Genomic DNA, 57,671 nt, shown 5'->3' on the forward strand with positions numbered 1-57,671 from the left:
AGGGACTCGAACCCCCAACCTTCTGATCCGTAGTCAGATGCTCTATCCATTGAGCCACAGGCGCAGGCCGCCGTGTTGGCGACTGAGCAAGCATAGCCCGTTGGATTTGGAATCGCAAACCGAGCACAGCGGCGAAGGCCGGTTCGGAATCGAACTTGCCCAACGCGCCTATGGTAGGAGGGTGACTGTTAACGATCCTGGGTATTCCGCCACCGGATCAACATGGATTGGCCACCGTCGGGGTACGGGCGCCTATATCCGCATCCAGGTGGCCATGATGCTCGCTGGGATCGCAACATTCGCGCAGCTCTACGCGCCGCAAGCGCTACTGCCACAGATCTCCGAGGCGTTCAGCGTGAGTGTTGCCGACTCCTCACTCATGATTTCGATGGGCACCGGTGGTCTCGCTATCGCTGTCGTGCCGTGGTCACTCGTCGCCGACCGAATCGGCCGAAAGCGAACCATCTCGATTGCTGTGGTCGCGGCAACCGTGCTCGGGTTGTTCTCGACCATGATGCCCACATTCGAGCTCACCCTCTTGGTTCGCTTCCTTGAAGGCATGGCACTCGGTGGCGTACCGGCCGTCGCGATGGCGTATATCAATGAAGAAATACACAAGTCGGATGCGGCGGCTGCGGGTGGCACGTTCGTGGCCGGCAATACGATTGGTGGGCTTTCAGGTCGCATCATCAGCGGCCCCGTTGGCGAGTGGACCGGTTCGTGGGAAATTGGCTTCCTTGCCGTCGCAGCGCTATCGATCATCGCATCCATTCTCTTTATGGCGCTTACCCCGTCTCCGCACGGCTTTATGCCCCTCGGCCCGGCGGCCGGGAGCGTGTGGCAGTCGGTGCAGTTCACGATTACGAACTCGTGGCGACATCTCAAAAATCCGGTGCTGCTCGCGCTTTATTCGCAGCCGTTCCTCTTGATGGGTGGCTTTGTCGCGGTGTATAACTATCTCGGCTACCACCTCACCGAGGAGCCTTTCCTTCTCCCCGTGTGGGTTTCATCATTCGTGTTCTTGGCCTATCTCGCGGGCACGTTCACCTCGCCAATCGCCGGCCGTCTCGGTGGGAAGTTCGGCCGGAAGCGCGTCATGCTGATCTTCCAAGTCATCACCGCAGTCGGTTTAGGCGTCATGATGTTCCCCAACCTCATTGCCGTAATTGCGGGACTCATCGTGTTTACGGCGGCGTTCTTCGGTTCGCATGCGATTGGTTCGGGATGGGCCGGCGCCTACCCGAAGTTCGGCCGGGCGCAGTCCACCGCGTTGTACAACCTTTGCTACTACATCGGCTCGAGCGTGCTCGGATACGTCGGCGGCCTGTTCTTCCAGCAATGGGGATGGGGCGCACTGATCGCGTTGGTCGCAGCGCTCTACCTGATCGCATTCGTGGTCGCGGCCCTCGTGCTCCCCGGCCAAAATCAGTCGCCGCGAAGTAGCGCCTGAGCAATCGCCAAGGTCACCCGCACCTTCTGAAGAAGTGCCACGAGAAGACATTCTTCGGGCGTGTCGTCGCGTGTCGCACCAATCCGTGGCACTTTTTCAGAGCGGTGATTTCGGTAGGAGACTGTAACCCTGGAAAGAGCGCCCCGGGAACGACCACCCGGAAAGCACCAGACTAGGTTCCTTACTCGATCGGGCGCAGTTGGCTTTCGTCCATTGGGAAGGGGACGCTGAAGAATACTGGTGTGGCGGTCATGTCGCCCCAGTCTTCTTGCTTGAGTGCGATCGACTTCGTGGACACTTCGGTGATGCGCACGCGGTGCCAGCGGCCATCGTCACGCTTCAACTCGTATTTGTCCGCAAGGTAGCCGATCCCGAGCTCTTCGAGGAACTCCTCGCCGGCAAGCCAGTCCACTTCACTGGTGCGATCGCGGCCGAGCAAATCGATGACAACGAAGCCCTCGCCTTCTGGGCGCAGCCATCCCAACAACTCGCCGTCCAGACCTCTGCGATGCGCTATCCACTCATCCATAGACTCGACACTAACGGCCCGCCCGCGAACGCGTGACCGCAGCCGAATTCGGCGAACAGGCAATCTAGGAGAACGAAACCCCCAACTTCTGCAGTACTGCAAGGAAGTCGGGGGTATTCAGCTGGCGGACACGGAGGGATTTGAACCCTCGGTCCCCAAATTGAGGACTCCACCTTAGCAGGGTGGTGCACTAGGCCTGACTATGCGACGTGTCCAGACTCGGCAAGTGTACACGGAATTTGCGTCGCCTTCAGCCGCCCGCAATTACCGAAGCTAGAACAGTCCTGCGGAAGCATTCGAGCAAGACTCGTTATCAGCAGTCTGGCCGTCGAGCTCCGGCGCGGTACTCGGTGTCGTCGTTGGTGCCACATCGCCGTTATCAGTTGACGGCGCTTCATCCTCTGCGGTCGCCTCCGGGCTCTCCGGCGTTCCTGGACCCTGTGTCTCACCCGGAGTCTCGGGCGCTTCCGTCTCATCCGCGCCAAAGTTCAATGGCTCGTCGTTCTCGATCATTTCCCACATTTGCTCAGCTTCGGGATAGGCAGGCTCGACCCGTCCTGGCGACCACGAGGAATCCACAACGGGCAACCGCACGAACGCGAACTGATCAAGCGGGACGCTGGCCAGGGCATAGGCGAGGCTCGCGAGCGTATCCACGTTATTGAGGTTGCTCGAAAGCAACATGTTCTGCGTCGCCGCACGTGCGAGGCCGTAAACCTTGGTGGGGTTGGTTAGCGTCTCGTTGCTCTTCACCGTTCGCATCAGCGCCGAGAGGAAGACCTGCTGGTTTTGGATGCGGGCAAGGTCAGAACCATCCCCGACACCGTGTCGAGTACGCAAGAACTTGAGCGCCTCTTCACCCTGCAGCGAGTGGTAGCCGGCATCGAGGTAGAGATCGGAATAGGTGTCGTTGATGGGCTGCTCAACACACACTTCCACGCCACCAACCGCGTTCGACATTTCAATGACGCCGTTGAATTCGATCATCGCGGCGTACTGAATGTCGATACCGCTCATGTCCTCAACGGTGGACACCACGCAGTTCACGCCACCGTCATCGAGAATGGAGTTGATCATCACCCCTTCTCGCGCATCGTAAGTCACGCCATCGTCACCGCTGCACTGCGGGCGATCCACAAGCGTGTCACGTGGGATCGAAACCACCGTCGCATTCGAGTGGTCTTCCGAGAGATGGAAGAGCATGTTGACGTCATTGAGGACGCTCGTGGATGCGCCAGCCTGGATATTGCCGTCTTCATCGGCGCGCGAGTCGCTGCCGACCAGCAGGATGTTTACTCCGCCTTCGAAAATGTCGTCACTTTCGGGGGAATTATTGGCGAGATCAAAGGTCTGCACGCCGGACTGGAGGTTGGCGTACACGATGCCGCCGAAGGTGAGCACTGACACCAGGACTACGCCCAGCGCCATCGCGATGCCCTTACCGATCGACTTCGCCGCATTCGTGGTTGGCAGCCGGCCGTGTCGAGCCTCAGTACCACCAATGCGCACTCGCGATGCATTCGCGTTAGCGGTTCGACGTGACAAGAAGAGTCCTCAGGTTGATTTGAACGGTAGCGCCTAAGCACTTCGCGGAGGGCGTGGGATTCGAACCCACGGGACATTGCTGCCCACTGGTTTTCAAGACCAGCTCCATCGGCCGCTCGGACAGCCCTCCTGACCAAGCAACGATTCTATAACGAACCAACTTGGACCCGCCCAATAGTAGCGAACAAGTTTCGGAACCCCGAGATTCTTGTCAGATTCAACCTGGACGACCCTAGTGTAAGCGATATCGAGCGGATTTTTGTTGCCCCAAACCAGCGGGCACCGCTCATTCCTACCGCCCTAACCAGAAATATTGGCGAGTGCCTTGGCGAGTCCGTCGTGGTAGAAATCACCCGCGAGCACGTTCCCCGCATCAATCACTTCCTGCGGCGCGTTCCCCATCACAACCCCCTGGCCACCACCTGCGGCCGCCCATTCGAGCATCTCAATATCGTTGCGGCCATCCCCGGCAACAAAGACATTCTTCGGATCAATGCCGTGTTCTTGACGCACTCGTTCAAGTGCGGTGCCCTTATTCACGCCATCGGGTGCAATATCGAGCCACGCGGTCCATCCCACCGAATAGCTCACCGAGTGCAGGCCCGACTTCTCGACGTGCTCGAGAAACTCCTCGATGGTTTGGTCCGGTGAGACGACCACCAGGCGTGTCACGGGCACTGCCGCGAGTTCTTCAAACGGCACTTCGATTCCCTGCGCTTCGAAGGTGCCCTCCGGGAAGCGCCCGGAGAATCGATACACCCCATCCTCACCCTCGACGGCAAACCGCGCGTTCTGCAACACGCCCTTGAGCGCCTGCAGCGCATCCGTGGGGTCGAAGGTCTCGACCCAGCGAGCCGAATAGCCACGTGCGTCGGATGCATCCTGAGCGAGCGTCATCGCACCGTTTGCCGACACGACGAATTCGGGTTCGATTCCGAGTCGCTCGCGTACCGGCAGCGTGTCACGAGCGGAACGGCCCGTCGCGAGCATGACCTCATGACCGGCTGCGACCAACCGATCGATCTCTTGGTGCGTCGCGTCAGGGATCTCCCCGTCCACATCCAAAATGGTGCCATCGATGTCGAGGGCAATGAGCATGCGATCAGTGGTCATGAGTGATCTATTCCTTCGGCTGCAACACTTCTTGACCGCCCAGGTACGGTCGGAGGGCTTCTGGCACCAGCACCGAGCCGTCGGCCTGCTGGTGAGTCTCGAGCACGGCCACAATCCAACGCGTCGTCGCGATCGTACCGTTGAGCGTGGCAACCGGTGCGGCCTTGCCATCTTCGCCACGCGCGCGGACGCTCAAGCGACGTGCCTGGTAGGTCGTGCAGTTGGATGTGGAGGTCAGCTCGCGGTACGCATCCTGCGTCGGGATCCACGCTTCAATATCGAATTTGCGTGCGGCCGAAGAACCGAGGTCACCCGCGGCAGTGTCAATCACGCGGTAGTGGAGCCCCAGGGCGGCCATCATTTCCTCTTGCCAGGCAAGGAGCCGCTCGTGCTCCGCATCCGCCTCCGCCGGGTTCGCGTACACAAACATCTCAACCTTGTTGAACTGGTGGGTGCGAATAATCCCGCGTGTGTCCTTCCCTGCGGACCCCGCCTCGCGGCGATAGCACGTCGACCAGCCCACATAGCGCAGCGGCGAATCGACGTCGATGATTTCGTCGGCATGGTAGCCCGCGAGCGCGACCTCACTAGTTCCGGTGAGGAAGAGGTCATCAGCGGGCAAGTGGTACACCTCGTCGGCATGCTCGCCGAGGAATCCGGTGCCCCGCATCACCTCGGGCTTCACGAGCGTCGGCGGGGTCAGCATCACAAAGCCATTCGAAATCGCCTTGTTCAGCCCGAGCTGCATGATTGCCAGTTCCAGCTGCGCCCCAATGCCGCGCAAGAAGCTGAAGCGTGCGCCGGAGACCTTCGCACCACGAGTCATGTCGATCGCACCGAGTAACTCGCCAATTTCCAGGTGGTCGCGGGGTGCAAACTCGAACTCCGGCTTCACGCCCTCGTGCCGCAGCACGGAGAAGTCATCTTCACCACCCGCGGGGACGCCATCGATCACAATGTTTTCAATGACCCGCACGGCTTCGTAGAAGGCTTCGTCGGCGTCATTTGCCGCCGCTTGTGCCTCCTTTACCTGGTTCGAAAGCTCCTGGACCGCAGCAAGCAGCGCCGGGCGTTCCTCTTTCGAAGCTTTGCCGATATCTTTCGACTTCGTCTTCTGCTCGGCGCGCAGTGACTCAAAATGCTGCAGTGCTTCGCGTCGGGCAAGGTCGGCAGCTACGGCAGCATCGACCGTCGCCGGGTCATTGCCGCGCGCCTCCTGGGAGCGCTTAACGAGGTCGGGCTGGTCACGGAGAAGTTGAACGTCGATCACACCGACATGGTAGCCGCCAGGCTCGACGCATTCTCTCGACATAAGATGCGGATATGTCGCAACGCGCCGCAATTATCGTCAATCCGTCCAAGCTCGACCTCGAAGAATTGCGTACCGCGCTCCCCAGTATCGAGTCCAGCCACGGCTGGGAACCCACCCTCGTCATCGAGACCACACCGGAGGATGCTGGCTACGGCCAAGCGCGCGAGGCTCTCGAGCAGGGAGTGGATCTGGTGATTGCAGCGGGCGGCGACGGCACGGTTCGCCTCGTGATCGCGGCGCTGGCGAATACCGACACGCCCCTCGGCATTCTGCCCGCAGGCACCGGCAATCTGCTCGCCCGCAACCTCGATATCGAGCCGCTCGATCGACGCGAAGCGCTCGATGTGGCATTCGCGGGCGAAGACCGCCGAATCGACCTCGCCCAAGCAGAGGTCGAGCGTCCCGAAGGTGACAAGGAGTCGTACATTTTTGCCGTGATCGCCGGGATCGGTCTCGACGCCGGCATGATCGAGCACACCGACGACGACCTCAAAAAGAAAATCGGCTGGCCCGCCTATATCGGCGGCATCGCCAAATGGATGATCGGTAGCGGCGCCTTCCGCGCCCGATACCGAGTCGGCGAGGATCGCACCTGGGGTACCCGCGCATCCACCATCATGGTGGGCAACTGTGGGCTGCTCACTGGCGGGATCAGGCTGCTGCCCGAGGCCAAGCTGGATGACGGGGTCCTGGACATGGTCATCATGCGGCCCCGTGGTCCCATCGGTTGGGCGATGGTCGGTGCGGGAGTGGTGGCTCGTGGGCTCGCGAAGCAGTTGGGGGCTTCCGGACGCCGGCCGCGCGAGGCGGGCGAGCGGAAGATGCGCGTGCTGAACTACTACCAGAACGGCGAATTCACCTTCCGCGTGGACTCAAAACCGGAATCCTTCGAGCTCGACGGGGATGCCGCCGGCGAGATCGTGGCGGCACACGTGAGTGTGCTGTCGGATGCGGTTACGGTGCGGGTACCGCGCTGAGCAGCGGGTACGGCGTCAACCGCCGGGGTATCCGCCAACCGCATGCCACAGCCCGGCCGCCCTACCGCACGAGCCCCTTCAGCCAGTCGGCAGCTTCCGCATAGTTGTCGTCGGAATAGGCCGGGTCCACCGAAACCGGTGACTGCACCGCCCGCGGGTAGGAGCCGAGGAACCGCACCGAGGGGCTGTATCTGCGGAGGCCGAGCAGCGCATCCGAAACCCTCGAGTCTTCAAGGTGACCGTCGAGGTCGATGACGAAGCGATAGCGGCCAGGATGCTCGGGGATGGGCCGCGAGGTAATCATCGACAAGTTGATGCCGCGCGCCGCGAACTGCTCAAGCATCGACAGCAGCCCGCCCGGGCGCTCATCGGGCAGGGTCACGATCAGCGAGGTTTTATCGCTGCCGGTGCGCGGCGGCAAATCGGTTCGCGTGGTCACCAGCAGGAATCGCGTGCGAGCAATCGCGCTGTCCTGTACATCTTCGGCGACGATGTCCACATCGAAGTGATCGCGAATCGTCGGCGGGGTGATCGCAGCATCCGCAACCTCATCCTCGTCGAAGAGCATCCGCGCACTCGCAACGTTTGAGGAGGCCTGCACGAAGAGGTGGTCCGGCAAGGTCCGGTGCAGCCAGCGGCGGCTCTGCCCATACGCGACCGGATGAGCGGCGACTGTCTCAATGTCCTTGAGCCCGATGCCCGGCCGCACCGCGAGCACGAAACGAATCGGCACGATGTACTCGCCAATGATCCGCAGCCCATCCATGGTGGCCAATGCATCCTGTGATGCCGTCACCCCTCCCTCCACCGAATTTTCAATCGCGACCATGGCCGCGAATGACTTGCCGGACTGCACATCCATGAGCGCTTCGAGCACATTCGTCACGGGCTTCCAAACCTTGCCCTGCGCCTCCGGCGCGAGCTTCAACGCCGCCTCGGTGAAGGTTCCCGCGGGTCCCAAAAAAGAGATCGTGTTGGATGCGTCGGGTCGCGTTTCGGTATCGCTCATGCGCTCCAGCCTAATTGCGGATTAGCCAGCCAGCGTTCAATGAAATTTGTGACAATTGAGGCATGCATGAACGAGCAGGCACAGTGGCCAGTCCCCAAGACCTTATTGATGTCGACCAGCTCATCGGTGCGTATTACCGCAACGTACCCGACGTGAGCGACCCGGCACAGCGAGTCGCGTTTGGCACTTCGGGGCACCGTGGCTCCAGCTTCAAGAGCTCGTTCACTGAATCACACATCAAGGCCATCACGCAGGCCATTTGCGAATACCGCGCAAGCAAGAAGATCACCGGCCCGCTGTTCATCGGTCGCGACACCCATGCACTGAGTGACCCGGCCGAGAAATCGGCACTCGATGTCCTCGCCGGCAATGGCGTGAAGGTTCGTGCCGATTCGCGCGGTTCCTGGGTGCCGACTCCGGCGCTGTCGCGCGCGATCATTTCGTACAACGCAAACCGCGACAATACCGAACTGGCCGACGGCATCATCATCACCCCGAGCCACAATCCGCCACAGGACGGCGGCTTCAAATACAACCCGCCGCACGGTGGACCCGCAGACTCCGATGCGACCTCCTGGATCGAGAACCGCGCCAATGAGCTCATCGCCGCCGGTCTGCAGGATGTCAAGGAAATGAATTCGGATGGTCGGGTCGGGTTCTATGACTTCCGCGAAGCGTATGTGCACGACCTCGCAAAGGTCATCGATTTCGAAGCGATCCAGCGCGCCGGTGTGCGCATCGGTGCGGACCCACTCGGCGGTTCGAGCGTCGAATACTGGCAGGCGATTGCCGACCAGTACGGAATCGACCTCACCGTGGTCAATCCGAAGGTAGACCCCCGTTGGCCCTTCATGACGCTCGACTGGGACGGCAAGATCCGCATGGATCCCTCCTCCCCCGCCGCGATGGCTTCGGTGCTCGCATTCAAGGATGACTACGACATTCTGACCGGCAATGACGCCGACGCCGACCGCCACGGCATCGTCACCCCGACCAGCGGCCTGATGAACCCGAACCACTACCTCGCCGTAGCGATTGAGTACCTTGCGACCAACCGACCGAAATGGTCGAAGAGCGCGGGGATCGGGAAGACGCTTGTGTCGAGCTCGATGATTGACCGCGTGGTGCATTCCCTCGAACGCAAACTCGTGGAAGTACCGGTGGGCTTTAAGTGGTTCGTTCCCGGGCTCACCGACGGCTCGATTCTCTTCGGTGGCGAGGAATCCGCAGGTGCCGCCTTCCAGCAGTTCGATGGGAAGACCTGGACCACCGATAAGGATGGCATCCTGCTCGCGCTGCTCGCGGCAGAGATCCTCGCGGTCACCGGAAAGACGCCGGCGCAGCGCTATCAGGAACTCACCGAAACCTTCGGTAACCCGGCCTATCAGCGAGTGGATGCGCCAGCGACGCCCGAGCAAAAAGCCATCTTGAAGAAGCTCTCCGGGAAGAGCATCACCGCCACCGAGCTTGCCGGTGAGCCGATTCTCGCGAAGCTCTCCGAGGCGCCGGGTAATGGCGCCGCAATCGGCGGCGTCAAGGTCGTCACCGAAAACTGCTGGTTCGCGGCACGCCCCTCCGGCACCGAAGACGTGTACAAGATCTACGCGGAGTCCTTCAAGGGCCCGGACCACCTCGCCCAGGTGCAAACCGAAGCCAAAGCGATCGTCGATGCGGCGCTGAACGGCGCATAGCCGGGCGGGGAGCAGCAAGCGTTGACCACTCTGCGAGACAGGCACGCGCTCATCGACCCTCTTGCAGGTTGCCGATTACCGGTTGCCGGGTAGCGCGGATCTTTCGCTACCCGGCGTGGTCTTGTGGGCGGCACTACTTGGCGCTAGCCGACGGGTTCGACTTCCGGTTGTGGTTCGGATGCGGTGTCGCCGCTGGTGTCGATGCCGTCGCTGAACTCGAGTGTGAAGCTTGCCCCTGAGCCGTTCTCGCAGGTGGCTCCGGTTTCGAAGTTGATTGAGCAGGTGTAGTCGCCCGCGCTCACTTCTTCGTCGTATTCGACCACGTCGCTGCTGCCCAAGTTGCTGGAAAGGCAGGGCCACACAACGCCCTCTTCGTTCACCCCGACCGCGACACCGGAGTTGCCCCCGGTGGTGCATGCTTCGTCAGGCGTGCTGAAGTTTTGTTGCAAGATCTGGCAGGTCGCTCCGCCCTCCGGCGTGATCTGACAGCGGAGGTTCCCCGATCGCGATTGGAAGGTCACGGGATCAAAGTCCGCGACCTGCGTCTCCGGCGCTTGTGACTGCGTTTCTTCACCGTTGCCGTCTGGATCCTCTTGCTGACCGCCATCGGGGTTTTCCTCTTGCGGCTGCTGCGACGCAGATTCCTCAGCGACAGGGTTGTCCTCGCCACCGAAAAGTCCGCTAATCACGAAGGCACCAACAATCACGACGACCGCGACAACTGCTGCAATCAGGATGGTGCGCAGGCCCTTCTTCTTTTCGGCTGATTCATTGTCCGACCCACCGCCCGTGCCACCCGAGCCAGCACCGTAGCCGCCGCCAGCCCCGCCGCCGTGTCCGCTGGAAACGCCAGCACCGGCTGCGCCAGCTGCAGTTTCTGTGCCAGCTCCCATTGCGGCGGCTCCTGCGCCTGAGCCGGCACCGGCATATCCGGCGCCGGTGGTTGCCGCTGGACGGCCGGAACCTTCATCCAGCTCGGTACCGAAGGGCCAGAATCCCTCGTCCTGATCTGCCGCTGACTGCGATTGCTGCGGTTGCTGACGCTGTGTCCCAGGCTGCGAACCGCGCTGCACGTCCATTGGTGTGGTGGCATCGCTTACGAATGGTGAGGCAAGCGGTTGGTCTTGGTCGAAGGATGCCGGTTGGCCTTGCTCCGTATTGGGCTGTTGGCTACCGGATTGCTGCCATCCGAATAGGTCGGCGCCCTGCTGGTCAGCACCAGGCTGGTCCGCACCGGGCTGGTTCGTGCCATGCTGGCCAGTGCCGCGCTGATCGCTGCCCTGCTGACCGACGCCCCGCTGATTTTGGCCCGGTTGGCCCGGCAGGTTGATGCCGCCCCGGTTGTCTTCAGAGTTGGTAAAGATTGGTGGCAGTTGCGGCATTGACTGCTGCTGGCTGGGTTGAGGAGCGGCGGGCGTTGTGCCATAAAATTCCGCGGCACGCTGTTGCGCCTGACGTTCGGCCTCGGTGCGTGGAGCAGCCTGCGGGTCGGCGGGGTCAACCTGCTCTTCCGCAGCAAAACCATCGGGCGCGAAACTTGCATCACCGGGGCGTTGTGTTGGTTGCTGCTCCCCGGCGCCCCTGCCTGCGACCGGCATCATGCCGGTCTGATCAAAGCCATCCGACACAATCGGTTTGTCCGCCGGGTCATTTTGGAGCCCATTGATCAGCTGCGTAAACGTTGCGTCGTCGTCGTATACGTCAGACTCGCTGCTCTTCGACTGCGGGGACCTCTGCTCCGGACCTGCCTGCGACGCCTGATCCGGAACGGGTAACCACGGCATGCTCGAGTCTTGTTGCTGTTGCTGTTGCTGTTGCTGTTGCTGTTGCGCAGCTTGTTCCCGCTGTGCCTGTTCGCGTTGAGCTTGCTCACGCTGAACCCGCTCGCGGTATTCGCGGTCACGAGCGAGCTGCTCTTGCTTCGCCTGCTCTTGGGCGGCCTGTTGCTCACGGACTGCCTGCACCTGACGAGCGCGCTCTTCCGCAGCGCGTTGCTCGCGTTCAGTTTGCTCCCGCTGGATGCGTTCGCGCTCAGCCTGCTCGCGCGCGGCCTGGTCTTGTGCGGCACGCTGCTGCTCAGCCTGCGCCCGCACCGCCTGTTCCTGCGCGGCACGTTCCTGCGCGGCCTGCTGCTCGCGTGCAGCCTGCTCCTGCCGAGCTCGCTCTTGCTGAGCCCGTTCTTGCTCGGCACGCTCCCGAGCCGCAGCATCCTGCGAAGCGCCTCGCTGTGCATCCTGCTCACCGAAGCCTTGCTGGTCTCCAAACTGCTGACCCGAAAAGGGCGAGCGCGCGGGAGCAGAAGGGCCCTGCGAAGGCTGCTCCGGCATCGGGGCTGGCCGCGCCGCATCCTCGTCACGGCGCTGCGGAAACAGTGGCGGAACCGATGGTGGTGTTGGTGGCGTCGAGCGCCCGTTCAGATCCGGTTCAAATCGACGACGAGAACGTCGTGGCGGCAATGGCGGCTGCGGGCCGGAGCCGTCCTGATCATCCGCGATCGCCGACTTCGGTCGGTAGCGGCTGAAGAAATCATCCTCGAACTCTCCGGTGTCTCCAGTAGCCCCGACATCCCACGGGTCGGGCTTCCCGCCACCGGGACGATGCGGTACCGCATTGCGGTCAGCGGAGGATTGCGCACCAGATTGCTCGTGCAGACGGGTTCCGCATTCGCCACAAAAGCGCTGCGAAGGCAAGGTTGCTGCTCCGCACTGGGGACATTTCGTCATGCTCACCACTTCCTTGAGTGCCGCGATCGGGCGGTTTTCGCAAGAATCGCCGACCAGGTTGTCCACAAATTTACCTGTCTCCACGAAGGATTGCCCGACCGCACGCCAAGATTGAGCGCGCGAGGCCTTGATTCCGAATAAATCTCGGGAAAAGTACGGATTCAATCTCTAGCGTTGCCGCATGTCTGAAGCAACCGCATCCGAAACCACCCAAGCCGAGTACAGCTACTCAAAAGACCCCACGAATAACCGATACGTCGTCCACTACGACGATGAGATCGTCGGGTTTTGCTCCTACCGCGAGCTCGGCGACGGTGTGCATTTCGATCACACCGTTGTCGATCAGGCCCACCAGGGCACGGGCATCGCCTCGAAACTGGTCCGCTTTGCGCTCGATGACTTCGGCCGAACCAGTCAGCTCCCGGTCATTGCCGACTGCTCCTACGTGCAAAAGTGGCTCACGAACCATCCCGAGTATGTGCACCTCACCTCACGCCGACCGGATGAGCTGCCCTAGACCGTGCCTGAGCCATGAGATCAAGGATCGCGTCCTCACAAATCTCTCATTGATCAGGCCGTTTCCCTCACAAACTTCTAATTCTCAATGAATAGGTTAAAGGCATGACGAAATCACTACGACGCACCGCAATTACCGCCCTCGCCGCACCCGCCGTGCTTTTCGCGCTGGTCGCGTGCGCCGGCACTGATGTCTCGGCACCGGAGGCCCCCGTAACAGAAGAGCAGAATGCTCCGGCCGAAACGAGCGGCCCCGGCAACGCTTCGCAGCAGGACGATGACACCGCCACCCAACCCTCGGACGACGCAACCCAGCAGGATGATGGTCAGCAGGGATCTGCAGACGCAGCCGAATATGCCACCGCGATCGCTGCCGCCGAAGAGCTGATCGGCAACGGCGGCATTGCCATCGACCTTGACCGTGAAGATGACGGCGATAAGCAGTTCAGCATCGATGTCGCCGAGGGTACGACCCTGCACGAAGTTGATGTAGCCCCTGACGGCACCGCCACCCTCGACGAGACCGAACAGCGCGAAGTGGACGGCGATGACCAGCGTGAAATCGACACTGCTGAGGTCACCATGATCGAAGCGATCGAGGCCGCCCTCGCTCACCAGCCGGGCACTATCGACGACGTCGACCTCGAAACCGAGAACGGAACCGTCGTCTGGTCAGTCGACTACGACGATGACCGCGACCTCAACGTGGATGCGGTTACCGGTGAAGTCACCGAGGACTCGGACGACGATGACGACTCAGACGACTAATACCGTCGAGGCCTCCCATCGCGCCCAATGACGAGGACACGCATGACGAGACCACCTCTGACGAGACCTCGAATGACGAGCACCCCGCACTACTAGGGAACGCGATAGGTCCACTCACGGCTCGCGAACTTGCTTTCAGCCAGTTCGCGAGCCTTCGTCATTTCCGCCTCAGTTACTTCATCGGGGGTGCCGCCGTGGCGCTCGACAAAGGTCGCAATCAGGCTGTCGATGATCTCTGCGCGCGGCATACCAGTTTGTGTGCGCAAGGGAGACACCCGCTTCTTCGCCGATTTCGTGCCCTTATCGCTCATCTTCTCGCGACCGATGCGCAGCACCCGCACCATCCGTTCCGCGTCGATGTCGTAGGACAGCGTGGCGTGATGCAGCACGGCACCCGAACCGAGTCGCTTCTGTGCGGCACCGCCAATCTTGCCCTTGGGCGAGGTGATGTCATTAAGCGGTTCATAGACCGCTTCAATGCCGAGCGTGTTCAAGCCCTCAAGCACCCACTCGTCGAGGTACGCGTATGACTCCGCGAAACTCATCCCCGACACCAGTTCAGAGGGGACATAGAGCGAATAGGTCACGACCGATTCCGATTCCATGAACATCGCGCCACCGCCCGAGATTCGGCGAATCACCTGCACCTTTTCGCGCTCGGCTTCAGCCATATCGATCTCATTCTTGACCGATTGGAAGGAGCCGATGATCGCCGCATCCTCGTTCCACTCCCAAATCCGCAGAGTCGGGCCGCGGCGTCCGGCTCCCACCTCTTCGGTCAATACCTCGTCGAGCGCGACGTGCACGCGTGGGGCAAGGGGGCCTGGATGCAGGATCTGCCAGTCGTAGTCGCGCCAGTCGCGAGCGCCGGTAATCGCGCGTCGCACCACCACAGCGACCGACTCTGGGCTAAAGCCCAGCAGCTGCGCCTCCTCGGGCAGCGCCTCCCGAACTCGGCGGGTGATGTCTTCGGCCGTGGAACTCGTCGCCATCCCCTCGAGACCGGCGTTGAGCGCATCCAAGGCTTCATCGGGTTCGAGGAAAAAGTCTCCCGCGAGCCGTACATTCGCCAGCGCGTCTTCAACGACGTCGAAGTCGATCACCACGAGTTTGCCGCCGGGCACCTTGTATTCGCCGTGCAAACGCTCTGTGTCCTGCATAGTGCCTTTCTTAGTCCTTGTCCTCGGCGCGGGGGCTCGAGCCCGGTGCCTCAAAATGCCAGCGCAGCCAGTCGACGAGCTGTGCGGTGACGGCGTCGCGATTGAGTTCGTTATAGATCTCATGCCGTGCCTCGGGATAGATCCGCAGCGTGACGTCCTGCATCCGCGTAATGTGCTTCAGGGACCAGGCCAGTGCCTTCGGTCCGCGAGTGCCGAAGCCGATCACATCCTCAGTGCCGGCAAGGATGAGGATGGGTACCCGAGCATCCCGACCGCGCCGCGGAGCGGGTGGCACGGTGAGTAGCTGCAGCGCACCCAGCGGGGTCCACACCGAAGAGTCGGCGATATCGAAGCCGTAGGGATCGTCGATCATCGCCTGAACTTCGTCGACGTCGCGGCTGATCCAGCTCATCCCGTGTCCGTCACCGGCCCACTTCGCGTTGTAATCGCCGGGGTTCACGAACCCCGGAAGCGCGAGCGTGGTGCCGGTCCAGACAATGCCGTCGAAAATATCCGGCTCGTTCCAGAACAGTTGCTGCCCGAGCAGCGAACCCCAGGAATGGCCAGCCTCAATCAGCGGTAGGCCGGGATAGCGGGCACGCGTCCAGCGCACGGTTTCGCGCAGCGCTCGCCGGGCTGCGGGCATCCCGTTCGGACCGAGGTTGCTGAGTCCCCATTTGGCCACGCCGGTGCGGCCGTGACCCAGGAGGTCCGGTGCCACAACCGCGTAGCCGGCACGGTTCAAAGCGTTGGCGAGCCGCTGGTAGCGCCGGGCGTGGTCGCCCGCGCCGTGGGAGATGTGCACGATCCCCCTTGGGGAGCGGCCAGCCACCCACTCGTAGACGTGCACGTCCACACCTTCGATGCGCAGGATGTGTTCGGCATAGTCCACCGCAAACCCGTCGTCTGAGGTGTCCATGCCCGGTGTATAAAACCGATCGGAGACCGGCATTGCTACTGTGCCGCCTGCCAGCGGGCTTCGATGACCTCGGTGAATGCCCGCGTGATCAGGTCCACTTCTTCACGGCTCACGATGAACGGCGGGGCGAGGCGAATCGTCTTGGCGCGAGTGTCCTTCGCAAGCACGCCCTTTTCAAGCATGTCCACGCAGACATCCTTCGCGGTGCCAATCTTCGGGTCAATGTCGACGCCTGCCCAGAGGCCAGCGCCGCGTACCTCCGTCACGCCGCGACCGATGAGCGCGCGCAGCGGCTCGAAGAGTGCGGCGTGCAATTCCTGGCTGTTCTTCTGCCACTGGCCGGTAGCGAGCTCATCAACCACGGCCTTGCCAATGGCTGCGGCGAGTGGGTTCCCGCCGAAAGTCGACCCGTGCGTGCCCGGCTCGAGCACCCCGAGGACATCCCGGTTACCGATCACTGCCGACACCGGCAAAATACCGCCGCCGAGCGCCTTCGCGACCGTAATAAGGTCCGGCTCGATCCCCTCCGCCTGGAAACGGAACGTGGTGCCGGTACGGCCGAGACCGGTCTGCACCTCGTCGAGAATGAGCAGCACATTGTGCTCGCTGGTGAGCTCGCGCACCTGCTTGAGGTAGCCCTCGTCCGGCACGTAGACACCGTTCTCACCCTGAATCGGTTCGAGGAACACGGCAACGGTGTCCGCATCAATCGCTGCTTTGAGCGCCTCAATGTCGTTGAAGGGCACGAGTTCAAAGCCCGGGGTGAAGGGCCCGTAGTCAGCGCGAGCAACCGGGTCATCGCTGAGCGAAATCATCGTGGTCGTGCGGCCGTGGAAGTTCCCTTCCGCGCCGATGATTTTGGCTCGTCCCTCGGGCACGCCCTTGACGCGGTAGCCCCATTTGCGCGCCACCTTGAGCGCGGTTTCATTCGCTTCCGCACCCGTGTTCATCGCCAGAATCATTTCCTTGCCGGCGAGTTTCGCGAGGCCCTCGGCAAAGTCACCGAAGCCTTCCACATACACGGCACGGGATGCGATGGAGATTTTCTGCGTCTGCTCGCGAAGCACTTCGATGAACTTCGGATAGGCGTGGCCAAACGTGGTGGCGCTATATGCCGAGAGGCAGTCCAGGTATCGCTTGCCGTCAACGTCGGTAATCCACGGCCCCTGGGCCGATTCGAGTACGAGCGGGAGCGGTGCGTAATTGTTGGCGCTGTAGTCCTTGACCTTGCCAATCTCATTTTCGGCGCGCTGCGATACAGATGCATTCATGGGCCCAACCCTATCGCTATGCGAGCCCAAGCAAGCTGGCATCGGGGTCGCGCACGGTCTCGTGCGGGAAGAGTCCCTGCATGCGCGCATCGGGCCTGCCATAGCGGTGCGAACGAATCGAAATGGCCTGTTCCCGCAGGAAGGGCAGCATTTCCACTCGACCCGCAAGCGTCACATCATCCGAGAACACCGCGATGTCGACGCCGTTGGATAGCGCCCGGCTCACTTCACTGCGCGAACCGCCAATGAGACGCAGCCGGGGCGCTGACTGCAGTCCCTCACTACCGAGCCGAGCGACGAAATCCTCGTTGCTCTCGATTCGCACTTTTGCTTCGCGCAGCTCGAGTTCACGCGCGAGGCTCGCGGGCAGCTCCCACGCAGAAGAGAGCAGGATCTGTGCCCGCGCCACGGTCGCGGCGACGAGCACTTGACCGAGTTCATCCGCGGTCGCATCCTCAGAGAATCGAATGACGCAGGGTGCCGGACGGTAGCGGAACAGGTTTCGCTCCACCGGCAGATTGATCGCATCCACGACCTCACCGAATTCCTCGTTCCAGGCAATCTGACAGCTCAACGCGGTCCGGCGCACCCGTTCAAACTCGTCGAAAGACATCCCCGGTTGCAGGGCCTCGATCAGGCGGGCGACCGGTTCTTCCAGGCCGCGTAGGTGCAAGGTATGAGACTGCTCGTGTTCATCGGCGCGCCAACGTCCGAGGTGGATGAGGGCGTTGGGTCCGCCCGATTTCAGTTTTGTGCCGATCATGGACTGCTTCCAACCGCCGGTGGGTTGGCGCTGGACGACTTTGCCCAAGACGTCGCGGTTCACGTACAGGTTCCCGGCTTCGACGCCCTGCACCCAGTGCGCGATTTCAGTGCGATCCAATGAGAACAGTCCGGCACCGAGTCCGTAGTCCAGGCGGTTCTGCAGTGCAATGGCCTCATCAAGCGTGCGAACGGTCATGATGTTGATCACCGGCACCGGCGCATCATTCGTAATCGAAGTCGACTCCTCGGTGACGCCGGTGCGGATGCCCGGAGTCCAGAGCCGGCCGGTGTCATCCAAACTGCGTGGCTCGACGAGCCACTTCTCGTCTTCCCCGAGGTCGGTGAGCATCTCGAGGGCTTTACCCACCGCGGGGTTCATCATCGGTCCCGCGTGGACGGATGGGTCTGCCGTGTAGCCGACCCTGGCAAACATGACCGCGTCGGCCAGCTGATTCACGAACCGCTCCGAGCGGCCGGCAGCACCGACCAGGATGAGGGTTGAGGGCCTGAGCGAGTTTTGTCCCGTTGAGGAGATGAGTGAGTCGGCGATTTCTCGCGCTGCCTGATCGTAATCGGCCGCGGCAGTGACCACCACGGAGGATTTGCCGCCCACGGAGCCCACGAGGGGCAGATCGGGTCGCCATTCGAGAAAGCGTGCGGCAGTCTTGTAGGTGCCCTGCATGAGCACGCGCTCGACTCGCGGGTCGACAATGAGCTGCCGGCCGACCTGTTCCTCGCTAATAACCGTGTGATCACTCGACACCAGCTGCAAGAGGTCGGAGGGCAGATCCGTTGACCAGAGCACTCGCGCGAGGACCGCTGCAGTCCGGACCGTGCGCGGTGAAGCCTTCAACACCACGGCGCTGCCGGCCGCGAGCGCGGCGAAGACAATGGATGCGTTACTCGATACCGGAGGATTCCAGCCGGGCACCGCAAGCGAAACCTGCACCGGATCAAACTGTGCGCCCTGCATCCGATCAAGCTGGCGAGCGAGGTGCGCATCGTAATTCGCGAGGTCCACCGTGCGGCTGACGTCCGCATCCACCTCAACAAAGGTCAGCCCGGTTTCGTTCATCGCCACCTCGATCAGGCGCGCACGATTGGCGTCGATTGCCTTGGCGATCTGCTCGAGCCGAGCGGCTCGCTCCCAACCGCTGGTCTGACTCCACGGCTGTCCGGCGGCCTGAGCCCGCGCGATCACCTCATCGATTTCTGCTTCCGAACGAAGCTCGTGGCTCGCAGCCTCGTCTTTGCCGAGTTCTGAACGCGCGGCGCGACGCTGCACGCGGCTTGCCCACTCCCGAGTTGCCGCCACCGTGGGGTCCGAAAGCGGTTCATTGCGGAAAGTGTTCCGCAAGAGTCGTCCGCGTCGGAGCCCCAGCACCACCTCGGTGAGATTTGGCGCGGCCCCCGTGTCGGCGGGGTTGATCGAGTCCCCTTCGATGCTCTCGCTCGGCGAGATCTCGCGCGATGCCGAAGCATCCGTGCGCTGTGCGCCGGTGCCGGATGCGCCGGTGCTACTCGAGCGCGCATCCTCCGTTTTTGCGCCGAGCACGGTGGTCTCGTTCGCGTCTTCGGAATTGACCGCGTTATCGACCCCGGTGGCAACTGCACCATCCGCGGTCGAATCAAGTTCAGTCGAGGTGCCACCAGGCGCAGGTTCCTCACCGAGGAGGCCGTCTGGGAAGAGCTCGAGCGCAATGGATGCGGTAATTCCCGGTGCCTCTTCCGGAGCGACTCGAGTCTGGCTCCGGGTAGGTCCCGCGTGGACCTGATGCATCCGCGCCATTGCCTGTAAGACCCGTTCGTCTTCCGAATGGACGCCATCGGAGCTGACCTGTGCCTGGTCAATGAGTTCCAAGTCGCGCTCGGCGCGGGTCACGAGCGACCAGAGATAAGGCGCCGCTGGTCGCAGGGTCTCACCCTCGAGCAACGGCAGACGCGTGCGTACCTGCGCTCCGAGCTGCTGGAATCGTTCAACTGCGCGAGATGATTCGATTTGGTCCACGACCACGGTCACCGGCACGTAGTTTTCTCGCAATCGGGCGAGATGCACCGCAAAGACCGCGTCCATCCGCACTTCGCCACTAATTTCGAGGCCGATTACGCCGCGGTTTTCTGGTGCGAGTGCGGCATCGATCATGCGGAACATATTCGCGTCGACTTCGCTGTCATCCACATAGCTCGCGAGCTTCCAACCGTGCAGCACCGCGTCGGCGCGCTCTTCGGCACGATCCGCGAGCCGGTAAAGCCCTACCTTGATCGGCGCCCCGCCATCTTCACGACGCAGGTGCGCGCGACCCGCGAGTCGGCGCAGCAGGGTGCTTGCATCGGGAAGGTCAACCGGGACTGTCACACCGAGCTGTGCATGCTCCAGCCCCTCGTATTCCATGGCTCGCAGCACGGTTTCGATGACGAATTCAAGGTCGCGCGAACTGCGCGCGCGGAGCATGAGTGTGGTGGGAGTCGCCTTCGCGGTCGCCTCCTGCAGGAGCATCGCGAAGCGAGTGGCCGCGTGATCGGCAGTGCCCTCAAAGTCCCACTCATTCGGCCGCGGTTCAAGATCGGTAAAGGACAACTCAATTTCTGAAACCGCGGGATTGGCGATGAGCCTGCGCACCCGCTCGAGCAGTGCATCCGTTCCTCGATCACCCAAAATTGGGTCGCTCAGTGGCGACACGCGCGTGGCCACTGATGCCGCGGAGTATTTTGCGATGGTCTCGTCGAGTGAGGTTTCGCGAGTAAGCGCATCGCCAAAGAATGCCCTGGTCCCCCGTCGCACCGCGGGCACCGCGACGAAGGGGATGCCTGGGCCCGCAAAGGCGCCGATCTGAAACAGTCTGCGGGTACGCGGCGTGAGGGTGTCGGGGATGTCCTCCCTTAGGTCGCTCAGCCCGAAGCCGGATGCGAGCAGGTCATCGGGCCGGATGACGTCGTCGACCAGGTGCCGGAGAAAGTCTGCCCCGCCCTCGGCACGGATCGCGCGGAGAAAGTCATTGGCGGGATCGAGTTTGTCGCGCTTGCGCTCATTGGGTGCAGAATCCTGTGCCGCGCGGATTTCATCCTGCGCCTGTCGGTCCAGGCTGCGCCATTCGCGGAGGGTTTGCAGGGTCGCGGGAACAGCCTGGTCCGCCGCGACACTCGGCGCGATCGGCGGGACGATCGGCTGCACGGCCGCCCCACGGGGTGATGCCTCGACCGGCTCGGCAATCGCGCCGTCGTCGAGGATGTATGGCCCGTCCGGCACCGGCGAAGGTGCGCCAGGATCGCCTTCATCCTGTTTCTTCTCAAGAATTTCACGCACTAAATCGGCGCGTTCAACGCGCCGCGCTCGGACCTGCTCAATGTCGCCGCGAAGAAACTCAATGTCATCGCGTTGACCCCGTGACTCGGGCGAACGGGTCCCATTCGCTTCGTCAGGAGTGAAGGGAGTTGCCATAGACCGAGCCTAACGACCTGAGCCCAAAGCACGAGTGCGACACTCGCCAAATCGAGGCGCTACTTCAGATCCGTAGGACCGGTGTCGGAGCGCGGTTCGTCGGCCGCCGGTACATCTTCCTTGCTGATCAACGAGTCATTCTCCCAGGCGGCCAGGGTGCGCAGGTCGATCATGGCGGTCTCGGGCATGACCTCGCCGCCATCGAACCAAGCGAGGGCATCGAGTAGCGAACCGACCGAGCGCTGCTGCGCAACCACGTCGACTCGCAAACCGAGCGCCCGCGCATCCTTCGCCGTTCGCGGACCAATGGCGCCGAAAATAATATTCTCAGGGATCGGCGCAAACTGCTTCACGAGCTGTTCGGCCACTGACCCGCTCGTCACAAGCACCGCTCGAATGCGGCCGTTTTTCATGTCGTGCTGGATCGATTCCGCAGCCGGTACGCCCACAGATCGATAGGCGACCACCGAGTCGATGCCGTGACCGCGGCGGTTCATGCCGCGCGCGAGCGCCGGCTTCGACGCTTCGGAGTGCAGCCAGAGCACGTTGACTTTGGGCATCCGGCGTTGAATTTCGGGCCATTCCACGAGTAAACCCTTGGCAGAGTTGTCGTGGGTGGGCACGAAATCAACGCGGTAGCCGGCTGCCACGAGGGCGGATGCGGTGGTTTCGCCCGCGGCGGCAATCAGCGTGCCTTCGGGCACTCGGACATTCATCGAGTGCATGACGTCGACCGCCGTCGCGCTGGTTACCGCGAGCCAGTCGTAGGCGCCCGATTGGAGTCGGGTAAGGGCCTCCGACAGGATGGCCGAGTCTTCCGGCGCGGGGCTGGCGAAGTTGATGAGTGGTGCGGTGATTGGAAATGCTCCCCGCGCGCGAACAGCTTCGGAGGCGTCGTTTCCGAAAGTTCCGCCGCGCGGCACGAGTATCTTCCAGCCTTTAAGGGGCTGGGATGTCGTCATAGTTGCCGTCCGTTTCGAGAATTCTTGGATGCGCTTCCTAAGTTATCGAAGAATCTCATACAGTTCAGCGGTGGTTACGTTTCTTCCGGTCGTGGGGTTCGCGACCGTCACGAGTCCGTTCTCCAGCATGGTTACCGACCGGCCGATGAGCAGGCTCGGGTTGTCCGCTTCCACTGTGGCGAGCAAGCGCAACTGGCCGATGCCGATCTGGGTGTGGATGCCGGTTAACTCCACCTCGAAGTCCTCGTACGGATCTTCTGCTTCGAACTCTTCGCTAGCTATTTCTTGGCCTGCAGCATCGTCTGTTGGGCCTTCAGTTTGTTGGGCTGTTTCCCGGTCAGCCGCAGCGAGTTCCTCCGCGTCGAGTTCATCTTCGCGATAGTGATCCTCGTCATACTCGGCGTCGAAGTCCTCGTCGAAGTCTTCAAAGTCGTCCCCGACCTGTTCGGCTGAGACCGGTGCGAGACTCAGCCACGTTTTCGCTTCGCCCTCGAGTTCGCTCACGCTCAGCGTGACAATCGACTCCACGATCACCGTGTCACCGAGCAACAGCGTGCGCTGCAGCTGACGCTTCGCCCACTGCAGATCATCGATCGTGGTTGATCGCAACCAAATCAGCACCGACGCTTCCGAATCGAAGCCGGTGAGATCGTAGGTTCCACGGACTTCAACGTGGCTCTCTGCCAACTCCGTGAAGACGTTGCTCAGTTGTTCGGTGAGCCGCACGGCCTCATCCGCGGAGGCACGGGTCTCGATGAGTTCTGGTTCGGCGAACACGAGGAACAGCGAGTACACCGGAGCGTTCTCAGTGAAATCGGCAGTGTCGGTCATTGGTCAAACGCTCCTCTTTGAAAATGTGCGGGTTGCCTTGCAGTGCGGTTAGCGACCGCGGCGCGAGAGTCCGATAACTCCGGCGATGATGCCGCCAATGACGGCCACTGCGCCGACTGCGACTCCTGCGACGACCGCGGGCGATTCATCGGTTAGCTTACGCAGCTGCTCTTTTCGTTCGTCGGCCCATTCACTGAAGCGAGCCGGGACATCGAGCTTGTACTCAAGCGCATCCAGCGTTTCAGCGAGTTCGCGACGGGTGTTCTCAATATCGCTGCGCAATTCACTCGCACTGCGCTTGGGAACAGACTGCTGCTCATTTGATTCATTACTCATACTGACCGAGTCCCTTCAATGCGTTCGCGTCCTGCTTCAGCGAATCAATGGTTTCCGCGGGCATAACACCCTTCATCTTCTTGAAGAGTGAAATTGCAACGAGGGCCGCGATGATCATAATCAGCAGCAGCGCGCCCGCCACAATGAGTGCCGAGAGCCAAGGCGCAAATACGGTGTTCAAACCAAGAATTGCCGCCGTAATGAGGACGGCCCAGAGCGTGATGGCGAAGAATGCGACCACCGCGAAGAGCCCGGCGCCGATGCCGCCGAACTTCGCTTTCGCGGTCATTTCTGTCTTGGCCCGCTCGAGTTCATCCTTCGCGAGCGAGATTGCGAGCTTGGGGACGCTCCCGGCCAATTTCGCGGCCGAGCGCTTGGACTTGGGGTTGAATCTTCCGAGACGGACCGGCTCTTCAGCATTCGGGAACGGTCCGCGGCGGGGCTCCTGTGAAGCCTTGTCGTAGTCGCTCATGCGCTACTCCTTTTCGTTCGCTCGATAACAGCTGGTTAGGCGGGGTTCTCTGCGGTACCCGTCGGGGCGGGCGCCGGCGTGGAGGTTGCCTCCGGCTTGGCATTGCGCTTCGCCTGCGACTTCGACTCGTCACCGAGGACCTTGCCTACCAGACTGGACGCAACCTTTCCCGCACCCTTGAACGTGGATTCGACGGCCTTCGGAACGTACTTGCTAGTGAGGCCCTGGACATTGTCAACCTGCTTTTGCACGGGCTTGGAGTTCCATACCGTTTGCGCGCCAGCAGCAATCTGGTCATAGCGCTCACGACCGGCGCGCGCACCGAGTACGTAGCCGGCCACGAGGCCAACAATAAGGGAGAGCTTGGTCGAGGTCTTCATGAGGTTCCCTTTCGACAGTTCTGAGTCACGTGGTTGCGATATTTACGATCAGCAACTGGACAACATTCAAAGCCCAGGCTAGTCGCCTATTCGTCACGGTTTCTTGTAAGTGGACCAGAGCTTGATTACCAGATGGTGACGCGCTCTTCCGGAGCAAGCCACAACCCGTCGCCTTCGGCCACACCAAAGGTTTCGTAGTAGGGCTCGAGGTTGCGGACAATCTGATTGCAGCGGAACTCTGCGGGCGAGTGCGGGTCAACCGCCAAGAGCATCTTCATGTACTCGGGGCGTCGCTTTTCGCGCCACGCTTGTGCCCACGACAGGAAGAATCGCTCGGGGCCGGTGAGTCCGTCAATGACTTCGGCCTCGGCGCCGTCGAGGTGCCGCAGATAGGCCTTCCAGGCAATGCCGAGCCCGCCGAGGTCACCGATATTCTCCCCGATCGTGAGTTCGCCGTTCACGGTCTCGCCGTCCACACCTTCCGGTGAGAGTGCCGAATACTGACCGATGAGGGATGCGGTGTGCTTCTCAAATGCTTCGCGGTCGGCATCCGTCCACCAGTTTTCGAGTTTGCCGTCACCGTCATATTTCGAGCCCTGGTCGTCGAAACCGTGACCAATCTCATGGCCAATGACCGCGCCGATCGCGCCATAGTTGGCGGCAGCATCCCGGTCTTCGTCGAAGAAAGGGAACTGCAGGATTGCTGCGGGGAAGACGATTTCGTTCTGCGGCGGCAGGTAGTACGCATTCACGGTCTGCGGGGTCATGAGCCAAAGCTCGCGATCCACGGGGTTGCCCACCTTGCCGTACTCCCAGTTCGATGCGAAGACAGCCGCGCGGCGCGCGTTGCCGACCAGGTCATTGGGGGAAATGTGCAGCTCCGAATAGTCTCGCCACTTCGAGGGATACCCCACCTTCGGGGTGAACTTCTCCAGCTTCTCGAGTGCGCGCTCGCGAGTTTCGGGGGTCATCCAGTCGAGGTTGGTGATGGAATCGCGATAGGCGGCGAGAAGATCGGTGACCAGATCATCCATCTTCTCTTTCGCGCTCGGCTTGAAGTGACGAGCAACATACTCTTCACCGATGGCTTCGCCGAGAAGGGATTCGGCATGGCCAACACCGCGCTTCCACCGGTCGCGTTGCTCGGGGACTCCCTGCAGCGTGGTCCCAAAGAACTCAAAGTTTGCTGCGGAGATTTCCGGGCTGAGTACCGCGGCATATGCAAGCACGATCCGCCAGATCAGCCAGTCGCGCCACTGGTCGAGCCGCTCTTCGACGAGCAACTCCGCCAAACCATCCGCGAAGCTCGGCTCGCTCAGCACGAAGCGTTCGAAGGTGCCCTCGGGCGCCTGGAGCTCCTGCATCCATCCGCGAATATCGCGGTCCCCGAATCGGCCGAGGAACTCCTCAATCGTGGTCGGGTTGTAGGTGAGGTCGGCTTCGCGGGTTTTTACGTTGTCCCAGTGGTGGGATGCGATGGCCGTTTCGAGTTCGAAGACTCGCGCGGCACGTTCGTCGGGTCGCGGCACGTCGGTGAGCGCGAACATCCGCTCAATGTGGGCGCGGTAGGCCTCGCGGATCGGCTCGTACTGCTCCTCGCGATAGTAGGACTCGTCGGGCAGCCCGATCCCTGACTGCTCGAAGTAGAGCGCGTTGGTGGCGGGGTCACCGAGGTCACCGATGACGTACTGGCCAAAGAAACCGCCGACGCCCTTGTGCTCATTGCGGCCGAGGACCCAAAGGAACTCGTCGATCGAAGATACGACCAGTGCCTGCATGATGTCTTGCGAAATCGGATCCGCGCCCAGCTTCGCGAGCTTCTCCTCATCCATGAACGCGGCGTAGGCGTCTGCTGCCTTCCGCAGCCCCGTGCCGGGCTCCGCATCCACACTGCCCGCAAGGATTTCTCGGACGGCGACCTCCGCCTCATCGTGCAGGATGTGGAAGGAGCCGAAGGAGGCCTTGTCGGCTGGGATTTCGGTTTCGTTTCGCCACTTTCCGTTGACGTGACGGAAGAGGTCGTCTTGTGCGCGGACCTGCTGGTCGAGGGATTCGAAATCGATTCCGGAAGAGAGTTTGGCGCTATTGCTGGTCGTCATGCTGACCAGCGTACCGATCGCTCGATGAGCGGCACCCGAAACCGAACGTTTCCTGGGAGAATGTGGGGGTGACCGCCCGTTTCGAAACGACTCGCCGCATCCTCGCCCTCGCGGTACCCGCGCTTGGCGCGCTTGTGGCGCAGCCGCTCTTCGTGTTGACCGACACAGCGATGGTTGGGCACCTCGGCGAATCGGTACTCGCGGGCCTATCAATCGGCGCGACGGTCATCACGACGCTGGTAGGGCTGATGGTCTTCCTTGCGTACACGACGACGCCTCTCGTGGCGCGGCGCCTCGGTGCCGGTGACAAGGCCGGTGCGATTCGCGCGGGTATCGACGGGATGTGGTTAGGCCTCGGCTGCGGGATCGTGCTGCTGTTACTCGGCTTGGCTTTTGCCGGGCCCACGGTGCGCGCCTTTACGGACGATCCGTTCGTGCAGGAAGCGGCATTGAGCTACCTCACGGTGTCGCTGTGGGGGCTGCCTGGGATGCTCTTGGTCATCGCTGGCTCGGGACTCTTACGCGGTCTGCAAGACACTCGCACCCCGCTCATGGTGGCCATCGGCGGCGCGGTCATCAACGTGGGGCTCAACGCGCTGCTCATCTACGGTGCGCAACTCGGCATTGCGGGGTCGGCACTCGGCACCGCGATCGCCGAAACCCTAATGGCGGTCGTGTACATCATCGTCGCGATGCAGGCTGCCCGCGAGCACGATGTTTCGCTGTCCATCGGTATCGGCCAGCCGCGCGAGGCGCTGCTCGCGTCTTCCCTGATGATCCTGCGCACCGTCACGCTGCGCATCGCGCTGCTGATGCTGATGTGGTCCGGTGCCCAACTCGGGGTGTCGGAGTTGGCGACGCTGCAGGTCACCTACACGGTCTATAACGTGCTCGTCTTCACGCTGGATGCGCTTGCCATCGCGGCGCAGGCGATGATCGGCCACGATCTCGGCGCGGGCGATCGGAGCCAGGTGCGCAGGCTCACCCGGACACTCGTGTGGTGGGGAATCGGGCTCGGTGTGGTGCTGTTCGCGCTCGTGGCGGCGCTGTCACCGGTGCTGGGCTACCTCTTTGTGAACGACTTTGCGGTGCTCGACATGCTGCCCACCGCCTTCCTCACCATGGCGATCTTCCTTCCGGTTGGCGGGATCGTGTTTGTGCTCGACGGCATCCTGATCGGTGCGGGGGATGTGAAGTACCTCGCGATTGCCGGGCTGATTCCCCTCGCGGTGTTCATGGCGCTCGCTATTGCGATCCTTGCGCTCAATCCCTCTGGCGGTTTCGGTGTGAACCTGCTCTGGTGCGCATTCGGATGCTTCCTGATCGCCCGGGCCGTCACGCTCGTGGCACGCATCCTTGGCAACCGGTGGATTGTGTTGGGTGCGACGCGGTAGGTGCTTCGCCGGTTCGCATGTGACGCGCTGCCGACGCGAGCGAAACCCGATACTCTTTCCGGATGCGCCTTGTCATTGCCCGCTGCACGGTCGACTACGTGGGTCGACTCACTGCGCACCTTCCCGAAGCAACCCGGCTGCTCATTCACAAGGCCGACGGTTCGCTGCTCGTCCACAGTGACGGTGGTTCCTACAAGCCGTTGAATTGGATGAGTCCGCCCGCGCTGTTGAGCGTGGTCGAGCTGACTGAGGAGCAGCAGCTCGCGGGCGTCATCGAGTGCTGGGAGGTCGTACACCGCAAAACGGGCGACAAACTGCGGGTCAATATATTTGAGTGGATCTCCGACGAGCGCTATGAACTCGGCACCGATCCGGGGCTCACAAAGGACGGCGTCGAAGCACACCTGCAAGAGCTGCTGGCCGCGCAGATCGACCGCCTCGGTGATGGGCACACGCTCGTACGACGCGAACACATGACCGCAATTGGCCCGGTGGACATTCTCGCGCGCGATCCAGAAGGTAAAGCGGTCGCGGTAGAGATCAAACGCCGGGGTGAGATCGACGGTGTAGAGCAGCTCACCAGGTATCTCGAACTCATGAACCGCGATCCCCTGCTCTACCCGGTTACCGGTGTATTCGCCGCCCAAGAAATCAAACCGCAGGCGCGCACCCTTGCCGAGGATCGCGGCATCCGCTGCGTGGTGCTCGACTACCAAGACATGCGCGGTGACGAATCCGGTGAGCTGCGACTGTTCTAAGGTCCGCTGCCGCGTTTTGCGCCCCGCCTCGCGAGGCGCGGACCTAGACGATGCGAAGCGTCGCGCTGAGGCGGCGGCCACGAAGACGAAGCTCAAGATTGTCGATTCTGTAGTGCTCGGGCAACCCCTCAATGAGTGAGGTTGATTGACCAACAAGTTGACGAACCTGCTTGCGAAATACCAACAGCGCGAGTGCAACCATCGGGTTGCCGCTGCGCAATTGGATATCGCGCAACGTCAGCACGCCCGTGGCGTTCTCGAGCATCGCCTCGACGGAGAAGCGTACTTTCGTACCGAAGATTTTGTAGCGGCCGGATGCGGTGCCCGCCAATGTCAGTAGCTGTTCGCCGAGCATCGGCCGCGCAACGTCGATGTCGAACTCGAGATGACGCAAGTGAGCGCCCGATTCCTCGGCCGCCATTTGTGCGATTTCCCAGATCGTGTCCCGTGCCTGATCGATATCGCCTTCGACCTCTGCCGTGGCCACAAAACCATTGAGCTTTTGCTCGCCATCCTTGGCCCACAGTCCGCCCTCGGTATCCGTGAGCCACTCGAATGCGACGTTCTTGATATCGACGTCCAAGGTCAGCGGAAAGCTCTCGATATAGAGAGGTCTGCCCGTGATTGTTGCGGTGCGCAGTTGCGCTGGAGTCCGGCTCGCGACGAGTGGTCTGGGCTTAGTCTCATCGGCTTCCTCGCCTGGGTCGTCTTCACCCGTGCTGATGCTCGTTTCAGTCACCGCGCCGTTCGTCCCCGCAGCCGGGTCTTCAGCCCGAACTATCGCGTCGGTAAGGTTAAGCGCAATACGGTCGATGTTCGGATGCGCTCCAAACTTGGCCACGAGCCGCTCCGCTTTCGAATCCGGGAGTTCGAGGTTCGTTGGTGGAAATTCCTCAGTGATCAGGGCGAGTAATTCGGCATCGGTTTGCGGAATCGCTCCTTCACCAATCTTGGTGGCGTCTTCGGGCATTGGCGTGGTCACACAGGCTCCTTCCGACGGCGCGAACCGTTGCAGTCTACGAGGTGCGCCCACGGCATCCACCGCAATTAGCCGAACACGACCGTCGGCGCGCGGCGAGCTGCAGTGAGTAAGCTGCTGCTCGATGCGATTCTTCTTCGATGCCCGGTACATCCGGACCGATTTTCATGACGGGATAAGCCGCTATTCAGCGCAACTTGCCGCAGCCGTGCATGCCCAATCCCCGGACGAGGTGACCTTCCTCATCCACAACGAGCGCCAGCTCGAGCACCTCCCGAAAGACGCAAAGTGGCTGCTCTTCCATTCCAATGAGTCGGCACTCGAGCCAATCGCCGCCGTCAAACTCAATAAGTACCGACCCGATGTCGTCTTTTCGCCCCTACAAACCATCGGTACCACCGGCCGCAAGTTCAAGGCGATCGTGACGCTTCACGATCTCATCTACTACCGACACCGCAAGCCGCCAACGCACCTCAATCCGTTGCTTCGGGCAGGCTGGCGCGCGTACCACCTCACCTACGGCCCGCAGCGGCTCGCGCTCAACGGGGCGGATGTGGTGGCGACGGTCTCTGAGACCACGAAGCAAGAGATTCTCGCTCACAAGCTCACAAAGCGTCCGGTCGTGGTGATCCCGAATGCCCCGAACGACCTCGCGGCGCTGCTACCGGCGACACCGCCGATCTCGACCCCGCCAACGGAGCCGGTCAGTCTCACCCCGATCCTCGCCCAGACGGCCGCCGCCACGAGCGCGCATGACGCGGCAGAGCGCATCCAGAACCTTGTCTATATGGGCTCGTTCATGCCGTACAAGGGTGTGGAAACGCTTATTGCAGGGATGGCCGATTTGCCCGGACGTACGCTGCACTTGCTGAGTCGAATCAGCGCGGAACGAAGGCGCGAGCTCGAGTCCGGCATTCCGGCAGGCGCCGATGTCGTTTTCCACGAGGGTGTCTCCGACGAAGAATATGCCCGGTTGCTCGCCGATAATGCCGTGCTGGTCACCGCATCCCTCGACGAGGGCTACGGTCTGCCGCTTGCCGAAGCGCTCGCGCTCGGGACTCCCGCGGTGGTGACCGATTTGGCGATCTTCCACGAAGTCGCCGGTGACGGGGCCCGGTATTTCGCGAAGCAGGATGCGCGAGAGTTCGCGGCGCAGGTTCGTGCCTTGGATGATCCGAAGGTCCGGGCGGACACGATCGCGGCCGGGCACCAGCACATGGAACGCTTCACTTGGGAGCGATCGGCACGCATTCTCTGGGAGACAGCGCGAAGTCTCGCAAACTTGCCCGGATAAACTGCTCTGATGAGCACTATCGACGCACCCCAGGAGCCAGGCGACTACGCCGGGCCAGATGACGCGCCCCTGCTCGAGGAAGTCGACCCGGAAGCCGAGCTCTCGCTCTCGGCAAACGAAGCCTCCGGTGACGATTCATATGCGGTACAGGACTATGACGAGGCGCGAACGGCCACACGCGAGCGCCACGGTGGGGACGTAGCGCATCCGCTCGACGGGTCACGCACACTTGCGGAGCCCAGTCATTTCTCGCCCGCGTCGGTCAATGTGGTGCCACCCATCCCGATCGCACCCACCACGATTTCGCGCCGGCCGCAGCCGGAGTCACGCCCGATCACGCCGGTGCGGATGCCGCTCGGTACCGGGGAACCGCCGTTCACGGCGATTCTGTGGGATCTCGACGGCACCATTTCGGATTCTGCCGCCGGCATTATGGCCGCGCTCCGTGAAACCTTCGATGTTTTCCGCATGCCAATCCCGGATGACTCCACACTCTTGAGCTACGTCGGCCCGCCGATCATCGATTCCTTCAAAGCGCAGCACCTCGATAACCAGATAGAGATTCAGCATGCCCTCGAAACCTATCGGGAGATTCACGATGAATCAGGCCTTGCCGAATCGCCACCGTTTGCGGGGATGCCGGAGCTGATTCGCGCGGTCCGCCAAGCGGGAATCCCGCAGTCAACCGCCACGAGTAAGCCGGAGACTCCCGCGCGACGCGTGCTCGACTACTACGGAATCATCGACGAGTTTAATTTCGTGACCGGTGCGAGCGATGATGAGTCGCGATCAAAGAAAGAGGACGTCGTCGAAGAGGCACTGCGGCGACTTCGCGAGGCGGGCGTGGATTTGTCGAACACGATTATGGTCGGCGACCGCTTCTACGATGTCCAGGGGTCCGCGCAGCACGGTGTTCCCGCGATCTATGTCAACTGGGGTTACGGTGCCGTGGGCGAGGATGAGGGCGCGGTCGCCGTGGCCTCGAATGCGCACGAGTTGCGGCGGTTGCTCGCGTTGTAGTGGGGGGGGCGGGGCTGCGGTAGTCAGTTTTCGGGAAGCAGTCCGTTCACGGCGTGATCGCCCAGCACCCGCGCTTTGAAAATCGCTGGATTATGCGAGGACACGGTGCGCGCATTCCGCCAATGCCGATCCAGCGCAAGCTCGGCGTTCAATACTGAGGCACCCGTACCTTCAAACAGCAGCCACGTGGCTTCACCGGCAAGCCTTGTGTTCGTTACCTGCGCGGCAGCCGAGTCCAACACTGCCCGTTCAAGGGCCGCGTCCGCGGGAGATCGCGAATCGATCTTGTCGAGGCTCGCTGCAACCTGATTGACCGCGGCAGCGCTCGCAAAAGCGCGTGACACCACTTCGCCGACCTCCGCCAGCACCTGTGGGTCCCGTCGTGGTTCGGCGTCTGCTGCCAGTGGCGAGGATCGTCGGCGCGATCGAACCGCATCCGCCGCATCATCTGCCGCACGCTTGATGATGCCTGCTTGAGTGGCCGAATGCACAAACTGATAGAAGGCACCGAGATAGGCCTTCGCGATGTCGTCGTGACGAATAATCAGTTCTTCTCGAACCGGGACTTCATCGAAAATTGCCGTGCCGCTCGCCGTGAGCCTTTGCCCGAATCCGTTCCAGTCCTCTTCTATCCGTACGGCGGAATCGTGTCGTGAGACCACGACCTCGGCTGCGCCATCGGCGTCCGGTACCAGCACATTGATCCAGTCCGCATAGAGGCTGCCGGTCGAGTAGTACTTTTTCCCGGTGAGTTTGAGTCCGGCACCATCCCGATGAAGTCGGACCCCGCGGGTGAGGTCACGGCCTTCTTGCCCGGTTGTTGGCGGTGGTGTCGACGCCGCTGGGCCGAAGAACTCTCCTCGTCCAGCTGCCTCCAGATGGGCGATCGCCCCCGGCTCATCCTGCCGCAGCCGCAATAGCTCGATGAACCCCAAATGACCCCGAAGGATCTGCACAAGATTCGATTCAGCGGCGGCCAATTCCACCAAGACGTCCGCGAGTTCAACGACTGTCGCACCCACGCCGCCAAACTCCCGCGGTACTCGAAGCCTCCCCACACCCGCAGCCAACGCATCACGCACAAGGCCGCCGAGATCTTGTCGTTCCCGCTCGTTCGTCACCGCTTGTCGAGTAGCGTGTTGCGCGATTCGGGTGAGCTGTGCTCGAACGGTGTCAAGGTCTTGTGTGAGTGGTTTCTTTACGATCGTTTCGGTCATGATCGCACCGACGCCTCTCTCAACTGCGCGTACTCGAGCCGCGGTAGCGACTCAAGCAACCGTTGGGTATACGGTTCAGCTGGGTTATTAAAGATGTCATCAGCGATTCCTTGCTCCACGGCTACCCCGTGCTGCATCACGAGCACTCGATCGCTCACGTGGTGCACGACTCCCAAATCGTGCGAGATGAAGAGATAACTCACACCGAGTTGCACCTGCAGGTCGGCGAGGAGGTCGAGAATTTGCGCCTGTACAGACACATCCAAAGCCGAAACCGCTTCGTCCAACACGATGACTTCCGGGTTGGTGGAAATCGCGCGGGCTATCGCGACACGTTGTCGCTGCCCGCCCGACATCTGCAACGGCCAGGCATCGAGGTGGTGCTCTTTGAGCCCAACGGCATGGAGAAGCTCGATCGCTCGCTTCCGCCAGTCACCGGATGAATCGGGGGTGGCGAGTTCGATAGCATCGCGAAGAATGCGCTCAACTCGCCAGCGCGGGTCGAAAGAGCTCAGCGGATCTTGGTACACCACTGCTATTCGTTTCCGGATCTGTCGCTGTGCGGCGGTCGAAGCGGCGGTCCACGGTTCCCCGAGGAATCGCACTTCTCCCGTATCCGCGTCTTCAAGCGCCAAGGCAATCCGAGCAAGTGTGCTCTTGCCGGACCCGGACTCCCCCACAATTCCGAGTGTTTCACCGCGGTTCAGAATAAACGACACGTCATGCACGGCAGTTCGCCAGCGACCGTCGGGACCGCGGAACTGCTTACTCACCCCCACTGCTTCCAGCAGCGGAACACTCGCCTGATGTTGGGACGCGTCCCGTTCTCCGAACAGCGTTGTTGCAGTCGCGTCAGCCCCCGGCGACAGTCGTGTGCCCTTGGTGTGCTCGCTCGGAACCGCATTGATGAGCTGTCGGGTATAGGGATGCTGAGGGTTCGCGAGCACTTCCTCTTTGCGTCCAGATTCGACAATCCTCCCGCCCTGCATCACGAGAATTTCATCAGCAAGTTTCGCGACCACCGCGAGATCGTGACTGATCAGGATCACGCTCGTACCCGCTTCGAGCATTTGTCGAAGCACCTCGAGGACTTGTGCCTGCACGGTAACGTCAAGTGCGGTGGTGGGCTCATCGGCAATCACAATCTCGGGTTTGAGCGCAATTGCAGAGGCGATGAGGGCGCGTTGCCGAAGCCCACCCGAAAGCTCGCTCGGGCGCTGCTTGGCCCGCACTTCCGGTTCCGGGACCCCGACCTCGTCGAGGGTAGCTATCGTGAGATCCCAACGTTCGGCGGCGGTGCCGCGCCGGTGGAGCCGAATTCCTTCCGCAATTTCCTTGCCAACGCGCCGCAACGGATCAAGCGATACCAGCGCATCCTGCAAAATAAACCCGATCTTGGCGCCGCGCACGCGCCGCCACCAAGACTCACCACGATTGAGCAGCGTCTCGCCATCGAGCTCGAGCGCGTCCGCGTTGACGGTGGCATTGGCCCCGGCCAAGCCGACGAGTGATCTTGCGGTCACGCTCTTGCCCGATCCGGATTCTCCGACCAGCGCGACACAGCGTCCGCGTTGCAGCGCCAGATTGACATCCTTGACGACGTGGATGTGTTCCCCACGCTCGGTTGTAAATGAGACGTTAAGATTTTCGGCCCGGAGCACTGTGTCCTGTGTCGCGTCGGGGATAATCGGTTCTGCGGTTGCTTTGATACTCATTGTCCTATTCCTTTTCCTTCCGCACGGTCTTGGAAATACCGACCAATTCGTGTGAATGCGAGTGCTACGAGCACGATCGCCACTCCAGGAAAAATCTCCAGCCAGGAAGCAACCATGATGTTGGCTTTCCCCGCTTCCAAGAGAGCGCCCCATTCCGAAGACGGCGGAGCAACGCCGAGCCCGAGGAATGAGAGCCCCGAGGCCCAGACCACCGATTGCCCGACACCGAGTGCGACCAAGGCGACCAGCGGTCGGAAGGCGTTCGGCACTATGTGCTGCCGAAAAATAACCCGCCACGGATGCCCCAGTGCGCGCGCCGCTTCGACGTAGCCGGAGTTCCGCACCTTGAGTGCTTGTGCACGAACCAATCTCGCGTATCCGGGGGCGGTTCCGATCCCGACGGAGATCATGAGGCTCATTGCCGATGGACCCAATACCGCGACGAACAGCAGTGCGAGAAGCAGCGTCGGGAAGGCGAGTAAGACCTCGAGCAAGCGGTTCACCGGGCCGGATAGCCAGGAGGGCGCCAACGCACCGGTGAACCCGAGCATGATTGCCCCCGACATCGCAATTGCCATCGAACCGATACCGATGGTGAGCGATTCTCGCGTACCCCAGACAATGCGGCTATAGAGGTCCCTCCCCGCTTCATCAGTACCGAGCCAGTGATCGGTTGACGGCGGTTGGAGCACCGTGGCCATATTGGTATCGAGTGGATTGTGGGTCGCGAGAAGGCTCGGTGCGATCGCAGCCAGCACAAACAACCCGGCGATAATGCTCGACACCGTGACACTCGCCGGTACCGAATGACGACGATGCTGTGGCTTCTTAGGCGGCGTCTCAGGTGGCGTCTTGATGGCGCTCGCTGACTTGTCAATGACGGTCATTTCGACTCTCGCATTCTTGGATCGACCGCGATTGCCACGAGGTCGACGATGAGGTTGATCAGGACATAGAGGAAACTCACGAGGATGACGATGCCTGAGACCAGCGCAAAGTCCTTATTGGTCACGGCGTCGACGAGTACTGCGCCGAGGCCCGGGCGAGCAAACACGATCTCGACGATTACTGCGCCCGAGAGCAGCGTCCCCATTGCCCAGCCAGAAAGCGTGATGCCAGGGATGAGCGCGTGACGCAAGACGTGCTGGCTTCGAACTCCGAATTCACTCATCCCGCGCGTGCGCGCGGACAGTACGAATGGCTCGCGCATGGCCCGGTCGAATTCACTGCGCGTTGCTTGCCCGATGAATCCCGCGAGCGGGATCGCGAGCGTAACGGCGGGCAAGATCGTGCCAGCGATGCTTGCACCACCGATGACCGGGAACCATCCAAGTGTGATCGCGAATACGATGAGCAATAGGATTCCGAGCCAGTACTGCGGCAGTCCCGCGGCAATTGTCTCAAGCGTCGAGCCGACGCTTCCGAATCGGCGGCCACGCCCCGCCGTGAATAGGGTCCATGGAATTGCGATGAGCCATGCGAGCACAAGTGCCGAAATCGCCAGGACGAATGTTGGCCCGAGCTGCTCCCCTATGATCGCCGCGACGGGTCGCTGTAATTCGAAGGACATTCCGAGATCGCCTCGAAACAGCCCGAGAAGCAAATTGAAGTACTGCGCGAGGAGTGGTTGATCAAAACCGTATTCGGCGTTTATCGGCGCGAGCTCTTCAGGTGTGCGTGGAATCGTCTGCCCGGATCGAATATTGAGCAGTATCGTCGCTCGATCGCCAGGCAACACGGACAGCACGAAGAACGTGATGGTCACCGTTCCCCACAGCACGAACAGCGCGGAACCTAGCCGATACAGGATGGTCCGGAACACGGAGTGACCGGGTTTTCGGCCGATTCTTGTTGAGGTTTCGGCCTCGAGGCTCGGCGCTGAATCACTGCCGTCTTCCTTGGCTCCCGAAACTGAGGTTGCTGGAATAAAGGACATCTCAATCACCGTCCACGAAGTATGCGTCGTTGAAGTTCAGCAGCCCGTTGCCTTGGTCTTGCCAGATCCCTTCGAGGTCGTTCGAGAAGGCCACGTTGTAGGTGAAGGCATAGACGCCAACGGCAATTGCTTGCTCGTCAAACCACGCTTGTAGCTCTTCGAATTTCTCTTGCCGGAGCGCTGGATCAGGCTCTCGTTGCGCAGCCAGAATCTGCGCCTCGATTTCATCGTCGCTGAAGAACGAGGTGTTGTTCCCGTTCCAGGCCCCGTTGAGACTGTCATTGAAGGTGATGTCGAGGATGCTCGGCGAGGGCCAGACCCAGTAGCCGAAGCTGATCTCTTTCTCATCCACTCCCGAGTACGCGCCAGCAAAGGCGGCGGTTTGTGTGAGCGGGATGAGTTCGACTTCGATGCCGACGGCCTTCACTTGATCTTGGATGACTTGCAAGACGACCGATCCTTCGGTGGTCACGATGCCCTGGTTGTAGGGCAAGCGTGCTTTGAGTCGTTCGCCATCCTTGATGCGGTAGCCGTCGCCGTCGCGATCGGTCCATCCTGCCTCGTCCAGCAGCTGATTGGCCTGATCTATATCGAAGTCGTAACTGTCATTGACGTTCAGGTACAGGGCCGTCGACTGGCTGAGCGACCCGTTGCCCTCATAAGGCACCGAACCTCGATAAACCGTCTCGACGATGCTTTCGCGATCAATCGCGTGCACGAATGCCTGCCGAACCCGCTGGTCAGTGAAGGGACCTTGCGCGACGTTGAAGGTCAGCCCCTGTGGACGGCCCGTCGCGACATAGGACATGGTCTGGAATTGCTCTTGCGCAGCCTGCCACTGTGAGGAATGCGGCTGATACGCGATATCGACCTCGCCGCTTTGCAGTGCGCCCCAGCGGGTAGTTGCGTCAGGAACAAACTTCCATTCCAATCGCTCGACGTAAGCTGGTCCGTTGTGCTCGGCATTGCCAGGTGCCCACTCGTAGTCGTCATTGCGGACGAAGGAAATGCCTTCGCCGCGATGCCACTCTTCAACAATCCAGGGCCCCGTACCGATTGGTTGCAGGCATTGCTGTTCCGCAGAGTTGTTCGCGAGTGATGACGGAGACTGGAATCCATAGTGCCCATTCGCGAGGATGCTGTAAATCTCTGGGTTCGGTTCCGAAAGGTGGAGCTCGACGGTGAAGTCATCCACCTTCGTGAACTCCGTCATATACGTGAAATTGTGCCAACCGATCGTTGCTGCCCAGGCGGGATAGTTCGCGACCACCGCATCCGCATCGAATCGGTCACCATCGGTGAACGTGACGTTCTCCCGGAGCGTGAAGGTAATGGTTTTTCGGTCTGCCGATTCTTCCCAGCTCGTGGCAAGCCAGGGAACGATCTCGCCGCCATCGCCATAGCTCACGAGGTAGTCGAATACCTGTCGCGAGGTATACGCCTGCTGCACCCATCCGCCCCAGAGGCACGGGGGCTCTTGTTCGTGCGCGTAGGTAATCGTGCTGTTGTCCTCGCGCTCGCTCGCACTCACGAGGTTTGGCGCGCATCCCGTCAGCGTCGCAACGACGAGCAAAGCGAGCGCTCCAGAAGTGAGCCCGAGCGCATTTCGCCGCGCACGCGCTTTCGAGCGGTCATGGTTGTCTCGGGTGATGCTCACAGTGCTAACACCGACGCTTCTGCGGCTTGTCGGCTCCATGCACCTTTGAGCCCGTGGGCATAGTGGGTTTCTGGCAGCCGCGCGCCGGCGCCGAAGAGCTTCTCGCGAAGGGTCCCCTCCGCATATTCCGTTTGTGCAAGACCACGGCGCTGAAGTACCGGAACCACCTCATCGACCCATTCATCCCACCAGCCGAGCGAGGTGATGGGCACGACGTTGAAGCCGTCCACGCCCGCCGCGAGCCACTGCTCGATATAGTCAGCGATCTGCTCGGGTGTGCCCGCGAATCGCCCCGTCTGGAGCGCGTGATCGGCGAGGTATTCGCGCCAGGTCAGGTCGCGACCCTCGCCAAAGTCGGCTTCTGCGATCGATTTGAATATCGACCGAACGTGTTGATTTACCTGCACCTGGTTGGCCAGTACCGAGACGGGAGTGTCCGGGTCGATGGAAGTGAAGTCAATCCCGGAGTTTCCGCTGTAGAAGCCGACGAGACCGCCGTAATCGATGTTGTCGCGCAAGTACTGCTGTTTCCGTTTCGCTTCCTCTTCCGTTGAGCCAATCACTGTGGATAGCTGCACGAGGGTTTTTAGCGCACCCGCGGGCCTTCCTGCTTGGACCGTTTGCTCCCGAATTTTCGCGACATCGACGGCGGCAGCCTGCGGTGTGAGCGAAGGCAGGAAAGTCACTTCAGCATTGCGCGTCGAGAACGCCCGCCCGGCTTCAGAGTTGCCTGCCTGGAACAGCACCGGTGTGCGCTGCGGCGAAGGCTCAACAATATGCGGTCCCTCGACTTTGTAGCGTGTGCCCTCGTGATTGATTCGGTGAATGCGTTCGGGATCAAAGTACACGCCGCTTTCCGGGTCACGAATAACTGCGCCATCTTCCCAAGAGTGCTCCCACAGCTTGTAGGTGACATCGAGATACTCTTGCGCCCAGGAGTATCGCTCGTCGTGCGCAACGATGTCGTCATATCCGAAATTCCGGAATCCGTTGCTGAGATAGCTCGTCACAATATTCCATGCGACTCGGCCGTCGGAATAGTGGTCGAGTGTCGAAAGCTTGCGAGCGAATTCGAATGGATGCTCTTGAATGATATTGCTGGTAATTGCGATCCCGAGGTGTTCGGTCACGAGCGCAAGCGCCGAAACAATCGAGGCTGGATCGTTTCCAGGAAACTGCGAACCCGCGCGAATCGTATTTCCACCGTCGCCGATATCGAGGTCATAGACGCCGACCACATCCGCGATGAAGAGCGAATCGAACCTTCCGCGTTCGAGCGTTTTCACCACGTCAACATAGGGGCGAAGATCCTTGTACCCGTACTGCACTTGTCCTTCGGGTGTTCTCCAATAGCCGTGACTGTGATGGTTCGGAGTCAGATGAAGGAAGGCGTTGTAAATGGGTGCCCGCGACATAGTTGCCTTTCGTATTGCTCAAACTTGTTCGAAGTGAACGCAACACTATGGATTGGGCAGGATCGTGCGCACTCAACTTGTTCATTGAGTGACACACGGCGTTTATCTTCGTCACGTGCAGTACGTGGCCGTCAACTGACGTAAAACATCGTCACGGATGGTGTTGCATTCTGCGCTGCTGCGGTAATGGAGCCTCAACGTCGGAGGCTCGCGCTACCGTGATCAGGCCGCTTGCATGGTGAGCACAGCACTGTTTCATTCGATAAACGTTTCGAAGAATAATCCTTGACTAGTCGAATTATTGTTCGTTATACTTTCAGATAAGAAGTCGAACACAAGTTCGGACGCTGAGTTCTCCAACGCGAGGGGGTGACACCAGATGGCCACCAACGATGACCGCACCAATTCCGGTGAAGACAAGCCCCGCGCCAACCGCGGCAGGCAGTCGAGTACCGACTCGCTCCGCAACAGCGAACTGAAGTCCGCACTGTCGGAGTTTGGCGCCGCCTACACCGCTCGCGGCGCGGGCGAAGCTGGCATGCTGCGCGCTTTGAGCGCCGCGTACGACATTGCGCGGGACCGCGCCCAGGCCACCATCGCCGCACCCGGATTTATCCGGGGGAACGATGACCAGGTCTTCTCCTGGCACTTCACTTCAGTGCTTGGCGAGTTCGCCTTTGCGTCTCACGACTCCGACCGGTCGCTCCGCAACCGTGCGCATGACGCGAACCTGCTGGTGACCCACTTCGTCGCGTGGGTGGACGCGCTTGAGGCGGGGTTTGTGGACATGCGCCACGTCCTGGCGATGCTCAAGCACAGTCGCGTACTCGACGAGACCCACTACGCCGACTATGGCTCGACTGTCCTGGAATACGCCCAGTCCCACACGCCAGGCCAGACTGCCGGGTTTGCCGAACGCACCGCGAGCACCATCGCGGCCGAAGCCTTCGAAGCCGCCCACGAGCGCGCCCGCGCGCAGCGCTACGTGAGCATCAACCACGACGGACACGGCATGGCGATACTGAACGCGTATTTGCCGAGTGAGGTCGCCGCCCCGATTGGGCAGTTGCTCGATAAGCGTGCTCGCGAACACCGCGAACTCGACACCGCCGCAGCCGAAGACCACAAAGCTGCGGTCCGTGCCGCCAGCACCACTGGCGCGGCAGCGCCAGCGGAGTTTGTGCCGGACACGCGTACGATCGCACAAATCCGTGCTGACATCTTTGCCGAGACGCTGCTGTGCGCGACCCCCGGTGCATCGAATGTGAAAGCAAACGTGAGCATTGTCGTACCCGCGCTGACCCTGCTTTCGGGGCGTGTGGACGGCACCAGTCCGGCACTCTTGGACGGCATGCTGCCGATGAGTTTCTCCGAGGCTCGTCAGTTCGCGGGCGAAGCCACCTCGTTCGAGCGCGTGCTCACCGACCCGATCACCGGGCACGCCACCTGTGTGGACACGTACTTGCCGAACCGTGCGCTTCGCCGGTTCCTGCAGGTCCGTGACCGCACCTGCCGGTTCCCGGGCTGTGTCCGCCCCGCAGCGGTGTCCGACCTCGACCACACCACCCCGTTCAGCGAGGGTGGCGAGACGAGCACCCGCAATCTGGGTCATTTGTGCAAGGGCCACCACGTGCAGAAGCACGAAAAGCCCTGGACCGTCACCAATCTCGGTGGCGGCGTCTTGCAGTGGCAGTCCCCGCTTGGCCAGGTCGTGGTCAGCGAACCCGAACCATTGGGTCCGCAGTTCCGCCCCAAAGACGAGGGCACCGCTGTCGGTTCACCCGACACGGACCTGCCCGGGCCTGGCGCATCCGCCGTCGCGCAACCTCTCGCCAGCGCGCCCGGCGTAGGCCCCAGCGCGGACACCACAGGTCGTCCCTCCGGTCTTCCCGTTGGAGATGTGGCCGACGTCGCTGAAGGTACCGAACACTACGTTGGGGACGAGTCAGAATTTGGCGTGGAACAAAATTCTGCCATTGTGTCCACTGACAGCGAATGGCCGGATGAACACGACTTGCCGCCGCATTCCGATGTCCCACCGCCGTTTTGATGCAAGGCACGAGTGTGTCCTGCGCCGCCAAACACACGCATGACGGCGCACGCATGACGGTGTACGTGCCATTACCCGGCGTCACACCTCAATTACAAGAGCTCAATCACCTAACGACCGCCGACCGAGCCACCACCGAATCCGCCACCCGCGGAGCCGCCACCGGAATACGAGGACGAAGAGTCACCACCGCTGCTGCTCGAGGTCGTTGTGGTGGCGGACAAGTAGCTCGAAGTCTGCAATTCGCGGAGCGTTTGCGAAATACCGGAGTCGGTCCAGGTCGATGACTGATCGGTCTGCTGATACCAGTGTGCGAGGAGCGAAGCCCACGACGTGGAGTAGCCAAACAGTTCCGCATACGGGAGCAGCTTTTCGTAAACATCGAGCACTCGATAGCCATCAATATCATCGCGATCGGCCGTGTCCGCACCCTGCAGCGCCTCAAGTCGATCGATCTCCGCGAGCGCAATGTATTGCTCGACACCGCGGAGTTCGGCGTAGAGTTCCTTGCCTTTGGCGGTCAAACCAATGGCTTTCACGTTGACGATATGAACAACGAGCCACACAACGGCAGCAAAACCAATCACAATCGCCGCGAAGACCCAGCCAAACAGGTCGTCGGCAACGCCATTCCAAAGGAACGCAACGGCAACAGCAGCGAGCACGATCACAAGCAATGCGACAGCAACGAACCACTTGCGAATTCCGGCGGCAGTCGAATGACCAAGGTAGCCATCCACGGAGGCATCGGTGATCGCCTTGTCGACAAATTTTGACCAGCGATCACCGATCGCGGTGCTGCCGTCGCCAAGCAACCGCCGATCGCCCTCACTGCTGATCTTGAGCACCGAACGAAGAAACTTACGGGATTCTTCGGGCAGATTCGACACCGACCCAATTACGCGCACCGATGTGTACTCCCGATCCGGTTTCCTCGATGACTCTCCTTCCGCAATCCACAAAACACCGCGAACCGCCGCGAATAGCACGCTCGCGGCCAGCATCTTCTGTCGAGCAGGATTTCTTCCACCCGCCAGGAGAATTCCGGCCAAGATAGGCGGAACCTCAGTTTCGTATCGGGTAATTAGCGGACCCTCGAGTTCCGGTTTGCGCTTACGCACCGAAAACCAAACCCCAAGTGCCGTTAATACGCTCCCGAGCAGCACGCCCGCAAAGGAGAGCACTTGTGGCGTGCTCAGCACATCGATTGCCATCGGTTTCTGCAGTACATTCCCGTCAAACGACACGCGCAGCGTGGCGGCCTCTTTACCGAGGTCGAGATCGGCAACGCTGAGCACCGCGACGCCATCGCCCGAAGACACTTCCACGGGGCATTCTTGTTCATCGCCGATCGAGTCAATGAAGCACACGATGTCCTGACCGTCGAGGCCCTCGTATTCACGGTGGCTGGGTACCTCAGTGACATGCTGCATCCACTCTTCGGGAATGCGCACCGAGGCCGAAAAGGACTCAATGTCTTGCGCGCGATACGGCGGTACGAGGTTCGGGGCGTATTCCATCGTGTCGCTGTATTCGCGATAGCGCATCGTGTTGATGAGCGCGTATTTGATCACGTAGGTCGTTTCACCGTGCACGAAATTATCGTCACCAATTGAGAGCATGACATCTTGAGACCCACGCTCCTGCGACCGCTCAAAAGGGATGGGATTACCCTCCCCATCCGTCACCGAAACATCGTCGAGCCGCATTGTCTGATGACCCATCGACACCGGAATCTCCCGGACGAGTCCGCGGTTCTGGTCGTGTTCGGGGAACTTGGCGACGACGGTCTCGGTGAACTCAGAGCGCACAAGATCACCGCCGAAGGCGCCGCGCTCGATACTGACGTCCACCGCGGTATCCCAACTCGAGAAGCTGAAATTGTTGACGTTTGCGTGCACCTTCTCACCGCCGAACGGCAGTGTGATCAACACCATTAGTGCGAATGCAAGCAAGCTGCCGACTACCAAAAGGGGTCGGGGACGAGTTCCGTGGGCACGCATACCTTCAAGCTTTGCAGAGCGTGATCACTCCCGCGATACTTCTCGCGATGGAACGACGACAGTCATTCGCGTTCAACAGGATGCGCGTCCAGCCGCTTGCGCCGAAGCATGAGTACGCCGATATATCCGCCGGTAAGGACCACGAACCCTCCCAATAGCCACATCATTGGTGCGGGAACGAGCATCACATCGTTATCCGCCGGCTGCTCCGCCGCCGAGAACAGCGGATTCTGGTCCGGGAATTCGCTCGGGTCGATAGCGATCAGCACCGCCGGGTCGATAAGTCCATAGCCGGATGCTTCGGTACGAGTCGTGGACTCGGGCTCGCACCGGATGTGGTCGGGTGGTGAGCTGGCATGCTCGGTTTCTTGAGTGGTGCCAGGCTCACTGGCCGACTGATTCGGTTGCTGCGCCGCGCAGATTGCGGAGTGCAAGATCTGGTTCCCCGTCGCATCCGGCCAGGCAGAGAGCGCGAGTGCGAAAACGCCACTGGTCCAAGCAGTCGCAGGCGAGGTGCCGTCCGCGAGCTCGTACCCAGAAAAGTCCGTCGTCGGCATCCGCATCCCGACCCCGGGCGCCACGAAATCGAGCCCCGCGCCCGTGACCGAATATGCATCCGGCTCGCCATAACGATCAATATTCTCGATCGAGACGACGCCAGCTAGGCCGGACAAGAGATCGAGGCGCGTCGCGTTCGCGTTTTGCACTGCGACATTGACAATGAGCCCCGCGTCGAGTGCGAGCGCGACCGCCGACTCGGCTTCCTCCGGGAGGTTGTAGCTAATGGAGAAATTGAGCACATCGGCACCTTGGTCGATCGCATCACGCACGAACTCGTCGAGCGGTGCGGCGCACTCGTCGATCGTGACGTCAAGCACGGCGTAGTGCAGCACAGTGGTTTCCGGCGCGACTCCGCGGATGCCACGCTCATCACCGAGGCCGGAACCGTTGCCTACGATAAAAGAGGTCATCGCGGTGGCGTGCTGCGCTCGCTCCGACACTTCTACACCGGTGAACCCAGGGCACAGTAGCTCGGTACGCGGGCGGATATCAGCACCTTCGAGGTCAGGGAAGTCCAAATTGATTGGCGAATCAATGACCGCGACGGTGACACCATCACCGGTCGTGCCCGCCTCGTGGATCGATTCGATGCCGAAGTCGTCGAAATACCAAAGGCCATCATCAGCGGTGGCCTTCGCCGTGGCATCGGGCAGACCCAATCCTCCGAGGCCAATCACGATCGTCGCGGCAATCACGGTAGTGAACGCCCGGTAGGCTCGACGAAGCGAGACACTGCGCCGCTCGCGTTTCTTCATTCGTCAACCCCTAATTGCTGAGAGTATCCCCTTGATCTTCAGGGTTGATCTCTAACATCGCTTCATTCGGGACTTTCCCGGCCCCCTTTTGGAGATGATCGCTTGACCCACGGCCCACTTGCCGCAGAACACCTTTTTCCTTTTGCTCGGGAGAATAACAACCCCATAGAGATCGGCATCGCGTTCGGTGGTGGCGGTGCGCTCGGTGCCGCACACGTGGGCGTACTACAAGAATTACACAGTCACGGCATCCGTCCCCGCATTGTTGCTGGCACAAGCATCGGAGCAGTCATTGGCGCTGGCTACGCAGCCGGTATGCCGCTTTCGATGCTTCGCCAAGCGGCTGTCTCCGCAAAAATCAGTTCATTCGCGCGCCACATTTTCGGTCGCAAACCGGCGACTTCCGTAAAGCGATTCCCCGACGGTCCGGCGCTACTCAATTCGGATGCGCTTTTGCGCACGATTGAGGAACTCGGCGGCGACCGCAATATTGAGGACCTCCCCCGCAAGTTCGCCGCAACTGCGACCGATGTGCTCGGCCGCGAACAGGTTGTCATGACGGCGGGGTCCGTTGCCGAGGCACTGCGTGCGAGCACCGCGGTGCCCGCAGTGTTCCCGCCAATTCGACGCGGTCGGCAACTGCTCTACGACGGTGGTCTCGTTGAGAACCTGCCCATTCGCGTCGCAAAATCGCTCGGTGCCACGCACGTCATCGCGGTGCGCATCCGCCCTGAACGCTCGTTCCGGGCCATGGGCCAGCTCACCCCGCCGGTCGCTGACCTCGAGACCGACCCGACAACCCTCATGATCGCACCGAAGCTCACCGGCTACTCGCAATGGTCCTCGAAACACCTTGAGGCGATGGTCGAAGCGGGCCGGGAGGCTGCGCGCGATTCAATTGCGCAGATCGTGAAGCGCCGCGTCCCCGAGGTCGTGACTTTCCGCTAAACGTCGCGGTCCGATCCCCGCCGCACTACCCGCCAGCGACGTAATACCCTGTCTGATGACCACCTACCGTCTCAGACCGGGAGCATTGTGACCCGCCGCATCCACCGTTTCGTTGCCCCGTTCGCGCTTGCTGGATTGCTACTGACCGGCTGCGCTGCCGAGTTTGGTGACGCTGCCGCGCCCGCCGAGAGCGGCCTGCCCGAGCTTGCCGAAGAGTTATTGGATGCGCCGGGTCAGCCTGGCCCAGAATCTGCGTCACTCGCGGCGAACGCACTCGAGGTGCTCGATACTATCCCGATGGCGGAGCGCACCGAGTGGGACGGCTATTTTCAGCGCGACGAGTATTTCGGGGAGGGATGGGCCGATCTCGACGGTGACCGCTGCAATACCCGGCAGGAATTGCTCGCAGAACACCTCGAGGACGTGGCCATGAATCGCGACGGCTGCCGCGTTGATTCGGGTGTGCTGCACGACCCCTATACCGGGCAGACGGTGGAGTTTCAGCGTGGTCAGGATACGAGTGATGATGTGCAGATTGACCACGTGGTCGCGCTATACAACGCCTGGCGCACCGGCGCCCAGGACCTCACGCAGGAAGAACGCCTCCAGCTCGCGAACGATCCGCTCAATCTCCAGCCGACGGTCGATTGGGCCAACGACGAGAAGGAATCCAGTGACGCATCCCAGTGGCTGCCACCGGACGAGAGCTATCAGTGCACCTACGTCGCGCGCCAGATCGCGGTGAAGGCCACGTACGAGTTGTGGGTCACGTCCGCTGAAGATGCGGCTATGCGGGAAGTGCTCGAGGACTGCGTTTAGGGTAGGACGCACGCGACCGAAAGGCCTTCCGTGCACCGCCAACTCACTCGACGATCCACGAAGACGCTGATCGCATTGGCAATTGCCGTGCTGCTGAGTCTTGTACTCAACCCGAGCCAAGCGATGGCCGAGGATGATGTTGAGAATTTTGACTTCGCGAGTTGGTCGACGCATTGGCAAGTGGGACTCGAGGAGGTCCCCGGCACCGACAAAGAACAGGCCTACGCGGAGGTCACTGAGGAACTTGTCCCGGTCTTCCCCGAGCATGACCAGAACCGCGGCTTGATCCGAAGCGTTCCGCTCGACATCGGTGAGGGGCGGATGCGGGTGTCCGACATCAAAGTGCACGACGCCAATGGGGAGGAAGTCCCCTCGGATACCGACGTCAGCGGCCGCGAATTCACGGTGGAGATTGGCGATGACGAATACGTCCACGGTGAGCAGACCTATGTGATCACCTACACCCTCCACGGCGTGATCGCCGATCTCGGGAACCCGGATGTTCAGGAGTTCTACGCGAACCTGCTCCCCACCACTCGGTCGCAACCCATCGAAGCGTTCGCAGCACAGGTGACCTTTGCACCGGAACTTGCCGATGCGATCGTGGGTCCCGAATCCTGCTATATCGGTGTGGCTGGGTCGGAAGCGGAGTGCGATCTCCAGGTGGACGGTCCCGAATATTTCTTCTCCGGCGACAACCTCGGTGCCGATGAAACCGTGACCATCAACGTCGGGTTCGAGCCGGACACGGTCCAGGAGCCCACATACGTCGAGCGCGTTGGTATTTGGCCGATCCTGCTCTCTGTGTTTCCGCCACTCGGCGTGATTCTGTGCGTGGTCTTGCTCCTGTTGCAGATTCCTCGCTTGAAGCACGCGAAGGGTGGCGTGGTCGTCGCGCAGTACGCTCCGCGCGAGGACCTGTCGCCGATGATCGCCTCGCAAGTGATGCCCTCCCTCAGCCTGCAGGCGTTCCCCGCGAGCATCCTTTCGGCCGCAGTGAAGGGCGGGATACGGATTGAAGAAACCGCGCCGGATCCGGACCAAGACCAGAAGCAGCTGAAGAAGGATGCGGTGCGCAGCCCCCAACTTCGGCGCACCGAGGGCGAGAATCAGCTCGCGCCAATCGAACGCCGCTTCGTCGATGAAGTGCTGTTTACCGGTACCGAGGACGAAGTCGCAGAGCTTGACGGCAATGCGGAAATTGGTGAGGCCTTCACCGAGTTCAGCAAGGACACGAAAGACGCCGCCGCTGAAGCTGGCTTCATCAATAATTCGCAGGCGGCGAAGAAGGCACAGACTCGTACCATCCTCACCGCCGTTGTCGTCTTTGTTGTGACCGTTGCCGTAATGGTCTTCGCCATCGTTGCGAACGGTGGTTGGCTTATCGGCGTATTGGCGGGGATGCTCGGGCTCACGGCGATCGTTGCGATCGTGAGTGCCTTCCTCCCCACAAAGCTGCGCACCGCCGAGGGGGCCGAGGCTCACGACTATCTCCAGGGATTGCGTCAGTACATGAAGCTATCGGAAACCGACCGCATCCGGGCCCTGCAGGGAGCAGAGACTGCGGAACGCCAGACCGGTGAGCACGGACATGCATCCGAAATGCGCATCATCGAGGTTTATGAGCAGCTCTTGCCCTACGCCGTGCTCTTCGGCCTCGACAAGTCATGGTCGAAAGAACTGCAGGCACACTACGAGTCGGCCGATTACTCGCCGACCTGGCTCTACGGCTACCAACCGATCTATTTCGCCGCAGCAATGAACCAGGTGAAATCCACTTCGCACACCACGATGCCCAACTCTGAGGGCGGTGCGAGTGCATCCGGCTTCGCGGGTGGTGGCATGGCCGGCGGCGGCGTTGGTGGCGGCTCGGTTGGCGGGCGCTAGCACCACGTGAAGCTCATGAAACTCAGTCAACGAAAAGCAACACAGACAGGACACACAAATGGAAAGAATGGTGGACCGCACCGTATCCGCCGCCGCATTCAACGACGAAGCTGACGCGGCTCTGCCGACACACGCCGATGTCGTCGTGGTCGGTGGCGGCATTATTGGCAGCAGCATCGCGTATCACCTCAATCAACTCGGCCGAAAGGACGTCCTCCTCCTCGAAGCAAATGTGCTCGCGAGCGGCACGACCTGGCATGCGGCGGGTCTTGTGAACACCGCTCGAGGCACCGTCGCCCTGAGTGAGCTTTCGAAGTACGGTGCGGAGTTTTATGCCGAGCTTGAGGAACGATCCGGCATCGACGTCTCGTTTCAGCGGTCCGGGTCGATCAGCATCGCCCGCACACCGGGCCGAGTGGATGAGCTCCGCTACACACAGGATGTCGCCGATCATCTCGGAATTCCCACGGAATACCTGAGCCTCGAGCGACTGCAGGAGCTGTGGCCGATCGCATCCACCGACGGGGTACTCGGCGCGCTGCGCATGAACGATGATGCCTACCTGAATCCGGGGTGGGCGAGCATCGCGATTGCGAAACTGGCGCACGAAGCCGGGACGCGCATCCGCGAACACGCGCCGGTCACCGAACTACTCGAGACCGATGGTCGCATCACCGGCGTCGTGACCGAGCGCGGGACGGTGCACGCGAACACTGTGGTGCTCGCCTCCGGTCTGTGGACTCGGGACCTTGCGGCGCAGCTCGGGGTGCCGATCCCGCTCTACGCGGCCGAACACGTGCACGTGCGTTCAAATGAGCTCGACGGAGCGGTTCCGGAGCTGCCGGTGCTGCGCGATCTCGACAACAGCTACTACCTGCGCCACGAGCACGGGCGGCTGCTTGTCGGTGCGTTCGAGCCCGCGGGCATTCCGCGGGGTACCGAGGAGATTCCGCGTGAGGGATTCGCCGAGTTCCCGGAGGACTGGGCGCACTTCAGCTCGATACGGACGAAAGCCGAGGCCGCGGTGCCTGGCCTGGCCGAAGCAGGCTACGACCGGTTCTTGAATGCGCCGGAGAGTTTCACTCCCGACACGAACTTCATCCTCGGTGAGACCGCCGAGATCGACGGGCTCTTTGTCGCGGCCGGGTTCAACTCGCAGGGCATCATCTTCGCTCCCGGTGTCGGGAAGAAGCTCGCGGACTGGATTGTCTCGGGCACCTCAGACTTCGCATCCACCGCCGTGGATGTGCGACGCTTTTCGCCGCACCAAAGCAATCGCCGCTACCTGCACGCGCGCACCGTCGAGTCACTCGGTCGGCTCTATGCGATGCACTGGCCGTTCCTGCAGGTGGACACCGCCCGGAATGTTCGCCGCACTCCCCTGCACCACCGTGTCGCCGAACTCGGTGCCTGCTTCGGCGAAATCAATGGACTCGAGCGAGCATTTTGGTACGGCGAGCCGGGGTCGACGCCCTCCTACGACTACAGCTACGGGAGGACGAGCTGGTTCGAACGCGTCGCGGAAGAGCATCGGGCCACTCGCGAGAATGTCACGCTCTTCGATCTCAGTCCCTTCGCGAAGTTCGAGGTCACCGGACCTGACGCCCTCGCCGTGTGCCAGCGGGTGGCGACCGCGGACGTCGATCTGCCGGTGGACAAGGCGATCTACACGCTGTTTCTCAATGCGAACGGCACGATCGAGAACGACGGCACGATTACCCGACTCGGCGAGGATCGCTTTCTTGTTGTCACGCCCTCGTTCACGCAGCACCAGACCGAATGGATGCTGCGGAAGGCCGCGAAGGGACGCTCGGCAGCGGTGGTGAACGCTTCGGCCGGCCTCGCGACAATCGCGGTCAGTGGGCCCCGGAGTCGCGAGCTGATGCGTCTTGTCTCACCCGGCGACTGGTCGAACGAGGCGCTGCCGTACACGCACGGGCGCCGGATCGAGATCGGCGACGGTTTCGCGTATTGCCTTCGTGTGAGTTTCGTGGGCGAGTTGAGCTACGAGATCTACGCGAGTGCCGACCTTGCCGAAAACGTCTTTGACGCGCTGTGGGATGCGGGGCAGCCGCTGGGGGTCAAGATGGCCGGCTACCACGCGCTCGATTCGCTCCGTTCCGAAAAAGGCTTCCGACACCACGGTCACGATATCGGGCCCGATATCGACCCGTACTCTGCGGGACTCGGTTTCACGCTCGCGATGGAGAAGCCCGGAGGGTTCATCGGGCAGGATGCGGTGTCCAAGCTCGACCGGAAGTCGCCGCGATTGCGTACCGTCTACGTCACCCTCGACGACCCCGAGCCGCTGTTTGTCCATGACGAAACCCTGTACTGCGACGGCGAGCAGGTCGGCCGCCTCACGAGCGGCGCATACGGTCACTCGCTCGGACGCGCTGTCGGCATCGCGCTCGTTGATCCGGCCACGAATTTCGAGGGCAAATTTGAAGTGCGGTGCAAGGGCGAGCGCCACCCTGCGACGGTGTCGCGCCGACCCTTCTACGATCCGAAGGGCGAGCGGCTGAAAAGCTAGCGGGGCAGTACCCGTTCCAGCGTCTCCAGCAGCTGCTCGGCGTTCTGCTCGCTGAAGGGCAGCGGTGGCCGGATCTTGAGTGCTGCCGCTGCCGGGCCGGATGCGCTGATCAGGATGCCCTCCTCGCGCATCCCGTTCACCACGCGTGCCGCGAGCGCCGCATCCGGGTCGCCCTGCGCATCCACAAACTCCATCGCGAGGAAAAGCCCTGCGCCACGAACGTGCAGGACGCGATCGTCCGCGGCGCCGATGCGCTCGAGTCCCTCGAGCAGCATCGCGCCGACCCTGGCCGCATTCTGTCGCAGTTCTTCGCCTTCGATCACGTCGAGCACGGCGTTGGCCGCGGCAATGCTCACCGGGTTGCCACCGAAGGTGTTGAAGTAGCGCACGGCATCGCCGAATTGTTCCTGCGCCTCGGTGGTGCCGACCAGCGCCGCAATCGGAATACCGTTCCCCATCGGTTTTCCGAGCACCGCGAGATCGGGCACGAAGCCGTGCCGCTCGAACCCCCACCAGTTGCCGGTGCGACCGAAGCCCGGCTGCACCTCGTCGGCGATATACAGCCCGCCCGCTTCGTGCACGATGTCGACGAGCGGTGCGAGGAAGCCCGCGGGCTCGACCTGCACGCCGTCGCTCGACAGAATCGAATCGAGAATGATGGCGGCAACGCCCGCGCCGGATTTCTGCAGCCTCGCGATCGCTTCGCGCACATCGGCCGCAAGCTTGGTGGCGATTTGATCGGCGGGGATGCGCGCAGTGTCGATCGAGGGGATCGTCACCACATCCTCACCAAGCGGGTTGTTGGGGCCGAGTGAGGGAGAGATACCCGAAGCCGCGACGGTCGTGCCGTGGTAGGCGTGTTCGGAGATGATGAGGCCGCGGTTGCCGGTCGCATGGCGTGCCGTGCGGATCGCGAGATCAATCGCTTCGCTACCGGTGCACGTGTAGGTGACGCGGTTGAGCTCCTCCGGGAAGGTCGCCAGCAGACGCTCCGAGTACGCAATGACCGGTTCGGTCAGGTAGCGGGTGTGCGTGTTGAGCGTCGACAACTGCTTGGTGACCGCCTCGGTGATCGCCGGGTGGCTGTGCCCGACGACCGGCACATTGTTGTAGGCATCGAGGTAGTCACGTCCATCCACGCCCTTAAGCCAGACTCCCTTGCCGCTCTCAATGGCGACCGGTTCGCGATAGAACAGGCGGTACGAGGGTCCAAGCACGCGGTCGCGACGCTCGAGCAGGCTGGCGGTTTCAGGGTTCAGGGTGACGTCATCATCGGGGTCGAACCCCATGGCCATGTGGACTCGTGAGGGCTTCGTAGACATGTGGCACATTCTTCCGCATCCTGCCACACTGTTCACACCATAACGACACGGTCATCGACGACAAAGGACGCCACTTGCCGAATAGCGCGGTTGCCCCGGAGCTGCTCTCCCTCGAACCATTAGAGGTCGAAGCAACCCTGCGGAAGGTCTACCACCTCGAGGCGAAAGAGCTCCGCTCCATGCCGAGCGAGCTCGCCACGGTGAGCCGTGTCGAAACCAGCGACGGGCGAACGCTCGCCTTCAAGGCCTCACGGTTCACGGATGCGGAACTCGCCATCACCGGTTGGCGAACCGAGGCGATGGAGCACCTGCAGTCGCTCGGCATCCCCGTCGGCCGCACCATCCCATCCGTCAACGGCGAACTGCTGACCGTACTCGAGCATCCGAGCAAACCGGCGATCATTCACCTCGGCGAATGGCTGGCGGGCACGCCCCTCGACTCGACCGTGCCCGCCACCGAGCTCCTCAACAATGTCGGTCGTGTCGCGGCCGACATCTCCCGGGGACTGGCCGAGCATCCGAAACCGCCCGCGCCAATCGCGCACCCGTGGGAGCTCACGCGCAGTCTCGAGTCGCTCGCCGCGAGCATGCCCTCGGCCGCTGACTCGAGCATCCGCACGATGCTGCAAACCGCATCCGATCGATTTGCCCAACGCGTCGCGAGCAAGCTTGCTTCGCTACCCCACCAGGTGGTGCACCACGATCTGCATGACTCGAACCTACTGGTGACCGGCAACGAGATTACCGGGGTGCTCGACTTCGGTGACATGGTCTGGGCACCCCGCGTCGCCGAACTCGTGGTTGCGGGCGCCTACGCGAGCCGCCGCTCCCCCACTCCGGTTGCGGCGCTGCTGGATGTGGTGGCCGGTTGGGGTGCCCTCGTGCCGCTTTCCGAGGACGAGGCCAGCGTGATTTTCGATTCGGCGGCCGCGCGCCTCGCGGTCAACCTCAGCGTGTGGACGGCGCGGATGGCGAGCGACCGCGGCGACTACGCGGCGGCCCGGTCGGCCGGGGTGGTGCCGGTCTTGGATGCGTATCTTTCGGCCGACCGCGAGGCCACGCTTGCGGGCATCCGCGAGCGTTTGCGGTAGTGCTGGCGCTGTCGCTGCGCTGCCTTGGGCCCTTGCTACTTCGCATCCTCTTTCTGCGACCCGATCGCCCAGGCGTAGGGCAGTTCGGTGCCGTTGATCGCCCAATCACCAACGATTCGCTGCTTGAACACGACGGGGTTGTGCGAGGACACGGTGCGAGCGTTGCGCCAGTACCGGTCGAGTTTCTTCGCCTCCGAGGCCGCTGAAGCGCTGAGCGCGTTGAAGAGTTTGCTCGTCGCATCGAGTGCGAGGTCAATGATGACCACCTGTCCCTGTGCCGATTCCAGCTCGGCGCGCTGGTTGATTCGCTGCTCGGTGTCCTGGTCCTGGTCCTGGTCGCCGAAGAAACGCGCGAGATACGCATCCTGGGAAGTCTCGGCCGCACGAACCGCGATGGCCCGTGCCGCGAATCCCTGCGAAGTCGCGACCCCGACCACCTGCTGCACGAGCGGATCCTGGCTCCACTGATCGCTTGAACCGTGGCTGAAAACGCGCTTGCGCGCAGCCGCTTGCTTCGCCACCTCTGCCGACGCGGCCTCGACGATACCGGCCAGCGTCGCGAGGTGCACGAGTTGGTAGAACGCGGTCTGATAGCGGAACCGCTCGGTAAACACGGTGATGTTCTCGGCATCCACCGCCGCATTCGTGAACACCGTTGTGCCGCTCCCCGTGGTGCGCTGGCCGAAACCATCCCAGTCGTCACTGATCGCTACGCCGGGCTGGTGCCTGTTGACGAGCGCAATGACCGGCTCATTGTCGGAGTCACGGCCCGCATACACGTCGAGCCAGTCGGCGTAGATGCTGCCGGTGGTGTAGAACTTTGCGCCATTTACCCGGAGTCCCTCGGCGGTTTCACTCACGCGGGTGTTGATATCGCCGACCTTGACCGCGCCCACTTCCGTCCACGCGTTGCCGGCAGTCTCGCCGGCGACGAAGCGCGCAAACCACGCCGACTGGTCACTCGTCGCGTGCTGATTGAGACGGTCCTCGACGTATGCGAAGTGGCCACGCAGCGCCTGCGCGATATTCGAGTCGGCGGCCGCCAGTTCGGTGAGCAGCTCAATCAGTTGCGGCACGGATGCGCCATCACCGCCGTACTTTTTCGGCACCCGCACGGCACCAAACCCGGCGCGCTTCAGCAGCTCGATCTCCGCCTGCGGCAGTCGACGCACACGCTCACGCTCCACCGCGGTTTCAGCGATCTGCTGGAAGAGCGGCCGGAACTTCTCCGCCAGCACCTCGTAGTCGGTGCCGAGTGAGAGTTCCTCGCGCACGTGCTCGGGGAGCTGGTCTGCGGATACGCGGGGCCTGGCGGTCGCTCCGGCGCTGTCGGGTGCGCCGCCGTTCTTGTGCTGGTCAATCACTTGAGTCATGAGATAGGTCCCTTCGTTGACGTTTGCCGCAGGATGCGTGGCTGTATTTGCGGATGCATTGCGAAGGAAGTTACGTGGGCCATCCCTCGGGGTCGCGCCACATGTCAAAAGATGACGCGCAATTACGTCGGGTGTAACACTGCGTCAGTGGGCGACATCTTCGGGACGCCGTCGTTGACCGTGGGGCTTGCAGCATTCAGATTTCTCAGCAAGTGATTTGCGGCTGAAGACCGCCGACCACCGACCACCCTGTCGCACCCACTGAAAGCGAGCATCCAACTGTGTCCCAAACAACCGCATCCCAAACAACCGTGTCGCATCCCGCATCCCTCATTACCGCACCCGAACAGCTGCTGAATCGCTGGCAGAACGTGCCCCGCCCCACGAGTCACGAAGGGTGGCTGGACCGTGCGCAAGACGTGGCGGACATCCTCGCTGCTGATGCCGTGGAACGCGACCGCGCGAATCAGGCTCCCCACAACGAAGTGCAGTTGCTCAAGAACGCCGGCCTGGTCACCGCGCTTGGCCCCGCTGCCCACGGCGGTGCGGAACTTCCATGGCATGTCGTGAACAAGATCGTCCGGATTATTTCGCGCGCGGACGGCTCGATCGGGCAGCTGCTCGGCTATCACTACCTCTGGGCGTGGGCGGTTCGGCTTGTCGGCACCGAGGCGCAAATCGCCGCGGTCGAGGAGCTTTACACGACCAATAATTTCTTCTTTGGTGGCGCAGTCAATCCGCGTGACAGCGACCTGACCATCGCGGAAGACGGCGAGGAACTCGTCTTCAACGGCCACAAGTCCTTCTCGACCGGTGGCCGGGTTACCGACCTCACGGTGTTGGAGGGCGTGTTGCAGGGTACCGATACGCACATTTTTGCGATCGTGCCGTCGAAGCAGGAGGGCATCATCTTCGCTGGCGATTGGGACAATCTCGGTCAGCGTCTCACCGAATCGGGTTCCGTTGAGATTCGGGATGTGCGCATCGACTGGTCGGGGGCTGCGGGCTTCGTGGACAGGGTGTTCCAGCCGCTCGCCTACAACACCTTGAACGTCCCGGGGCTGCAGGCGGTGTTCAACAACATCTACCTCGGCATTGCGGAAGGCGCGCTCGCCACCGCATCCGCCTATACGCGCGAGCATACGCGCGCTTGGCCCTTCGGCGGCGAAGGAAAACAGCGCGGAACCGAAGAGTTCTACATTCGCGAAGGCTACGGTTCGCTGGCATCGAAGCTTTGGGCGGATGCGGCGCTCATCGACCAGATCGACCTCGAGATCAGTGAGGTGCTGCATGCACCGCGCGAAGAGTTGACCGAACGTCGTCGCGGCGAAGTTGCGGTGCGCGTGGCAGCCGGCAAAGTGCGCATCATCGAAGATGGTCTCGAGATTGCGTCGAAGATCTACGAGCTCACGGGCGCTCGCGCGAGTGCGAACTCGGTCGGGCTCGACATTTACTGGCGAAACCTGCGCACCCACAGCCTCCACGATCCGCTGCCCTACAAGAAACACGAAGTCGGCAAGTTCGTGCTGACCGGCGAGATCCCCGAGCCCACGTGGTACAGCTAGCGGTGCCGTGAGCTGGCGCGCATCTGGCGCGCAATCATGGGCGGTAACGCTCATCATGGCTCGTACTTCAACCATGATGAGCGTTACCAACCATGATTACGGCTTGCCGGGCGCAACGGTTGCGGCACAGACCGCTTGCCGCGTGTACCTCAGAGCCTGACCCGACGCATCCATTTAATTCCCGGGATGTCTTAGAAGGACATCAACAGTCATGTTCGGAAGTCTCCCGTCGCCTGGCGTCACGCGCCCTTTTCGTGACTCGCCCCGCTTTCTACGGTTGACACATTCATCAGCGAAGGAGCTTCCAATGAACCAGCCACTCCATTTCAATGCGTTCGTCATGAACACGAACTCGCACATCCAGCACGGGCACTGGCGCCGGCCCGACGCCGAGCAGGTCAATTTCGAGGACGTCGATGTGTGGATCAATCTGGCGAAGACACTCGAGGAAGCGAAATTCGACTCGATGTTCTTCGCGGACGTCACCGGGCACTACGGCGATGCGGACGCCGACTACGAGGTCTACACGCGCCACGGCCTGCAGATCCCAAGCAATGATCCGACCGTCTTGCTCGGTGCGCTCGCCGTGGTGACCGAGCACCTCGGTCTTGCCCTCACCTCGAACGTCGCTCAGAATCATCCGTTCAACTTCGCGCGACAGGTGTCGACGCTCGACCACATTTCCCGCGGTCGAATTGCCTGGAACATTGTCACCGGTACGCAGGACAACGGCGCCAGAAACTTCGGCCTGCCGCAGCTGGTCGACCACAGCGAGCGATATCGCTGGGCCGAAGAGTATGTCGATGTCGTTTACAAGCTTTGGGAAGGTTCGTGGGATGAGGGCGCACTCCTGAAAGACAAGGAGCGCGGCATCTACGCCGACGTTTCGAAGATCCACAAGATCCACCATGAGAGCGAGCGCTATCGCGTCGAAGGCCCGCACCTGCCCTCGCCGTCCCCGCAGCGCACACCGCTGCTCTTTCAAGCGGGCTCCTCCGCATCCGGTCGCAAGTTTGCCGCAGAACACGCCGAGGCAACGTTCATCATCTCGCCATCCCCTGAAATCGCGCGGCAGCAGATTGACGAAACCCGCGCGCTTGCGGAAGCCGCCG

General features: G+C 61.7%; 44 protein-coding genes and 2 tRNA genes (1 of these 46 running past the window's edge). 17 read left to right on the forward strand and 29 right to left on the reverse strand.

What is annotated here, in order from left to right:
• The first annotated feature begins 181 nt into the window (after nt 1-181).
• Nucleotides 182-1,450 (forward strand): MFS transporter, encoded by a 1,269-nt coding sequence (locus ACTHXA_RS08645; RefSeq protein ID WP_441671395.1) that lies wholly within the window; start codon nt 182-184, stop codon nt 1,448-1,450.
• A gap of 181 nt (nt 1,451-1,631) precedes the next feature.
• Here the strand turns inward: ACTHXA_RS08645 and ACTHXA_RS08650 are convergent, their stop codons facing one another.
• The 6 genes from ACTHXA_RS08650 to serS all read right to left on the reverse strand — a co-directional run bounded on the left by ACTHXA_RS08650 (nt 1,632) and on the right by serS (nt 5,907).
• Complete coding sequence (locus tag ACTHXA_RS08650; protein ID WP_441671397.1) at nt 1,632-1,979, reverse strand: hypothetical protein; 348 nt, start codon at nt 1,977-1,979, stop codon at nt 1,632-1,634.
• 122 nt (nt 1,980-2,101) lie between these two features.
• Nucleotides 2,102-2,194, reverse strand: a tRNA-Ser gene (locus tag ACTHXA_RS08655).
• 58 nt (nt 2,195-2,252) lie between these two features.
• Nucleotides 2,253-3,524 carry an LCP family protein gene (locus ACTHXA_RS08660; RefSeq protein WP_441671399.1) on the reverse strand — a complete coding sequence of 424 codons (1,272 nt, stop codon included), beginning with the start codon at nt 3,522-3,524 and terminating at the stop codon, nt 2,253-2,255.
• 45 nt (nt 3,525-3,569) lie between these two features.
• Nucleotides 3,570-3,654 (reverse strand) — tRNA-Ser (locus tag ACTHXA_RS08665).
• 170 nt (nt 3,655-3,824) lie between these two features.
• A complete protein-coding gene (locus ACTHXA_RS08670; protein ID WP_441671401.1) occupies nt 3,825-4,637 on the reverse strand; it encodes an HAD family hydrolase in 813 nt (270 codons plus the stop codon).
• A gap of 7 nt (nt 4,638-4,644) precedes the next feature.
• Nucleotides 4,645-5,907: a serine--tRNA ligase gene (gene serS, locus ACTHXA_RS08675; protein WP_441671403.1), complete on the reverse strand. Its 1,263-nt coding sequence runs from the start codon at nt 5,905-5,907 to the stop codon at nt 4,645-4,647.
• 53 nt (nt 5,908-5,960) lie between these two features.
• On the opposite strand from serS, the gene ACTHXA_RS08680 reads away from it, so the two are divergent.
• Nucleotides 5,961-6,926: a diacylglycerol/lipid kinase family protein gene (locus ACTHXA_RS08680; RefSeq protein ID WP_441671405.1), complete on the forward strand. Its 966-nt coding sequence runs from the start codon at nt 5,961-5,963 to the stop codon at nt 6,924-6,926.
• Nucleotides 6,927-6,987: 61 nt separating this feature from the next.
• On the opposite strand, the gene pheA is transcribed toward ACTHXA_RS08680, so the two are convergent.
• Nucleotides 6,988-7,935 carry a prephenate dehydratase gene (pheA, locus tag ACTHXA_RS08685; protein WP_441671406.1) on the reverse strand — a complete coding sequence of 316 codons (948 nt, stop codon included), beginning with the start codon at nt 7,933-7,935 and terminating at the stop codon, nt 6,988-6,990.
• Between the two features lie 62 nt (nt 7,936-7,997).
• Here pheA and pgm point away from each other — a divergent pair, with 62 nt between their 5' ends.
• Nucleotides 7,998-9,626 carry a phosphoglucomutase (alpha-D-glucose-1,6-bisphosphate-dependent) gene (pgm, locus tag ACTHXA_RS08690; RefSeq protein ID WP_441671408.1) on the forward strand — a complete coding sequence of 543 codons (1,629 nt, stop codon included), beginning with the start codon at nt 7,998-8,000 and terminating at the stop codon, nt 9,624-9,626.
• Nucleotides 9,627-9,769: 143 nt separating this feature from the next.
• Here pgm and ACTHXA_RS08695 read toward each other — a convergent pair whose 3' ends face one another.
• Nucleotides 9,770-12,349 (reverse strand): zinc ribbon domain-containing protein, encoded by a 2,580-nt coding sequence (locus ACTHXA_RS08695; RefSeq protein ID WP_441671410.1) that lies wholly within the window; start codon nt 12,347-12,349, stop codon nt 9,770-9,772.
• Nucleotides 12,350-12,530: 181 nt separating this feature from the next.
• Here ACTHXA_RS08695 and ACTHXA_RS08700 point away from each other — a divergent pair, with 181 nt between their 5' ends.
• Both ACTHXA_RS08700 and ACTHXA_RS08705 read left to right on the forward strand, forming a co-directional pair.
• Nucleotides 12,531-12,866 carry a GNAT family N-acetyltransferase gene (locus ACTHXA_RS08700; protein WP_441671412.1) on the forward strand — a complete coding sequence of 112 codons (336 nt, stop codon included), beginning with the start codon at nt 12,531-12,533 and terminating at the stop codon, nt 12,864-12,866.
• Nucleotides 12,867-12,970: 104 nt separating this feature from the next.
• Nucleotides 12,971-13,633, forward strand: coding sequence for a PepSY domain-containing protein (locus ACTHXA_RS08705; protein ID WP_441671414.1), 663 nt, complete (start codon nt 12,971-12,973; stop codon nt 13,631-13,633).
• Between the two features lie 92 nt (nt 13,634-13,725).
• Here the strand turns inward: ACTHXA_RS08705 and ACTHXA_RS08710 are convergent, their stop codons facing one another.
• The 10 genes from ACTHXA_RS08710 to ACTHXA_RS08755 all read right to left on the reverse strand — a co-directional run bounded on the left by ACTHXA_RS08710 (nt 13,726) and on the right by ACTHXA_RS08755 (nt 26,267).
• On the reverse strand, nt 13,726-14,775 hold the full coding sequence (locus tag ACTHXA_RS08710; protein ID WP_441671597.1) for a lipoate--protein ligase family protein: 1,050 nt from the start codon (nt 14,773-14,775) through the stop codon (nt 13,726-13,728).
• Nucleotides 14,776-14,803: 28 nt separating this feature from the next.
• Nucleotides 14,804-15,712 (reverse strand): alpha/beta hydrolase, encoded by a 909-nt coding sequence (locus tag ACTHXA_RS08715; protein WP_441671416.1) that lies wholly within the window; start codon nt 15,710-15,712, stop codon nt 14,804-14,806.
• 35 nt (nt 15,713-15,747) lie between these two features.
• Nucleotides 15,748-16,983 (reverse strand): ornithine--oxo-acid transaminase, encoded by a 1,236-nt coding sequence (gene rocD, locus ACTHXA_RS08720; protein ID WP_441671418.1) that lies wholly within the window; start codon nt 16,981-16,983, stop codon nt 15,748-15,750.
• Between the two features lie 16 nt (nt 16,984-16,999).
• A complete protein-coding gene (locus ACTHXA_RS08725) occupies nt 17,000-21,187 on the reverse strand; it encodes an aldehyde dehydrogenase family protein (RefSeq protein ID WP_441671420.1) in 4,188 nt (1,395 codons plus the stop codon).
• A gap of 59 nt (nt 21,188-21,246) precedes the next feature.
• On the reverse strand, nt 21,247-22,149 hold the full coding sequence (locus ACTHXA_RS08730) for a uroporphyrinogen-III synthase (protein WP_441671422.1): 903 nt from the start codon (nt 22,147-22,149) through the stop codon (nt 21,247-21,249).
• Between the two features lie 42 nt (nt 22,150-22,191).
• A complete protein-coding gene (locus tag ACTHXA_RS08735; RefSeq protein ID WP_441671424.1) occupies nt 22,192-22,980 on the reverse strand; it encodes a chlorite dismutase family protein in 789 nt (262 codons plus the stop codon).
• Between the two features lie 48 nt (nt 22,981-23,028).
• Entirely contained in the window at nt 23,029-23,316 is a 288-nt protein-coding gene (locus tag ACTHXA_RS08740; RefSeq protein ID WP_441671426.1) for a DUF3618 domain-containing protein, read from the reverse strand.
• Nucleotides 23,309-23,788 (reverse strand): phage holin family protein, encoded by a 480-nt coding sequence (locus tag ACTHXA_RS08745; protein ID WP_441671428.1) that lies wholly within the window; start codon nt 23,786-23,788, stop codon nt 23,309-23,311. The genes ACTHXA_RS08740 and ACTHXA_RS08745 overlap by 8 nt, the downstream gene beginning before the upstream one ends.
• Nucleotides 23,789-23,823: 35 nt before the next feature.
• Nucleotides 23,824-24,168, reverse strand: coding sequence for a YtxH domain-containing protein (locus ACTHXA_RS08750; RefSeq protein ID WP_441671430.1), 345 nt, complete (start codon nt 24,166-24,168; stop codon nt 23,824-23,826).
• A 125-nt stretch (nt 24,169-24,293) separates the two neighbouring features.
• The gene (locus ACTHXA_RS08755) at nt 24,294-26,267 is read right to left on the reverse strand and encodes a M13 family metallopeptidase (RefSeq protein ID WP_441671432.1); all 1,974 of its coding nucleotides are present in this window, start codon (nt 26,265-26,267) and stop codon (nt 24,294-24,296) included.
• A 68-nt stretch (nt 26,268-26,335) separates the two neighbouring features.
• On the opposite strand from ACTHXA_RS08755, the gene ACTHXA_RS08760 reads away from it, so the two are divergent.
• Nucleotides 26,336-27,661: an MATE family efflux transporter gene (locus ACTHXA_RS08760; protein ID WP_441671434.1), complete on the forward strand. Its 1,326-nt coding sequence runs from the start codon at nt 26,336-26,338 to the stop codon at nt 27,659-27,661.
• Between the two features lie 62 nt (nt 27,662-27,723).
• Entirely contained in the window at nt 27,724-28,419 is a 696-nt protein-coding gene (nucS, locus tag ACTHXA_RS08765; RefSeq protein WP_441671436.1) for an endonuclease NucS, read from the forward strand.
• A gap of 43 nt (nt 28,420-28,462) precedes the next feature.
• Here nucS and ACTHXA_RS08770 read toward each other — a convergent pair whose 3' ends face one another.
• On the reverse strand, nt 28,463-29,401 hold the full coding sequence (locus tag ACTHXA_RS08770; protein ID WP_441671438.1) for a hypothetical protein: 939 nt from the start codon (nt 29,399-29,401) through the stop codon (nt 28,463-28,465).
• 121 nt (nt 29,402-29,522) lie between these two features.
• Between ACTHXA_RS08770 and ACTHXA_RS08775 the strand changes: the two genes are divergently transcribed.
• Both ACTHXA_RS08775 and ACTHXA_RS08780 read left to right on the forward strand, forming a co-directional pair.
• Nucleotides 29,523-30,692, forward strand: a complete 1,170-nt coding sequence (locus tag ACTHXA_RS08775) for a glycosyltransferase family 4 protein (protein WP_441671440.1) — start codon at nt 29,523-29,525, stop codon at nt 30,690-30,692.
• Between the two features lie 9 nt (nt 30,693-30,701).
• The gene (locus tag ACTHXA_RS08780) at nt 30,702-31,712 is read left to right on the forward strand and encodes an HAD hydrolase-like protein (protein WP_441671442.1); all 1,011 of its coding nucleotides are present in this window, start codon (nt 30,702-30,704) and stop codon (nt 31,710-31,712) included.
• A 23-nt stretch (nt 31,713-31,735) separates the two neighbouring features.
• On the opposite strand, the gene ACTHXA_RS08785 is transcribed toward ACTHXA_RS08780, so the two are convergent.
• Genes ACTHXA_RS08785 through ACTHXA_RS08810 form a run of 6 tightly spaced genes read right to left on the reverse strand, consistent with a single transcriptional unit; the run spans nt 31,736 to nt 39,652 of the window.
• Nucleotides 31,736-32,929, reverse strand: coding sequence for a monooxygenase (locus tag ACTHXA_RS08785; protein ID WP_441671444.1), 1,194 nt, complete (start codon nt 32,927-32,929; stop codon nt 31,736-31,738).
• Nucleotides 32,926-34,644 carry a dipeptide ABC transporter ATP-binding protein gene (locus ACTHXA_RS08790; protein ID WP_441671446.1) on the reverse strand — a complete coding sequence of 573 codons (1,719 nt, stop codon included), beginning with the start codon at nt 34,642-34,644 and terminating at the stop codon, nt 32,926-32,928. The genes ACTHXA_RS08785 and ACTHXA_RS08790 overlap by 4 nt, the downstream gene beginning before the upstream one ends.
• On the reverse strand, nt 34,641-35,531 hold the full coding sequence (locus ACTHXA_RS08795) for an ABC transporter permease (RefSeq protein ID WP_441671448.1): 891 nt from the start codon (nt 35,529-35,531) through the stop codon (nt 34,641-34,643). The genes ACTHXA_RS08790 and ACTHXA_RS08795 overlap by 4 nt, the downstream gene beginning before the upstream one ends.
• Entirely contained in the window at nt 35,528-36,580 is a 1,053-nt protein-coding gene (locus tag ACTHXA_RS08800) for an ABC transporter permease (protein ID WP_441671450.1), read from the reverse strand. The genes ACTHXA_RS08795 and ACTHXA_RS08800 overlap by 4 nt, the downstream gene beginning before the upstream one ends.
• Before the next feature lies 1 nt (nt 36,581).
• Complete coding sequence (locus ACTHXA_RS08805; protein WP_441671452.1) at nt 36,582-38,237, reverse strand: ABC transporter substrate-binding protein; 1,656 nt, start codon at nt 38,235-38,237, stop codon at nt 36,582-36,584.
• A complete protein-coding gene (locus tag ACTHXA_RS08810; RefSeq protein ID WP_441671454.1) occupies nt 38,234-39,652 on the reverse strand; it encodes an LLM class flavin-dependent oxidoreductase in 1,419 nt (472 codons plus the stop codon). The genes ACTHXA_RS08805 and ACTHXA_RS08810 overlap by 4 nt, the downstream gene beginning before the upstream one ends.
• A gap of 379 nt (nt 39,653-40,031) precedes the next feature.
• On the opposite strand from ACTHXA_RS08810, the gene ACTHXA_RS08815 reads away from it, so the two are divergent.
• Nucleotides 40,032-41,702 carry a DUF222 domain-containing protein gene (locus ACTHXA_RS08815; protein ID WP_441671456.1) on the forward strand — a complete coding sequence of 557 codons (1,671 nt, stop codon included), beginning with the start codon at nt 40,032-40,034 and terminating at the stop codon, nt 41,700-41,702.
• A 110-nt stretch (nt 41,703-41,812) separates the two neighbouring features.
• On the opposite strand, the gene ACTHXA_RS08820 is transcribed toward ACTHXA_RS08815, so the two are convergent.
• A complete protein-coding gene (locus tag ACTHXA_RS08820; protein WP_441671458.1) occupies nt 41,813-43,639 on the reverse strand; it encodes a DUF2207 family protein in 1,827 nt (608 codons plus the stop codon).
• Nucleotides 43,640-43,767: 128 nt separating this feature from the next.
• Nucleotides 43,768-45,021 (reverse strand): S8 family peptidase, encoded by a 1,254-nt coding sequence (locus ACTHXA_RS08825; RefSeq protein ID WP_441671460.1) that lies wholly within the window; start codon nt 45,019-45,021, stop codon nt 43,768-43,770.
• 102 nt (nt 45,022-45,123) lie between these two features.
• On the opposite strand from ACTHXA_RS08825, the gene ACTHXA_RS08830 reads away from it, so the two are divergent.
• The 4 genes from ACTHXA_RS08830 (at nt 45,124) to ACTHXA_RS08845 (ending at nt 51,208) form a co-directional block, all read left to right on the forward strand.
• The gene (locus ACTHXA_RS08830) at nt 45,124-45,969 is read left to right on the forward strand and encodes a patatin-like phospholipase family protein (RefSeq protein ID WP_441671462.1); all 846 of its coding nucleotides are present in this window, start codon (nt 45,124-45,126) and stop codon (nt 45,967-45,969) included.
• Between the two features lie 87 nt (nt 45,970-46,056).
• Complete coding sequence (locus ACTHXA_RS08835) at nt 46,057-46,788, forward strand: HNH endonuclease family protein (RefSeq protein WP_441671464.1); 732 nt, start codon at nt 46,057-46,059, stop codon at nt 46,786-46,788.
• Between the two features lie 30 nt (nt 46,789-46,818).
• The gene (locus ACTHXA_RS08840) at nt 46,819-48,675 is read left to right on the forward strand and encodes a DUF2207 domain-containing protein (protein ID WP_441671466.1); all 1,857 of its coding nucleotides are present in this window, start codon (nt 46,819-46,821) and stop codon (nt 48,673-48,675) included.
• A gap of 58 nt (nt 48,676-48,733) precedes the next feature.
• Entirely contained in the window at nt 48,734-51,208 is a 2,475-nt protein-coding gene (locus ACTHXA_RS08845; RefSeq protein WP_441671468.1) for a GcvT family protein, read from the forward strand.
• On the opposite strand, the gene ACTHXA_RS08850 is transcribed toward ACTHXA_RS08845, so the two are convergent.
• Nucleotides 51,205-52,530, reverse strand: a complete 1,326-nt coding sequence (locus ACTHXA_RS08850; RefSeq protein ID WP_441671470.1) for an aspartate aminotransferase family protein — start codon at nt 52,528-52,530, stop codon at nt 51,205-51,207. The two genes, ACTHXA_RS08845 and ACTHXA_RS08850, sit on opposite strands and share 4 nt — an antisense overlap.
• A gap of 74 nt (nt 52,531-52,604) precedes the next feature.
• Between ACTHXA_RS08850 and ACTHXA_RS08855 the strand changes: the two genes are divergently transcribed.
• Nucleotides 52,605-53,621, forward strand: coding sequence for a phosphotransferase (locus ACTHXA_RS08855; RefSeq protein ID WP_441671472.1), 1,017 nt, complete (start codon nt 52,605-52,607; stop codon nt 53,619-53,621).
• Nucleotides 53,622-53,656: 35 nt separating this feature from the next.
• Here ACTHXA_RS08855 and ACTHXA_RS08860 read toward each other — a convergent pair whose 3' ends face one another.
• The gene (locus tag ACTHXA_RS08860) at nt 53,657-54,994 is read right to left on the reverse strand and encodes an acyl-CoA dehydrogenase family protein (protein ID WP_441671474.1); all 1,338 of its coding nucleotides are present in this window, start codon (nt 54,992-54,994) and stop codon (nt 53,657-53,659) included.
• 281 nt (nt 54,995-55,275) lie between these two features.
• On the opposite strand from ACTHXA_RS08860, the gene ACTHXA_RS08865 reads away from it, so the two are divergent.
• Together ACTHXA_RS08865 and ACTHXA_RS08870 are read left to right on the forward strand one after the other, a co-directional pair.
• Entirely contained in the window at nt 55,276-56,559 is a 1,284-nt protein-coding gene (locus tag ACTHXA_RS08865; protein WP_441671476.1) for an acyl-CoA dehydrogenase family protein, read from the forward strand.
• A 307-nt stretch (nt 56,560-56,866) separates the two neighbouring features.
• On the forward strand, nt 56,867-57,671 hold the 5' portion of the coding sequence (locus tag ACTHXA_RS08870) for an LLM class flavin-dependent oxidoreductase (RefSeq protein ID WP_441671478.1). The gene runs 572 nt beyond the window's last position; the window shows 805 of its 1,377 coding nt (coding positions 1-805); it begins with the start codon at nt 56,867-56,869; its stop codon lies beyond the right edge, outside the window.

It is taken from the genome of Gulosibacter sp. (assembly GCF_052090685.1).
In the GTDB taxonomy this organism is placed as follows: Bacteria; Actinomycetota; Actinomycetes; order Actinomycetales; family Microbacteriaceae; genus Gulosibacter.

What these genes read in the sequence shown, in the direction of transcription:
- nucS (WP_441671436.1), top strand. Translation starts at nt 27,724, where the DNA reads ATGCGCCTTGTCATTGCCCGCTGCACGGTCGACTACGTGGGTCGACTC.
- ACTHXA_RS08740 (WP_441671426.1), bottom strand. Translation starts at nt 23,316, where the DNA reads ATGAGTAATGAATCAAATGAGCAGCAGTCTGTTCCCAAGCGCAGTGCG.
- ACTHXA_RS08730 (WP_441671422.1), bottom strand. Translation starts at nt 22,149, where the DNA reads ATGACGACATCCCAGCCCCTTAAAGGCTGGAAGATACTCGTGCCGCGC.
- ACTHXA_RS08670 (WP_441671401.1), bottom strand. Translation starts at nt 4,637, where the DNA reads ATGACCACTGATCGCATGCTCATTGCCCTCGACATCGATGGCACCATT.
- ACTHXA_RS08755 (WP_441671432.1), bottom strand. Translation starts at nt 26,267, where the DNA reads ATGACGACCAGCAATAGCGCCAAACTCTCTTCCGGAATCGATTTCGAA.
- ACTHXA_RS08750 (WP_441671430.1), bottom strand. Translation starts at nt 24,168, where the DNA reads ATGAAGACCTCGACCAAGCTCTCCCTTATTGTTGGCCTCGTGGCCGGC.
- ACTHXA_RS08695 (WP_441671410.1), bottom strand. Translation starts at nt 12,349, where the DNA reads ATGACGAAATGTCCCCAGTGCGGAGCAGCAACCTTGCCTTCGCAGCGC.
- ACTHXA_RS08800 (WP_441671450.1), bottom strand. Translation starts at nt 36,580, where the DNA reads ATGTCCTTTATTCCAGCAACCTCAGTTTCGGGAGCCAAGGAAGACGGC.
- ACTHXA_RS08860 (WP_441671474.1), bottom strand. Translation starts at nt 54,994, where the DNA reads ATGACTCAAGTGATTGACCAGCACAAGAACGGCGGCGCACCCGACAGC.
- ACTHXA_RS08815 (WP_441671456.1), top strand. Translation starts at nt 40,032, where the DNA reads ATGGCCACCAACGATGACCGCACCAATTCCGGTGAAGACAAGCCCCGC.
- ACTHXA_RS08725 (WP_441671420.1), bottom strand. Translation starts at nt 21,187, where the DNA reads ATGGCAACTCCCTTCACTCCTGACGAAGCGAATGGGACCCGTTCGCCC.
- ACTHXA_RS08735 (WP_441671424.1), bottom strand. Translation starts at nt 22,980, where the DNA reads ATGACCGACACTGCCGATTTCACTGAGAACGCTCCGGTGTACTCGCTG.
- ACTHXA_RS08790 (WP_441671446.1), bottom strand. Translation starts at nt 34,644, where the DNA reads ATGAGTATCAAAGCAACCGCAGAACCGATTATCCCCGACGCGACACAG.
- ACTHXA_RS08780 (WP_441671442.1), top strand. Translation starts at nt 30,702, where the DNA reads ATGAGCACTATCGACGCACCCCAGGAGCCAGGCGACTACGCCGGGCCA.
- ACTHXA_RS08705 (WP_441671414.1), top strand. Translation starts at nt 12,971, where the DNA reads ATGACGAAATCACTACGACGCACCGCAATTACCGCCCTCGCCGCACCC.
- ACTHXA_RS08845 (WP_441671468.1), top strand. Translation starts at nt 48,734, where the DNA reads ATGGAAAGAATGGTGGACCGCACCGTATCCGCCGCCGCATTCAACGAC.
- ACTHXA_RS08825 (WP_441671460.1), bottom strand. Translation starts at nt 45,021, where the DNA reads ATGAAGAAACGCGAGCGGCGCAGTGTCTCGCTTCGTCGAGCCTACCGG.
- pheA (WP_441671406.1), bottom strand. Translation starts at nt 7,935, where the DNA reads ATGAGCGATACCGAAACGCGACCCGACGCATCCAACACGATCTCTTTT.
- ACTHXA_RS08680 (WP_441671405.1), top strand. Translation starts at nt 5,961, where the DNA reads ATGTCGCAACGCGCCGCAATTATCGTCAATCCGTCCAAGCTCGACCTC.
- ACTHXA_RS08785 (WP_441671444.1), bottom strand. Translation starts at nt 32,929, where the DNA reads ATGACCGAAACGATCGTAAAGAAACCACTCACACAAGACCTTGACACC.
- ACTHXA_RS08850 (WP_441671470.1), bottom strand. Translation starts at nt 52,530, where the DNA reads ATGTCTACGAAGCCCTCACGAGTCCACATGGCCATGGGGTTCGACCCC.
- ACTHXA_RS08795 (WP_441671448.1), bottom strand. Translation starts at nt 35,531, where the DNA reads ATGACCGTCATTGACAAGTCAGCGAGCGCCATCAAGACGCCACCTGAG.
- ACTHXA_RS08700 (WP_441671412.1), top strand. Translation starts at nt 12,531, where the DNA reads ATGTCTGAAGCAACCGCATCCGAAACCACCCAAGCCGAGTACAGCTAC.
- pgm (WP_441671408.1), top strand. Translation starts at nt 7,998, where the DNA reads ATGCATGAACGAGCAGGCACAGTGGCCAGTCCCCAAGACCTTATTGAT.
- ACTHXA_RS08715 (WP_441671416.1), bottom strand. Translation starts at nt 15,712, where the DNA reads ATGGACACCTCAGACGACGGGTTTGCGGTGGACTATGCCGAACACATC.
- rocD (WP_441671418.1), bottom strand. Translation starts at nt 16,983, where the DNA reads ATGAATGCATCTGTATCGCAGCGCGCCGAAAATGAGATTGGCAAGGTC.
- ACTHXA_RS08745 (WP_441671428.1), bottom strand. Translation starts at nt 23,788, where the DNA reads ATGAGCGACTACGACAAGGCTTCACAGGAGCCCCGCCGCGGACCGTTC.
- ACTHXA_RS08820 (WP_441671458.1), bottom strand. Translation starts at nt 43,639, where the DNA reads ATGGTGTTGATCACACTGCCGTTCGGCGGTGAGAAGGTGCACGCAAAC.
- ACTHXA_RS08775 (WP_441671440.1), top strand. Translation starts at nt 29,523, where the DNA reads ATGCGATTCTTCTTCGATGCCCGGTACATCCGGACCGATTTTCATGAC.
- ACTHXA_RS08650 (WP_441671397.1), bottom strand. Translation starts at nt 1,979, where the DNA reads ATGGATGAGTGGATAGCGCATCGCAGAGGTCTGGACGGCGAGTTGTTG.
- ACTHXA_RS08810 (WP_441671454.1), bottom strand. Translation starts at nt 39,652, where the DNA reads ATGTCGCGGGCACCCATTTACAACGCCTTCCTTCATCTGACTCCGAAC.